Annotated in this window: 50 protein-coding genes; 34 read left to right on the forward strand and 16 right to left on the reverse strand. The window is 69.9% G+C overall.

All coding sequences use genetic code 11. The features are described from left to right. Nucleotides 1–590, forward strand: a 590-nt coding sequence (locus HG543_RS12540) for a class I SAM-dependent methyltransferase (RefSeq protein ID WP_246356969.1), incomplete at its 5' end; no start/stop codon positions are given. Nucleotides 591–594: 4 nt separating this feature from the next. Here HG543_RS12540 and HG543_RS12545 read toward each other — a convergent pair. Next, nucleotides 595–1233, reverse strand: a complete 639-nt coding sequence (locus HG543_RS12545; protein ID WP_246356970.1) for a TetR/AcrR family transcriptional regulator — start codon at nucleotides 1231–1233, stop codon at nucleotides 595–597. 82 nt (nucleotides 1234–1315) lie between these two features. On the opposite strand from HG543_RS12545, the gene HG543_RS12550 reads away from it, so the two are divergent. From HG543_RS12550 to HG543_RS12560, 3 genes are read left to right on the forward strand one after another with little or no spacing between them, the layout of a single operon-like run. Continuing rightward, nucleotides 1316–2101: a fatty acid desaturase gene (locus tag HG543_RS12550; RefSeq protein WP_169344966.1), complete on the forward strand. Its 786-nt coding sequence runs from the start codon at nucleotides 1316–1318 to the stop codon at nucleotides 2099–2101. Between the two features lie 11 nt (nucleotides 2102–2112). Continuing rightward, on the forward strand, nucleotides 2113–2751 hold the full coding sequence (gene trhA, locus HG543_RS12555) for a PAQR family membrane homeostasis protein TrhA (RefSeq protein ID WP_343073336.1): 639 nt from the start codon (nucleotides 2113–2115) through the stop codon (nucleotides 2749–2751). A 43-nt stretch (nucleotides 2752–2794) separates the two neighbouring features. Beyond that, the gene (locus HG543_RS12560; protein ID WP_169344967.1) at nucleotides 2795–3406 is read left to right on the forward strand and encodes a DUF4304 domain-containing protein; all 612 of its coding nucleotides are present in this window, start codon (nucleotides 2795–2797) and stop codon (nucleotides 3404–3406) included. Nucleotides 3407–3418: 12 nt separating this feature from the next. On the opposite strand, the gene HG543_RS12565 is transcribed toward HG543_RS12560, so the two are convergent. Then, nucleotides 3419–4330, reverse strand: coding sequence for a glutaminase (locus HG543_RS12565; protein ID WP_169345005.1), 912 nt, complete (start codon nucleotides 4328–4330; stop codon nucleotides 3419–3421). A 160-nt stretch (nucleotides 4331–4490) separates the two neighbouring features. Here HG543_RS12565 and HG543_RS12570 point away from each other — a divergent pair, with 160 nt between their 5' ends. Then, nucleotides 4491–4949: a GyrI-like domain-containing protein gene (locus HG543_RS12570; protein ID WP_246356976.1), complete on the forward strand. Its 459-nt coding sequence runs from the start codon at nucleotides 4491–4493 to the stop codon at nucleotides 4947–4949. On the opposite strand, the gene HG543_RS12575 is transcribed toward HG543_RS12570, so the two are convergent. Then, nucleotides 4946–5806, reverse strand: coding sequence for an AraC family transcriptional regulator (locus HG543_RS12575; protein WP_169344969.1), 861 nt, complete (start codon nucleotides 5804–5806; stop codon nucleotides 4946–4948). The genes HG543_RS12570 and HG543_RS12575 overlap by 4 nt on opposite strands. A gap of 50 nt (nucleotides 5807–5856) precedes the next feature. Between HG543_RS12575 and HG543_RS12580 the strand changes: the two genes are divergently transcribed. After that, entirely contained in the window at nucleotides 5857–6243 is a 387-nt protein-coding gene (locus HG543_RS12580; protein WP_169344970.1) for a GFA family protein, read from the forward strand. 16 nt (nucleotides 6244–6259) lie between these two features. Here HG543_RS12580 and HG543_RS12585 read toward each other — a convergent pair whose 3' ends face one another. Both HG543_RS12585 and HG543_RS12590 read right to left on the reverse strand, forming a co-directional pair. Further along, entirely contained in the window at nucleotides 6260–6991 is a 732-nt protein-coding gene (locus HG543_RS12585; RefSeq protein ID WP_171817756.1) for a class I SAM-dependent methyltransferase, read from the reverse strand. Between the two features lie 142 nt (nucleotides 6992–7133). Further along, nucleotides 7134–8051, reverse strand: coding sequence for a LysR family transcriptional regulator (locus HG543_RS12590; protein WP_169344971.1), 918 nt, complete (start codon nucleotides 8049–8051; stop codon nucleotides 7134–7136). Nucleotides 8052–8152: 101 nt separating this feature from the next. On the opposite strand from HG543_RS12590, the gene HG543_RS12595 reads away from it, so the two are divergent. From HG543_RS12595 to HG543_RS12655, 13 genes are all read left to right on the forward strand, one after another. Then, entirely contained in the window at nucleotides 8153–8977 is an 825-nt protein-coding gene (locus HG543_RS12595) for an oxidoreductase (RefSeq protein ID WP_169344972.1), read from the forward strand. 86 nt (nucleotides 8978–9063) lie between these two features. After that, nucleotides 9064–9477: a hypothetical protein gene (locus HG543_RS12600; RefSeq protein ID WP_169344973.1), complete on the forward strand. Its 414-nt coding sequence runs from the start codon at nucleotides 9064–9066 to the stop codon at nucleotides 9475–9477. Nucleotides 9478–9663: 186 nt separating this feature from the next. After that, nucleotides 9664–10539 carry an alpha/beta fold hydrolase gene (locus tag HG543_RS12605; RefSeq protein ID WP_169344974.1) on the forward strand — a complete coding sequence of 292 codons (876 nt, stop codon included), beginning with the start codon at nucleotides 9664–9666 and terminating at the stop codon, nucleotides 10537–10539. A gap of 99 nt (nucleotides 10540–10638) precedes the next feature. Beyond that, nucleotides 10639–11010: a hypothetical protein gene (locus HG543_RS12610; protein WP_171817757.1), complete on the forward strand. Its 372-nt coding sequence runs from the start codon at nucleotides 10639–10641 to the stop codon at nucleotides 11008–11010. A 124-nt stretch (nucleotides 11011–11134) separates the two neighbouring features. After that, nucleotides 11135–11794, forward strand: coding sequence for a hydrolase (locus HG543_RS12615; RefSeq protein ID WP_216673598.1), 660 nt, complete (start codon nucleotides 11135–11137; stop codon nucleotides 11792–11794). Nucleotides 11795–11877: 83 nt separating this feature from the next. Then, nucleotides 11878–13743: an amidohydrolase gene (locus tag HG543_RS12620; RefSeq protein WP_169344975.1), complete on the forward strand. Its 1866-nt coding sequence runs from the start codon at nucleotides 11878–11880 to the stop codon at nucleotides 13741–13743. Then, nucleotides 13733–15358, forward strand: coding sequence for an MFS transporter (locus tag HG543_RS12625; protein ID WP_169344976.1), 1626 nt, complete (start codon nucleotides 13733–13735; stop codon nucleotides 15356–15358). The genes HG543_RS12620 and HG543_RS12625 overlap by 11 nt, the downstream gene beginning before the upstream one ends. Beyond that, a complete protein-coding gene (locus HG543_RS12630; RefSeq protein WP_169344977.1) occupies nucleotides 15355–15582 on the forward strand; it encodes a XapX domain-containing protein in 228 nt (75 codons plus the stop codon). Before HG543_RS12625 ends, HG543_RS12630 begins: the two co-directional genes overlap by 4 nt. Then, nucleotides 15579–15737, forward strand: a complete 159-nt coding sequence (locus tag HG543_RS12635; protein ID WP_169344978.1) for a DUF1427 family protein — start codon at nucleotides 15579–15581, stop codon at nucleotides 15735–15737. The genes HG543_RS12630 and HG543_RS12635 overlap by 4 nt, the downstream gene beginning before the upstream one ends. Nucleotides 15738–15895: 158 nt before the next feature. Further along, nucleotides 15896–16525 (forward strand): hypothetical protein, encoded by a 630-nt coding sequence (locus tag HG543_RS12640; RefSeq protein ID WP_169344979.1) that lies wholly within the window; start codon nucleotides 15896–15898, stop codon nucleotides 16523–16525. Between the two features lie 61 nt (nucleotides 16526–16586). Then, nucleotides 16587–17183, forward strand: coding sequence for a sigma-70 family RNA polymerase sigma factor (locus tag HG543_RS12645; protein WP_169344980.1), 597 nt, complete (start codon nucleotides 16587–16589; stop codon nucleotides 17181–17183). Further along, a complete protein-coding gene (locus HG543_RS12650; protein WP_169344981.1) occupies nucleotides 17180–18019 on the forward strand; it encodes a cupin domain-containing protein in 840 nt (279 codons plus the stop codon). Before HG543_RS12645 ends, HG543_RS12650 begins: the two co-directional genes overlap by 4 nt. After that, nucleotides 18016–19914: a hypothetical protein gene (locus HG543_RS12655; RefSeq protein WP_169344982.1), complete on the forward strand. Its 1899-nt coding sequence runs from the start codon at nucleotides 18016–18018 to the stop codon at nucleotides 19912–19914. The genes HG543_RS12650 and HG543_RS12655 overlap by 4 nt, the downstream gene beginning before the upstream one ends. Before the next feature lie 24 nt (nucleotides 19915–19938). Here HG543_RS12655 and HG543_RS12660 read toward each other — a convergent pair whose 3' ends face one another. Beyond that, nucleotides 19939–21606 carry a hypothetical protein gene (locus HG543_RS12660; RefSeq protein WP_169344983.1) on the reverse strand — a complete coding sequence of 556 codons (1668 nt, stop codon included), beginning with the start codon at nucleotides 21604–21606 and terminating at the stop codon, nucleotides 19939–19941. Between the two features lie 562 nt (nucleotides 21607–22168). Between HG543_RS12660 and HG543_RS12665 the strand changes: the two genes are divergently transcribed. Genes HG543_RS12665 through HG543_RS12680 form a run of 4 tightly spaced genes read left to right on the forward strand, consistent with a single transcriptional unit; the run spans nucleotide 22169 to nucleotide 27734 of the window. Next, nucleotides 22169–23545 (forward strand): diaminopimelate decarboxylase family protein, encoded by a 1377-nt coding sequence (locus tag HG543_RS12665; RefSeq protein ID WP_246356971.1) that lies wholly within the window; start codon nucleotides 22169–22171, stop codon nucleotides 23543–23545. Beyond that, nucleotides 23542–25515, forward strand: coding sequence for a hypothetical protein (locus HG543_RS12670; protein ID WP_169344984.1), 1974 nt, complete (start codon nucleotides 23542–23544; stop codon nucleotides 25513–25515). The genes HG543_RS12665 and HG543_RS12670 overlap by 4 nt, the downstream gene beginning before the upstream one ends. Before the next feature lie 8 nt (nucleotides 25516–25523). Further along, nucleotides 25524–26612, forward strand: coding sequence for a thioesterase domain-containing protein (locus HG543_RS12675; RefSeq protein WP_169344985.1), 1089 nt, complete (start codon nucleotides 25524–25526; stop codon nucleotides 26610–26612). Nucleotides 26613–26636: 24 nt separating this feature from the next. Further along, complete coding sequence (locus HG543_RS12680; RefSeq protein WP_246356972.1) at nucleotides 26637–27734, forward strand: thioesterase domain-containing protein; 1098 nt, start codon at nucleotides 26637–26639, stop codon at nucleotides 27732–27734. Between the two features lie 4 nt (nucleotides 27735–27738). Here the strand turns inward: HG543_RS12680 and HG543_RS12685 are convergent, their stop codons facing one another. Next, nucleotides 27739–28287: an NUDIX domain-containing protein gene (locus tag HG543_RS12685; RefSeq protein ID WP_169344986.1), complete on the reverse strand. Its 549-nt coding sequence runs from the start codon at nucleotides 28285–28287 to the stop codon at nucleotides 27739–27741. 86 nt (nucleotides 28288–28373) lie between these two features. Between HG543_RS12685 and HG543_RS12690 the strand changes: the two genes are divergently transcribed. Together HG543_RS12690 and HG543_RS12695 are read left to right on the forward strand one after the other, a co-directional pair. Next, entirely contained in the window at nucleotides 28374–29291 is a 918-nt protein-coding gene (locus HG543_RS12690) for a LysR family transcriptional regulator (protein WP_169344987.1), read from the forward strand. A 148-nt stretch (nucleotides 29292–29439) separates the two neighbouring features. Then, a complete protein-coding gene (locus HG543_RS12695; protein ID WP_169344988.1) occupies nucleotides 29440–30195 on the forward strand; it encodes an SDR family NAD(P)-dependent oxidoreductase in 756 nt (251 codons plus the stop codon). 10 nt (nucleotides 30196–30205) lie between these two features. Here HG543_RS12695 and HG543_RS12700 read toward each other — a convergent pair whose 3' ends face one another. Continuing rightward, the gene (locus HG543_RS12700) at nucleotides 30206–31117 is read right to left on the reverse strand and encodes a LysR family transcriptional regulator (RefSeq protein WP_169344989.1); all 912 of its coding nucleotides are present in this window, start codon (nucleotides 31115–31117) and stop codon (nucleotides 30206–30208) included. Between the two features lie 114 nt (nucleotides 31118–31231). On the opposite strand from HG543_RS12700, the gene HG543_RS12705 reads away from it, so the two are divergent. The 4 genes from HG543_RS12705 (at nucleotide 31232) to HG543_RS12720 (ending at nucleotide 35724) form a co-directional block, all read left to right on the forward strand. Continuing rightward, nucleotides 31232–32254: an alpha/beta hydrolase gene (locus tag HG543_RS12705; protein WP_169344990.1), complete on the forward strand. Its 1023-nt coding sequence runs from the start codon at nucleotides 31232–31234 to the stop codon at nucleotides 32252–32254. A 46-nt stretch (nucleotides 32255–32300) separates the two neighbouring features. Continuing rightward, complete coding sequence (locus HG543_RS12710; RefSeq protein WP_169344991.1) at nucleotides 32301–33635, forward strand: leucine-rich repeat domain-containing protein; 1335 nt, start codon at nucleotides 32301–32303, stop codon at nucleotides 33633–33635. A gap of 118 nt (nucleotides 33636–33753) precedes the next feature. Continuing rightward, nucleotides 33754–34989, forward strand: a complete 1236-nt coding sequence (locus HG543_RS12715; protein WP_169344992.1) for a tetratricopeptide repeat protein — start codon at nucleotides 33754–33756, stop codon at nucleotides 34987–34989. Nucleotides 34990–35091: 102 nt separating this feature from the next. Further along, entirely contained in the window at nucleotides 35092–35724 is a 633-nt protein-coding gene (locus tag HG543_RS12720) for a response regulator (protein ID WP_169345011.1), read from the forward strand. Nucleotides 35725–35733: 9 nt separating this feature from the next. Here HG543_RS12720 and HG543_RS12725 read toward each other — a convergent pair whose 3' ends face one another. Beyond that, nucleotides 35734–38814, reverse strand: a complete 3081-nt coding sequence (locus HG543_RS12725; RefSeq protein WP_169344993.1) for a sensor histidine kinase — start codon at nucleotides 38812–38814, stop codon at nucleotides 35734–35736. Between the two features lie 195 nt (nucleotides 38815–39009). Between HG543_RS12725 and HG543_RS12730 the strand changes: the two genes are divergently transcribed. The 3 genes from HG543_RS12730 to HG543_RS12740 all read left to right on the forward strand — a co-directional run bounded on the left by HG543_RS12730 (nucleotide 39010) and on the right by HG543_RS12740 (nucleotide 43327). Next, on the forward strand, nucleotides 39010–41862 hold the full coding sequence (locus HG543_RS12730) for a hypothetical protein (RefSeq protein WP_169344994.1): 2853 nt from the start codon (nucleotides 39010–39012) through the stop codon (nucleotides 41860–41862). Nucleotides 41863–41936: 74 nt separating this feature from the next. Then, the gene (locus HG543_RS12735; protein WP_169344995.1) at nucleotides 41937–42710 is read left to right on the forward strand and encodes an SDR family NAD(P)-dependent oxidoreductase; all 774 of its coding nucleotides are present in this window, start codon (nucleotides 41937–41939) and stop codon (nucleotides 42708–42710) included. Nucleotides 42711–42718: 8 nt separating this feature from the next. After that, a complete protein-coding gene (locus HG543_RS12740) occupies nucleotides 42719–43327 on the forward strand; it encodes a hypothetical protein (protein ID WP_169344996.1) in 609 nt (202 codons plus the stop codon). A 23-nt stretch (nucleotides 43328–43350) separates the two neighbouring features. Here HG543_RS12740 and HG543_RS12745 read toward each other — a convergent pair whose 3' ends face one another. The 6 genes from HG543_RS12745 to HG543_RS12770 form a co-directional block, all read right to left on the reverse strand. Then, nucleotides 43351–43800 (reverse strand): S26 family signal peptidase, encoded by a 450-nt coding sequence (locus HG543_RS12745; protein WP_171817761.1) that lies wholly within the window; start codon nucleotides 43798–43800, stop codon nucleotides 43351–43353. Continuing rightward, a complete protein-coding gene (locus HG543_RS12750) occupies nucleotides 43797–45611 on the reverse strand; it encodes an ABC transporter ATP-binding protein (RefSeq protein WP_343073339.1) in 1815 nt (604 codons plus the stop codon). The genes HG543_RS12745 and HG543_RS12750 overlap by 4 nt, the downstream gene beginning before the upstream one ends. Nucleotides 45612–45628: 17 nt before the next feature. Beyond that, entirely contained in the window at nucleotides 45629–46147 is a 519-nt protein-coding gene (locus tag HG543_RS12755) for a TlpA family protein disulfide reductase (RefSeq protein ID WP_169344998.1), read from the reverse strand. After that, complete coding sequence (locus tag HG543_RS12760; protein ID WP_343073338.1) at nucleotides 46144–46710, reverse strand: MauE/DoxX family redox-associated membrane protein; 567 nt, start codon at nucleotides 46708–46710, stop codon at nucleotides 46144–46146. The genes HG543_RS12755 and HG543_RS12760 overlap by 4 nt, the downstream gene beginning before the upstream one ends. 66 nt (nucleotides 46711–46776) lie before the next feature. Beyond that, a complete protein-coding gene (locus tag HG543_RS12765) occupies nucleotides 46777–46935 on the reverse strand; it encodes a hypothetical protein (protein ID WP_169344999.1) in 159 nt (52 codons plus the stop codon). Between the two features lie 138 nt (nucleotides 46936–47073). Next, entirely contained in the window at nucleotides 47074–49914 is a 2841-nt protein-coding gene (locus tag HG543_RS12770; protein ID WP_169345000.1) for a serine/threonine-protein kinase, read from the reverse strand. On the opposite strand from HG543_RS12770, the gene HG543_RS12775 reads away from it, so the two are divergent. Both HG543_RS12775 and HG543_RS12780 read left to right on the forward strand, forming a co-directional pair. Further along, nucleotides 49831–50646 carry a sigma-70 family RNA polymerase sigma factor gene (locus tag HG543_RS12775; protein WP_246356975.1) on the forward strand — a complete coding sequence of 272 codons (816 nt, stop codon included), beginning with the start codon at nucleotides 49831–49833 and terminating at the stop codon, nucleotides 50644–50646. The two genes, HG543_RS12770 and HG543_RS12775, sit on opposite strands and share 84 nt — an antisense overlap. A gap of 5 nt (nucleotides 50647–50651) precedes the next feature. Next, entirely contained in the window at nucleotides 50652–51791 is a 1140-nt protein-coding gene (locus HG543_RS12780) for an ankyrin repeat domain-containing protein (RefSeq protein ID WP_169345002.1), read from the forward strand. Between the two features lie 126 nt (nucleotides 51792–51917). Here the strand turns inward: HG543_RS12780 and HG543_RS12785 are convergent. Next, on the reverse strand, nucleotides 51918–52320 hold a 403-nt coding region (locus tag HG543_RS12785; protein WP_169345003.1), incomplete at its 5' end, for a TIGR02266 family protein.

Here is a 52320-nt window from a genome sequence, read left to right on the forward strand (position 1 = left end):
GGCGGGTGCCCATCCTGAATGGCGAGAGCTTCGACCCGTTCGCGCCACGCCTGGGCCTCTTCGACCTCGTGCTCATGAATGGCGTCGTGGAGCACATCCCCCTGAGCGTGCCGGGCCTGCGCCAGCGCGTCCTCCGGAGCGCGTGGGCGGCGGTGCGCCCCGGGGGCTACCTCGTCATCAACGACACGCCCAACCGGCTGTGGCCCGTCGACGGGCACTCCACGCAGCTGTGGTTCGTGCCCTGGACGAAGCCGGGCTCCGCGTGGGCGTACCGGCGGGCCGTGAAGCTGGGGCGGCATGCGGACTCGCCCACCAGCGCGCCGGGACCGCTGGGCCTGGAGCAGGTGGGGGCCTGGGGAGCGACGTACCCGGAGCTGCTCGGGTATCTGGGCGGCGAGGACGCGGTGGAGTGCATCAACCTCCTCCCGGGACACTCCGAGCGGGTGAGCTACGTGGACGCGGGCTCGCCCCGGCGGCAGAAGCTGGAGAAGCTGCTCCACGCGACGCTGGTGCCCGCGCTGCGCATGCCGCTCACCGCGTTCGCGCCGTCGCTCAACAACCTCGTGCTGCGCAAGCGGACGGCGGGGTAGGGGCTCAACCGCGCCGCTTCGAGCCCAGGCGGGCCCCGGGAGAGTCCGGTTCCCGGGGCAGGTGTCTCAGCCCCATCCAGCCGAGCGCCGCGACATGGCGCGCCACGTGGTCGATGGAGAAGGCCTTGCCTTCGGCCGCCCACCACTGGCCCACCTGCGTCACCATGCCCACCAGCGCATTGGCGTAGATGGGCGCGACCTTGGGGTTGTACCCGGCGCGCTCGAACTCGCTGCGGAAGATGTCGCCCACGCGCTGCGCCAGGTCGTCGATGACGCGCGTCAGGCCCCGGCGCGCGGTGGCCAGGGGTGAGTCGCGGGTGAGCACCGCGAAGCCCGCGGGCTCCTCCTTCGCGTACGTCATGAAGGCCAGCACCGCGGCCTCGAAGCGCTCGCGCGGCGTGCCCTGGGAGATGCTCTCCGACATGCGCGCCACCAGGTCGTCCATCTCCCGGTCCACGATGGCGGCGTAGAGGCCCTCCTTCGCGCCGAAGTGCTCGTAGACGATGGGCTTCGACACGCCTGCCTGCTGGGCAACCTCCTCGATGGAGGTCGCCTCGTAGCCATGCGAGGCGAAGACCCCCCGCCCGACCTCCATCAACTGGACCCGCCGGTCGGCGGCGGAAAGCCGTTTCTTCTTCGCCAAGTTGATCTCCAACCTACTCGCGAGTAACTTACCCAACCGAAACCTACTGGACAGTAACCATACAGCGCGGCTGGAGCCCCCCATGTACCTCGCCACCTGCGGAGCCGTCTTCCTGGCCGCATACCTGCTCAATATCCTCACGATTACAGTGGGTTACCACCGGGGGCTCGCGCACAAGGCGGTGCGCCTGCACCCGGCCCTGCGCGGGCTGGTGATTGCCGGGGGCAACTGGCTGACGGGGTTGGATCCCAAGGCGTGGGTGGTGATGCACCGGCTCCACCACGAGCACTCCGACACGCCGCTGGATCCGCACTCGCCCGTCAACGTGGGCATCCTCGGCATCGGGATGGAGCAGCTGCGCAGCTACAAGCGCGTCATCGTGGGGCTGCTGAAGAACGAGCCGGAGTACACGCGCTATGCGAAGGACCTCGACTTCCCGCTCAACACGCTGAACCGCACGGGGCGCTGGTACCTGCCGTACGTCCTGCACGGCGTCGTCGGGCTGGCGCTGGGGCTCGGCATCGGCTGGCTGCTCGGGGCCGCGTACTTCCTGGGGATGATGAGCCACCCGGTGCAGGGCGGCCTCGTCAACTCGCTGGGGCACGCGGTGGGCGGGCGCAACTTCGACACGTCCGACAACTCGCGCAACAACCATCTGGCCGCGTGGCTCATCTTCGGCGAGGGCTTCCAGAACAACCACCACCGCTACCCGGGGTCGGCGTCCTTCTCCTACCACCGGCACGAAATCGACCTGGGCTACGGCGCCTGTGTGCTGCTGGAGAAGCTGGGGCTCGCCACCATCCAGCGGGATTACCTCATCCCCCGTCCGCCGGGCGTGTCGGCCACGGAAGCGCAGGCCCGGTCCTGACCGCCCGGGCGGTGGAGAAGCCGAAGCTGCGGGGCGTGCTGCACCAGTTCGCCGCCGTGGCCGCGCTCGGAGCGGGTGGGGTGCTCGTGTCGATGGCGCCCACGCCTCGGGCCGCGACGGCGGCGGCGCTGTATGCCGTCAGCCTGGTGGTGTTGTTCTCGGTGAGCGCGACGTACCACCGGGTGGACTGGGCCCCACGAGGGCGGGCGTGGATGCGGCGCATGGACCATGCGTCCATCTTCATCCTCATCGCGGGCACGTATACGCCCGTCGCGCTGCTGGGCGTGTCCGGTGCGGCCGGTGACAGCCTGCTCGTCGCCATCTGGTGCGGCGCGCTGGTGGGCGTGTTGCAGTCGCTGTTCTGGGTGCACGCACCGAAGGCGGTGACGGCGGCGCTGGCCGTCGGGGTGGGCTGGACGCTGGTGCCGTACCTGGATGAGGCGCGCCAGGCGCTTGGTGCCGCGGAGCTCTCACTCATCCTGGCGGGCGGCGTCGCCTACACCACGGGGGCGCTCGCGTATGCCCTGAAGCGGCCGGACTTGAGGCCCGGCGTGTTCGGGTACCACGAGCTCTTCCACGCGCTCACGCTCGTGGGGGCCGGGCTCCACTTCGCGGTGGTGCTGCGGCTCGTGCGAGCCGCGAGCACGTAGGCACGCGCCCATTGCGTCTCGGGATTGACCTACGCTGGGGGCAATGGACGCCATCAAGAAGCTGACCGCCATCGCCACGGCCGCGATGAAGCCGCTCGCGAAGGCGGGCGGCTTCACGAAGAAGGACCTGACCTGGCGCCGCCGCCATGGGGAGACGCTCCAGGTCCTCAACGTGCAGCGCTCTCATGGCAACACCGCGAGCGAGGCCCGCTGCTACGTGAACGTGGCCCTCTCCTTCGACGCGCTCTACCGGCTGGAGGACCGGCCCATCCCGGAAGCACCGAAGGAGCACGAGTGTCACTTCCGCGAGCGGATGGAGCACCTCGTCCCGGGCGCTCCCTCCGAGTGGGACGTGGACATGGATACCGATGAGGCCGTGCTGACGGCGCGACTCTCGGAGGCCCTGGGGCGCGCCGCCGCGTTCCTCGACGCGGTGGATGGACCCGCGAAGCTCCTGCACCAGCACGCGCTGGACTACGGCGCCCAGCTCTTCCTGCGCGCCCAGCTCCGCTATGTGATGGGCGACCTGGATGGCGCCCTCGCCGACGTGCGCGGCGGCGTGGAGTTCTTCGCTGACCGGGGACTCACCCTGGAGCGGCAGCTTCGCGCGCTGCACCTCACGCAGCTCGCATCACGTGCCGGAGTGAAGACGTAGCGGTGGCGGGTTTCAGAAGACCGAGAGGCCGGTGAGCGTGGTGAACCGGTCCAGCGCCTCCACTCCCGCCACCGAGTTCCCCCGCGCATCGAGCCCGGGGCTCCAGACACAGAGGCCGCAGAGGTTGGGGATGACGGCGATGATGCCGCCGCCCACGCCGCTCTTGCCGGGCAGGCCGACGCGGTAGGCGAAATCGCCCGCGGCGTCGTAGGTGCCGCAGGTGAGCATGACCGCGTTCACCTGCTTGGCCTGGCTCCGCGTGAGCAGCCGCTCTCCTCCGGCGCGCTGGCCATGCCGGGCCAGGAAGCCACAGGCCCGAGCGAGGTCCGCGCAGCTCGCCGAGAGGGAGCACTGCCAGAAGTAGTGGTCCAGCACATCCGCGACGGGGTTCTCGATGTTTCCGTAGCTGGCCATGAAGTGTGCCAGGGCGGCATTGCGGTGGCCGTGCGTGGCCTCGGAGGCGGCGACGACGGGGTCGAAGTCCAGCGCCGGGTTGCCGCTCTCCACGCGGAGGAACTCGCGCAGCACGCCCCGAGCATCACCGGTGAGCCGGAGCAGCCGGTCGGTGATGACGAGCGCCCCCGCGTTGATGAACGGGTTGCGCGGGATGCCCTGCTCGTACTCGAGCTGGACGAGGGAGTTGAACGGATTGCCCGAGGGCTCCTTGCCCACGCGGCGCCAGACGGCGTCACCGTCCCGGGCGAGTGTGAGGGCGAGGGTGAAGACCTTGGAGATGCTCTGGATGGAGAAGGGCACGCGCCAGTCGCCGACGCCGAAGAGCTGGCCGTCCACGGTGGCCAGCGCCATGCCGAAGCGGCCCGGGTCCACGGCCGCGAGCGCGGGAATGTAGTTGGCCACACGCCCCTGACCGATGAGGGGCCGGACCGCGGTCGCCACCTCATCGAGTACCGCCTGGTAGTCCATCACGTGCTCGTTCACCTCGGGGGCGCATGATAGCCGCGATGGCGCGGGCCTCCGCGTGGAACGCGTCCGCCGCGAAAAGAGCACGGGCCATCAAACGGGCGCCGGACGCCACCGCTACCTTCCTCCGCGTCGTTCCACACGAGACCGCGGAGACGTGAAGATGCATGCGGAGTACCTGAGGCAGGACGAAGAGCTCGTCATCATCGGCCCGGCGTTGCGGACCTCACCCGAGCAGGCCGGCCAGGACATCCCCCTCCACTGGCAGCGCTTCATGCGGGAGCATCTGCCCTCGCTGAAGGACGTGCACGACGTCTACGCGGTCTATTGCGACTACGAGCGCGACCACCGGGGCCCCTACACGATGGTCATCGGCACGCGGGTGAGCGCGGACGCCCCGGTGCCCGAAGGCCTGCGCAGGGTGGTCATCCCCCGTGGGGAGTATGCACGCTTCATGACCCGGGGCGACCCGGCCCAGGCCGTCGTACGCACCTGGGCCCACGTGTGGGACGGCTGGGAGCGGCGCGGAGAGCGGCGCTATGTCGCCGACTTCGAGCGCCATGCCGTGTCCGCCATGGCCCGCGGAACCACCGAGGCGGAGGTGTGGGTGGGCCTGTCCTAATCCGCGATGCGGACGCGGACCTCGGTGAGCAGGTCCTCCTCCGGGGTCCGCTCGGGGTCGTTGAGGTAGTGCTCGATGACGGCGTCCGGCGCCGGCTCATACCCGCTGGTGGGGAACCACCGTCCGATGACCTCGAGGTACGTCTCGCCCAGCCGCGCGTAGGACCCGCGGTGCAGCCCGACGGCGTATGTGCCCCCGGGAAGGGTCATGACCTCGACCTCGTCCGTGGCGGCGAAGTCCTCGGCGACGGCGACACACGCGTCGAAGCGCAGCAGGGCTTCCGGTGTGACGGCGGGGTCGTCCGGGCACACGCCATAGAGCACGGGCTCCGAGCCCAGAAACCCGTGACGCGCGGCCCACGTCATCAACCGCTGCCAGAGCTGGCCGACGTCCGCATAGCTGCCACGGTGTCGCATGAAGGCCACGCGCAGCGCCGGATGGGTGCGAACCCGGACCTCCACTCCGGGTCCACCGGCATGGGCCTGCTGCCAGTCGAGGACGCGTGACGCGGGCTGCTCACGGAACTCGGACGGAGGCACGCCGAAGCGCGCGATGAAGGCGCGGGTGAAGGCCTCGTGGGATTCGTAGCCCGCATCGAGAGCGACCTCGAGGAGGCGCACGTCGCCATCGGCGCGGAGCCTGCGCGCTGCCCGCTCCAGACGCAGGCGGCGCACGTGCTCCATCACGGTCTCTCCCATCTGCGCGCGGAAGATGCGGTGGAAGTGGTGCAGCGAGAAGTTCGCCACCCGTGCCAGGGCGGTGGGGTCGACGGGCTCGTCCAGGCGCTCTTGCAGCACCTGCTGGGCCCGCAGCAACCGCCGCTGGTAGTCGGCTTCAGTCGTATGTCGGCGGGGCATCGCAGGTGACTCTATAGTGTTCGCCTCCACGCCGATGAAAGGAGTGCGCCATGCACGAGGGCTCCTGCCTCTGCGGGGCTGTTCGTTTCGAGGTCACCTGCGCCTTGCCCCCGCCTGCCGCCTGTCACTGCTCACAATGCCGGAAGCAGTCGGGGCATTTCTGGGTGTCCACCGACGTTCCCCGTTCCGCGGTGACGATCCACGGTGCGGAAAAGCTGACCTGGTTCCGCTCCTCCGAGAAGGTGCGGCGCGGTTTCTGCTCCACCTGCGGCTCCTTCCTCTTCTGGGACCCGCTCCAGAGCGAGAAGGACATCATCGCCATCGCCATGGGCGCGTTCGACAAGCCCACGGACACGCGACTGGCGAAGCACCTCTTCGTGGCGCACAAGGGCGATTACTACGAGATCACGGACGACCTGCCGCGGCACCAGGGGTAGGACCGCGCCACGGGGCTCAGCCCACGGCTCCGGGCTCGAAGCGCGCGAGGAAGACCTTGAACTGCAGCGAGACGAAGAGCGTCTTTGGCGCCACGAGCCCGGTCCGAGCGAGCATCGCGAACAGGGCGGCATCGGACTCGATGGGCCGCATCGCCGCGAGGTGCTCGCGCCGGTGAGCCAGCTCTTTCGAGGGGATTCCATACGCCCGCCACCGCCGCATCTCCACGTTCGTCAGTTCGGGGTCCGGGCCGATGCGGCAGCCCACGACGAGGGGCGCTCCGGGCTTGAGCCGCCGGGTCACCTCCCGCAACAGCTCGACGCGGGCCTCCTCGCCCTCCACGTGGTGCAGCACCCCCATCATCTGCGCGCCATCGAACAGGGGCCCCGCGGGTAGCGTGTGCAGCTCGCCCACGTGCAGGTGCGTGCGTGATAGCAGGCCCTCGTCCTCCAGGCGCTTGCGGGCGACGGCGAGCATGGGCTCGGAGGGGTCCACGCCGGTGAAGCGCCAGCCCGGCACGTCGAAGCGCTGGTAGGGCAGCAGCTCCGCGCCCGTGCCCAGCCCCACGAAGAGCAGCGACGCCGCGTCCTGGCCGTCGAGCCGGGCGGCCAGCGCACTGGCGCCGAGCTCATACCCGATGTGGAAGCCGGCCATGCTGATGGCCGTCTGGGCGTCGTAGATGGCGGCGCGGTCGGCGCCAAAGCCCGGCACGACATGGTGGATGGAATGAGTGGAGTGTTCGTGAGCCATGACGTGTCCTCGTGATGCCCGCGGGAGGCGGGCGACTGGAGGGAAGGATGCGTCGTGACTCTGGTTCGCGGGAGAGCGGGGATTCAGATCCGATCGGCGGAAACTCGGGTCCCGCTGGGCCGTGTCGCCGCGCGGTCGCGGCTCAGGCCGTGTCGCGGGTGGCGGAGCGGAGGTGGTCGATGAACGCGCGCAGCGCCGGGGCCATCTGCCGCTGCCGTGGGTAGCAGAGGAAGAGGCCAGGGAAGGGCGCGGACCACGCCTCCAGCAACGGAACCAACCGACCGTCCGCGAGGTAGGGGCGGACCACCTGGTCGACGGCGAAGTGGATGCCCAGGCCGGCGAGCGCGGCGCGGAGCGCGAAGTCCTTGCTGTTGACGATGAGCGGTCCATCGACGGCCACCTCGAACCACGCGTCGTCCTGCCAGAACTCCCAGTGGTAGGGCGTCGCCGTGCCGGGCCAGCGCCAGCGGATGCAACTGTGCGCCGTGAGGTCCTGGGGCGTGCGCGGCGTGCCACGGCGTGCCAGGTAGTCGGGCGAGGCCACGGCAATCTGGCGCAGTTCCGGCCCCAGCCGCACGGCGACGAGGTCTCGCTCGATGACCTCGCCCAGGCGGATGGCGGCATCGAAGCCGCCGGCCACGAAGTCGTTCACCGTGTCGTCGACCGTCAGGTCCAGCACGACCTCCGGGTAGGCGGCGTGGAAGCTCGCGAGCACGGGCTCCACGTACTGCTCCACCGCCGAGCGGAAGGACACCACCCGCACCGTGCCCGAGGGCCGCCCGTTCGTGCGCCGCACCTGTCCCACGGCCGCGCCCAGCTCGGCGACGGCCGGTCGCAGCCGGCCGAGCAGCGTCTCTCCGGCTTCGGTGAGGGCGACGCTACGCGTGGTGCGATTGAGCAGGCGCACGCGAACGCGCTCCTCCAGCCCGCGCACCATCTGGCTGAGGGCCGAGGGAGTGACGCCGAGGCGCTCTGCGGCGCGGCTGAAGCTCCGGGTCTCGGCCACGGCCACGAAGGCGCGCAGCTCACTGAACTCGCGTGGGGAGAGGAGCGGATCCATGCGGATATTTTAACTGTACTAACAAGACTTGTGACATTGCTCCCCATTGTTCAGCGCGGAGAGGGGAGTCATATGAGGTCCCACACACAAGGGAGCCCCCTATGAAGACCTGGTTCATCACTGGCATTTCCCGTGGCCTTGGCCTGGCGCTGGCGCGGGCGGCCCTTTCCCGGGGAGACACCGTCATCGGCACCGTCCGCGGTGGCGCGCCGAAGCTGCCGGCCGGCCCCGGACGGCTGCATGTGCTGGAGCTCGAGCTGTCCGACGCCCGCGCAGTGGAGGCCACCGTGGCGAAGGCCTTCGAGCTGGCGGGACGCATCGACGTCATCGTCAACAACGCCGGCTACGGCCTGCTCGGGACGGTGGAGCAGGCCACGGACGCGGAGGTGGAGCGGCTGTTCACGGTCGACGTCTTCGGCCCGTTCCGCGTCATCCGCGCCGCCCTGCCGCGCCTGAGGGCCCAGCGCTCCGGGCACATCGTCAACATCACCTCCATCGCGGGGCGGGCGCCGGGGACGGGCTCGGCGCTGTACGCGGCGGCGAAGTTCGCGCTGGAAGGGCTGTCGGCCAGCCTCGCCCAGGAGGTGGCATCGCTCGGTATCCGTGTGACGGCCGTGGCACCCGGCGCGTTCCGCACGGACTTCCTCTCCGCGCATTCCATTCGCAAGAGCGAGGCGCCGGGGAGCGACTACGCCGCGACGGTGGGACGGACGACGAAGGCGTTCGACGACATGGCGGGAAAGCAGCTCGGGGACCCGGAGAAGGGCGCCGCCGCCATCCTCGCGGCCGTGGACGCCGAGCACCCACCGCTGCACCTGCTGCTGGGCTCGGATGCGCTGCGGCGGGCCCGGGAGAAGCTCGACGTCGTCATCGAGGAGATGAACGCTTGGGAGGCCGTGACGCGCGGCACCGACTTCACGAGTTGAGCGTGTTTCTCGCCCGCAGCATGATTCCCGGCGCCTGTCGGCGGTCGCCCTCCGGCGGCGCGATGGGCCTCGACCCGGGAGACATCATGCGAAACATCGTGGCGCGTCTGGCTGTGCTGTCATTGGTGACGTTCGGAGGGCCCGCGCTGGCCGCGGACAAGTCCGCCGGGCCCGCGGTGAAGCCCCTCACGCAGCAGGACCTGGAGAACCATGCGGGCGCGGGCTGCACCCTGGACAAGGGGAAGGCGACCTACCTCATCGACGATCTCGAGAAGGGCGTGGTGCGGGTGGATGGGAAGGTCATCGAGCTCAAGCCAGCCAAGGCGGACAGCAACCTGTCCCAGCTCGAGAAGAAGGGCGACACCTTCCAGTACTCCGACGCCAGCGTGGGGCTCACCGTCGAGGTCGCGATGGTCACGAGCAAGGCGGCGAAGCTCACGGTGACGAAGGACGGCAAGACGACGACCGTGACGAAGCTGACGCTGTCCTGCGGCGACTGAGCCGCGGGGCATCCGCGGGTCGAACACCATCACGCTGGAGCGTTCGCTCCCTCCTTCGGGGGATCTCCCCTCATGCCTGGCGCACTACCGTGAGTGCGCGAACGGGACCTGCGCGGTGCAGCCAACTGTGCCGCGCGTGGACCTGGCATCCCTGGCATCGAGCCGGGGCACCCGAAGGAAGACCTGATGAGCACCTTCACCACGGCGGATGGCTGCAGGCTGGACTACCACCTCGCGGGCTCCATCACGAGCGAGCGCACCCTGGTCCTGCTGCACGGCTGGTCGCAGTCGCGCGCGATGTTCGATCGAGTGATTCCCATGCTGGCCCGGCACTACCGTGTCGTCAGCTACGACCAGCGAGGCCACGGGGAATCCGGCCGCCCGCCGCACGGCGCTCGCATCGCCCGGCTCGCGCGTGACCTCGACGAGCTCCTGACGCACCTTCAAATCGAGCAGGCGGACTTCGCGGGCCACTCCATGGGCGCCTCGGTGCTGTGGAGCTACCTCGACCTGTTCGGCTCCGCGAAGGTGAGCTCGCTGGTCATCATCGATCAGCCCAGTGCCTGCACCCTCCTTCCCTGGCTCGACAAGGCCAGTGCGTCCGAGGTGGGGGCCATCGTGGACTTTTCCGGTGCCGAGGCCTTCTGCAAGGGCTTCATGGGGCCCGACGCGGCGAGCGTGCGGCACCAGTTCCTCGCCTCCATGCTCACCCGGCGGATTCCCGCCGAGGACCTGGCGTGGCTCTACCAGGAGAACCTCAAGCTCGACGGCGGCTTCGGCTCACGGCTGCTGCTGGACCACCTCATGCAGGACTGGCGCGACGTGCTGCCACGCATCGACGTGCCGACGCTGGTGCTCGCGGGCGAGGTCAGCCACGTCAATCCGGCGTCGCAGAAGTGGAGCGCCGAGCACATTCCCGGAGCCCGGCTGCATGTCTTCACCGCGGAGGAGGGGGGCGCGCACTTCCCGTTCTTCGAGCGGCCGGAGACCTTCGCGGTCGCCTTGCGCTCCTTCCTCGACGCCCAGCCAGCGCCGCGTGCTCGGGCACGCACCGTCTCCTGACGCGCTGTTTCCAACTCGTCGGACTCCCCCGAATGAGGGAGGCCGCGCGCCCCTTATCCGCGATACAAGCGCGTTACATCAGCGAATAGGGTGGGACCGGTGCAACGCCTCTTCTCGATGTTTCCCGCTGGCGGTCCCGGGGCCGGGTTGCTGTTGCTGCGTCTGGCGGTTGCCCTGTCCCTGCTGCTCCACCCCTCCGGCGGACCTCTGATGCAGGCGATGCTCGCGCTCCCCGCGATTGGACTCTGCCTCGGAGTCCTGACACCGCTCCTCGCGACCGTGTGCTTCCTGTTCTCCTTCCACGACTTCCTCGTCGTCGGCGGCGCGACCCTTCCCGAGACGGGCATCCGGTTCCTCATCACGGGCGCGTTGGCGCTCCTCGGTCCCGGAGCGCTCTCGCTGGACGCGCGGTTGTTCGGAAGACGCGTCATCACCGTGCCGCCGCGCAAGAATCAAGGCGTCGGAGAGTAGCGGGCCGGCGGGACTTCGCTCCCTCTTTTGGGGGAGTCGAGACATGCGCTTTCGGGTGTTTCACGTCAATTTCAGACGCTCTACTGTGTCTGACATCACCCCCACCGAAAGAGGAAACACTCTCATGCTGCCCAAGGCTACCCCTACGCCCGGAAAGGGCCTGCTGACGCCCACCGACCACGCCCTGATCCTGATCGATCACCAGTCGCAGATGACCTTCGCGACGCACTCGATTGATATCGCGACGCTGCGCAACAACACCGCGTTGATCTCCAAGGCCGCCGCCGGCTTCCGCGTTCCGACCCTGCTGACCACGGTCGCGGAGAAGAGCTTCTCGGGGCCGCTGTTCCCGGAGATCACCGAGGCGTTCCCCGAGGCGAAGGTCTACGACCGCACCAGCATGAACGCCTGGGAAGACAAGCAGGTGATTGCCCAGGTCAACGCGTTCGAGAAGGAGCGGCTGGTGTTCGCGGGCCTGTGGACGGGCGTGTGCATCGTGGGGCCCGTCCTGTCGGCCATCGACCAGGGCTTCAAGACGTTCGTCATCACCGATGCCTGCGGTGACGTTTCCGACGAGGCCCACGAGCGCGCGGTGGCGCGGATGGTCCAGGCCGGCGCGGCTCCGATGACCAGCCTCCAGTACCTGCTCGAGCTGCAGCGCGACTGGGCACGTGAGGCCACGTATGGCCTGACCACCGGCATCGCCAAGATCCACGGCGGCGGCTACGGCATCGGCATCCAGTACGCCAAGACGATGTTCGGAGCCTCCGAAGGCGGTCACTGATTGATGGCCATGCGGCCATCGGACGTCTCAAGCGATAACGATTGTCTCCGGCGCGGATCGCCGGAATGGGAAGGACTGTACCGATGGCCGACATGATCGTCAGAAATGCCCGGATCACCACCCTGGACCGGGACAACCCATCGGCAACGGCGCTGGCTGTCGCCGGTGGCAACGTGCTGGTGGTCGGCGACGAGGCCTCGGTGATGGCGCATGCCACCGCCGGGACTCGCGTCATCGATGCCGGGGGCCGGCGCCTGATTCCCGGCCTCAATGACAGCCACCTGCATCTGATTCGCGGTGGCCTGAACTACAACATGGAGCTGCGCTGGGACGGCGTGCGCACGCTGGCCGACGCGATGGCCATGCTGAAGGAGCAGGTGGCGCGGACGCCGGCGCCGCAGTGGGTGAGGGTGGTGGGCGGCTTCAGCGAGCACCAGTTCGCCGAGAAGCGGCTGCCGACGCTGCGCGAGCTCAACGAGGCCGCGCCAGAGACGCCGGTCTTCATCCTGCACCTGTACGACCGGGCACTCCTCAACCGCGCCGCCTTGCACGCGGTCGGCTACACCAAGGACAGCCCCGAGCCGCTCGGTGGGCGGATCGAGCGCGACGCGGCCGGCAACCCCACCGGCCTGCTGCTGGCCAAACCCAATGCGCTCATCCTGTACGCGACGCTGGCGATGGGGCCGAAGCTGCCGCCGGAGTTCCAGCTCAACTCCACCCGTCACTTCATGCGCGAGCTGAACCGCCTGGGCATCACCTCGGTCATCGATGCCGGCGGAGGCTTCCAGAACTACCCGGAAGACTACGAGATCATCCAGAAGCTGCATGCCGACGGCGAGCTGACGGTGCGCATCGCCTACAACCTGTTCACCCAGAAGAAGGGTGGGGAGCTCGCGGACTTCGACAGGTGGTCGAAGATGCTGAAGCCGCTCCAGGGCGACGGCATGCTGCGCCACAACGGCGCTGGCGAGATGCTGGTCTTCTCGGCGGCGGACTTCGAGGACTTCCGCGAGCCGCGCCCGGAGCTTCCGAAGGGCATGGAGGGCGAGCTGGAGGACGTGGTGCGCCTGCTGGCGCAGCGCCGCTGGCCGTTCCGCATCCATGCCACCTATGACGAGAGCATCAGCCGCGTGCTCGATGTCTACGAGAAGGTGAACCGCGAGGTGCCCTTCGACGGGCTGCACTGGTTCATCGACCACGCGGAGACGATCTCCGAGCGCAACATCGAGCGCGTGCGCGCGCTGGGCGGCGGTATCGCCATCCAGCATCGCATGGCGTACCAGGGCGAGTACTTCGCGGAGCGCTACGGCGCCGCGGCGACCCGGAACACGCCGCCCGTGCGCAAGATGCTGGCCGCGGGCCTGCCGGTCGGCGCCGGCACCGATGCCACGCGCGTGGCCAGCTACAACCCGTGGGTGTCGCTGTACTGGCTCGTCACCGGCCGCACCGTGGGCGGGCTGGCGATGTATGGCGATGACAACCTGCTGGAGCGGGAAGAGGCGCTGCGCCTGTACACGCACGGCAGCGCCTGGTTCTCCCATGAGCAGGATCGCAAGGGCGTGCTGAAGGCCGGCCAGTATGCCGACTTCGCGCTGCTGTCCTCGGACTTCCTCCACGTGCCGGAAGAGGCCATCAAGGACATCACCAGCGTGCTGACGGTGATGGGGGGCAGGGTGGTGCACGGCAGTGGGGACTTCGGCCCGCTCGCGCCCGTGCTGCCCAGGCCCATGCCGGACTGGTCTCCGGTGAACCGGTTCGGTGGCTACCAGGGCGGCACCCCGGCGCAGGTCCGGGCCCAGTTCGCCCAGGCGCAACGGCATTCGCACGCACCCGGAACGTCGTGCGCGGCGCATGGCGGCGGCAAGGCTCATGCAACGCACGCTCCGGCGCGGGGTGGCGGGCTGCTCGACTTCTGGGGCGCCTGGGGATGCTTGTGCCATGCCTTCTGACGCTCCGTCGGCTGGGGCCTGGGCCCCGCTTCGCCATCCCCCGTTTCGCGCGCTCTGGCTGGCCGTCCTGGCCAGCAACGTAGGGACCTGGGTCCAGGATGTCGCCGCCTCCTGGTTCATGTCGGAGCGCACGAGTTCACCGCTGATGGTCGCCGCGGTGCAGTCCGCGACGACGCTGCCGGTCGTGGCGTTCGCGCTCGTCGCCGGCACGCTGGCGGACATCGTCGACCGCCGGCGGTACCTGCTCGTGGCGCAACTGTGGATGCTCTTCATGGCCACGATGGTGGCCCTGCAGGCCCATGCTGGCCGGCTCGAGGCCTGGTCCCTGCTGTGCCTGACGTTCGCGCTCGGCACGGGTGCGGCGATGGCAATGCCCGCCCAGGCGGCGACCACCGCTGACCTGGTCCCGCGCCCGATGCTGGCGCCCGCGGTGGCGTTGAGCTCCATCGGTGTGAACATCGCGCGCTCCCTCGGCCCGGCCCTGGGCGGGTTGGTCGTGGCGCGATTCGGAGCGGCCTGGGCGTTCTCACTGAATGCGCTGTCGTTCCTGGCCGTGGTGTTCGTGCTGTGGCGGTGGAAGCCGGCGAAGTCCGTCTCGACGCTGCCCGTCGAGTCCTTCGGCGGCGCACTGCGCGCGGGGTTGCGCTACGCGCTGCAGGCCGGCGAGTTCCGGTCGGTGCTCATCAAGTCGGCCTGCTTCTTCGTGTTCGCCAGCGCGCTCCCCGCGCTGATGCCCATCGTGGTCCGGCAGGAGCTCTCCGCCGGGGCGGGCACCTATGGATTGTTGCTGGGATTCATCGGCGCGGGAGCCATCGGGGGGGCCATCGCCCTGCCGAAGCTGCGCGAGCGGTTCGATGCGGACACGCTCGTGCCAGCGGCGACCCTGATCTACGCCTGCTCCATGCTGGTCCTGGCGGGCATCCGCGACGTGCGGCTGCTCTGCGTGGCGATGCTGGCCAACGGCGCTTCGTGGCTCACCGTGCTGTCCTCGCTGCAGACCGCCGCGCATGTCTCGGTCCCCGCGTGGGTCCGTGCCCGGGCGCTGTCGCTCTACATCGTCGTCTTCTCGGCGGGCATGGCGGGAGGCAGCCTCATCTGGGGCACGGTCGCGCAGCAGGCGGGCACCGGCATCGCGTTGACGGTGGCGGCGATCCTGGCGGTGCTCGCGGGTGTCTTCTCGCTGCGGTTCCGTCTGAGCGCCGCCATGGCGCGGGACAACACCCCGTCCGCCCATTGGGCGCGGCCGGCCGTGGCCGAAGGAATCGACCATGCCCGGGGGCCGGTGCTCGTGACGGTGGAGTACCTCATCGAGCCAGCGGACCGGGAGGAGTTCCTGCATCACCTCCACCAGCTCGGAGGCACCCGCCGGCGCGACGGCGCGGTGCAGTGGGGCGTGATGGAGGACGCCGCGCAGCCGGGCCGCTTCCTCGAATACTTCATCGTCGATTCCTGGCTGGAGCACCTCCGCCAGCATGAGCGTGTCACCCACGAGGAGCAGCGCTTGCAGGACAGGATTCGCGCCCTGCATCGCGACGCACAACCGCCGTCCGTGCGCCACTTCGTCGGGGCCACGCCGTCGAGCCCCCACGCTGTCGTCTTGGAGAACGTCTCGTGAACTGGAAATTCTGCGTTGGCCTGCTGCTCGGCTTCGCCATCGGCCTGGGTTGCCGCTGGCTGGGCATTCCCGTACCCGCGCCGCCGGTGCTGGTGGGTGCCTCGCTCGTGGTCGCCATGACGAGCGGCTACCTGCTGGCCGACAAGTTCCTCGCGGCGCACCCCGCGCGTCATCGCCAGAACTGCGGTGGGCCCAGCGGCGACACCCAGGAGAAGCTCACATGATGCAGCTCATGGTCGGTCCTGTCCTGGCGTTGGCCATCGGTGCCGGCTGCCGCCTGCTCGACATCCCGTTGCCGGCGCCGCCGAAGCTGCAAGGCGCGCTGCTGGTGGTGGCGATGACCGTCGGCTTCCTGGTCGGAGACAAGCTCCTGGGCTGAGCGGACACCCCCGGCATCACGTGAGCTCCGGCGGGCCGGGCGTCCCACCGTGGAAAATGGGGCCGAAATCGATTTTTTAAACGCGGGAGGCTCCTGGGGATTCTCCGGGCATTCACGACGCACACGGGCCCGCTCACCGGGCCCTCGGAGCCCTTTCCATGAAGACCGCCCACGCCGCGGCTGCCGCGCTGTTCGCCTCGCTCACCCTGCCCACGCTTGCCCATGCCGCGGAGCGCATGCCCTCCGGTCCCCCGGGCTCCGTCCTCGATACGCCCTCGTACGGTCACCGGCTCGACGTGGGCGGCAGCTTCGGCCTCAACAACGCCGGAGGGATTGGCTTCTTCACCGGCTTCGGTCTGGCGGCCGACCTGCGGCTGGTGGACTCCCTCTCCGTGGGCGCCGGGGTGGGCGGAGGGCTGTGGGGCCCGCGCTTCACCGCGCACTCGCGCATCTACCCGCTGGGTGTGTCGCGCTCGTTCTTCCTCCAGGGCGCGCTGGCGCACAACCTCGGGCGCAACAACTGGGTCGGCGGCGATGATGAGGAGGACGGGGGCGTCCACGTCACCCGCTCCGACGTCACCACCGCCAACGCCTCGCTGGGCTGGCGCAAGGACCTGGGCTCCCGTGGGTGGCTGGTCTTCGAGGCGGGCTGGGCCTTCCGCCTGGACACCCCGCGGTTCCAGACGGGCGGCGAGCGCCCGCTGACCGAGATGGAGGAGCAGGTGCTGCGCTTCGCCCGTCCTGGGGGCGTGGTGCTGGGCATCTCGGGCGGCTTTTCCGTTTTCTAGGCGGTTCCAGTAGTCTGCCGCGCGCCCCGCCATGACGGATTCCACCAGTGATGCACCCAGGGTGGTCCCCTTTCCCGGGGACGCCCGGCGACGGCTCGACTCGCGCACGGATGAGGAGCTGATGCTCCTGGCCGCCGGCGGCTCGGAAGAGGCCTTCGAGCAGCTCGTGCGCCGGCATCACGCGCGCCTGGCGCGCTACTGCGGCAAGTCCGTGGGCAGCGCCGCCGAGGGTGACGAGCTGGCGCAGGAGACCCTGGTGCGCCTGTGGGAAGCGCGCCGCGACTACCAGCCGCGCGCGCCCTTCGTCGTCTTCATGCTCACCTTCGCCCGGAACCTGTGCCGCAAGCGTCTGCGGGACTCGGGCCGGCGCGGCCGGTGGCAGGAGGAGGCCCCCCAGGCCGGGCTGGAGTCGGTGGCCTCGCCGGCCTCGGCGGACGTGGTGGACCAGTTGCTGGCGCGCGAGCAGGAGCGGCGCGTGCGCGAGGCGATGATGGCGCTGCCGGAGAAGTTCCGCGAGGTGCTGCTGCTGCGCTTCGACCAGGGGCTCGACTACGCGGAGATTGCCCGCGTCGTCGGGCGCAGCGAGGCCACGCTGCGCTCGCGCGTGTTCCATGGCTTGAAGAAGCTCCGTGCCAGTGTGTCTGGAGGTCGTCCGTGACGTCGCCATGCCCCGAGCCGTCGGTCTGGTCGCGGCTCATCGACCGGCAGCTCCCCGAGGAGATGGCGCAGTCCCTGCGGGCCCATGCCAGCGGTTGCTCGCGCTGTCAGGCCGAGCTGCGGGACACCGAGTCCCTGGCTGCCCGCATCGCCGCGCCGCTGGAGCCGGCCGCCTCCACGGATGAAGCGGTGGCGCGGGTGATGCTCCGGGTGCGCCCGGGCCCCGCCGAGCGGCGCGCCCAGGCCCGGTGGAGCCGCCCCTGGGCGGGAGGGGCCGTGGCCGCCGCGCTCGCCGCGGGAATCGCGGTGCTCGTCCTGCGGCCCATGCCCGTGCGTCCGCCCGGAGAGGAGACGGCGACGGCGCGTGGCTCCGCGGCGGTGGCGTCGCTGGGACGCGGCGTGGGCATCACCTTCCACACGGCGGGCACCGGCACCACGCCGCTGACGTCCGGCGCGGTGGTGCCGGCGGAGTCGGGCTTCGGGGTGCGCTACCGCAACGTCGATACGCGCGGGCCGGTGTACCTGCTGGCCTTCGCCCAGGACGCGCGAGGCGAGGTGCACTGGCTCTATCCGGCCCACCTGAGCGAGGACGCGAACGAGCCATCGGTGCGGCTGGAGGCGGCCTCGGAGCCGCGCGTGCTGGAGGAGGTGGTGGTGCTGGAGGAGCCCGCGCCGGGGCCACTGCGGCTCGTGTCCGTCGTCACCCGCGCGCCGCTGGGAGTGAAGGACATCGAGTCGCTCGCGGCGGAGGCACGTACCCCCGAGGCGCTGCAGCAGCGGTGGCCGGAGGCGTCGGTGGAGTCGGTGTCCGTGGTGCTGGCGGAGCCTCGACCTTGATGTCCCTGCTGCCGCTCGCCCTCGCGCTCACGCTGTCCACCACCGCCGCGGAGGGGCTTCCGTCCTCTCCGCCGGTGGTGTTCGCGCTGGTGGTGTCCAACAACCACAGCTACGCGCCGGGCCGGGCCGCGCTGCAGTACGCGGACGACGACGGGGCGAAGTACCACGAGGTCTTCTCCATGCTGGCGGAGCCCGGGGGCACGGTGCTGCTCACCGTGCTGGACACCGACACCCGCCGGCTCTTCCCGGCGCTGGTGCCGGTGGCGCGCGCTTCCACCTTCGCGAACGTGACGGACGCGGCCCGGACGCTGGCCGAGCGCATCGCCGAGGTGAAGCGCTCCGGGCGCGAGGCGGACTTCTACTTCGTCTTCGCCGGCCACGGCGATGTGGATAAGGGGCGCGGCTTCCTGGAGCTCGCCGACCGGGCCTTCGACTCGGAGGACCTGCGGGCGCTGCTGCGGCAGGTGGACGCCACGCGCGCCCACGTGCTGCTGGACAGCTGCAACTCCTTCTTCGTGGTGAGTCCCCGCAAGGCGGGTGGGCGGCGCTACGCCACCCCGGCGGACATGACGCAGCAACTGGCCGAGCGACTGCCCGCGGTGGGCGTGCTGCTGTCCACCAGCGCCGAGGCCGAGGTGTACGAGTGGTCCGAGCTGCAGTCCGGCGTCTTCAGCCACGTGGTGCGCGCGGGGCTGATGGGGGCGGCGGACGCGGACGCGGACGGGCGCATCACCTACGCGGAGATGGAGGCCTTCGCGAGCATCGCCGCTCAGGAGATTCCCAACCCGCTGTTCCGTCCCCGCCTCTTCGCGCTCGGTCCGGGGCGCAGCACGCAGGCGACGCTGCTGGACCTGCGCGCGGCGCGCTCGGCGGTGACGCTGAAGCTGGACGCCGCGCCCCCGGTGCGCCTCACGCTGCGCGACGCCCAGGGCCTGCGGTGGGCGGACGTGAACAAGGAAGCCGGTGTCCCGCTGGCGCTGCGGCTGCCCTCCGGGGTGGCGCGAGGCATGGAGGTGGAGCGCCTGGGCGGACCCGACGCCGCGTGGGCCTGGACGCTGGAGGGTGTCGCGCCCGACACGTCGGTGGAGCTGGCGGGCTTCGCGCCGGGCCCCGTGCCGGCGGCCGCGCGCGGCGTGCGGGAGCAGCTGCGCCAGCTCTTCGCGACGCCGTTCGGCCCCAGGGCGCTGGCCGCCTACGAGCAGGCCCGGAGCTCGGAGCAGCCGCCCGTGTACGGCATCTCCCTGGCGGACCGGGAGCGGATGCGGCAGCAGCTGGAGACCTTCTCCGCGGTGGAGCGGGACCGGAGCCGGACGCAGACCATCCTCTTCGGCTCATCCCTGGTGACGTCGATAGGTTCCAGCCTGCTCCTGGTGGCCCAGGGAGACTCCACCTCGCGCCTGCAGGGCTACACCACGCTGGGGCTGGGCGTGTTCATCAATGGCGCGGACCTCGTGCAGCACCTGCGCAAGGAGGACCCCGATGCCCTCCTCCAGGAGTTCCACGCCGCCGAGGCGGACCCGGCGGCGGACCCGGGCCGCACCGTCGCTCGGGTGGACTACCGCCTCAACCGCTTCCTTGCTCAGGAGCGGAAGGTGCGGCGCCAGCTGGAGACGCTGGGCTGGCTCTACCTGGCCTCGGGGGTGGTGACCGTGGCTCAGGCCGAGCACGGGCGTTTGACCGGTGCCAGCCACGAGGAGGTGGTGAATCGGGAACTCGCGGGCCTGGCTGCGTTGGTCGGTGGCGTCTCGTACCTGCTGCGCGCCCGGTCCACGGAGAGCGCCACCGAGCACCTCTTGCATCAGTGGGCCACGGACCCGGACGTGCGGCGACTGCCCCGGGTATCCGTGGTGCCGACCCGGGGCGGCGCGATGCTCGCGGTGGACGGGAGCTTCTGACGCCCCGGGCGATTCACAGGCGACTCAGAGGTTGTAGTAGGAGACCTGCAGGTCCGCGCGGAGCATCGCCTCGATTTCACTGCACAGCTTGCCCTCCTGCCCCAACTGGTCGATGAGGGCCCGCCACACCTCTTCCTCCTTCGGCAGGGGCGGCCGGTAGGCGCTCCCGAGCACCGCGCGGAACGAGCGCTCGAGGATGCCGTCCTGCACGTGCCGGTCGGTGTGGTCGCCGCCGTACTTGTTCCGGTCCGTCACCCTGTCCGAGATGGCATAACTGATGGCTTCGGAGTCCTTGCCCTCGGCGGCCAGCTTCCTGGCCATGGCATCGTACCACTGGTAGTCGGCTTCGGTCGTCCTGTAGTTGGGATTCTCGTTGGCGCGCTTGAACGCCTTGTCGATGGCGGTCCGGATGGCGGGGGTCGAATCCGGATCACCTCCGTAGACGAGGACGTTGGTGATCCTGTCGGAGATGGCATAGCTGATGGCCGAGGAGCTCTTGCCCTCGGCCGCCATCTTCTTGGCGATGGCCTCGTACTTCCTGAAGTCGGCGTCGCTCGTCCTGTGGTTGGGATTCTCGTAGGCGCGCTTGGCCGCCTTGTCGATGGCGTTCCGGATGGCGGTGGGCGAATCCGGATCGCCTCCGAAGGCGAGGACGTCGGTGATCTTCTCCGCGATGGCGTACATGATCTCCGCGGAGTTCTTGCCCTCGGCGGCCATCTGCTTCGCGACGGCATCGTACTTCTTGAAGTCGGCGTCGCTCGTCCTGTGGTTGGGATTCTCGTAGGCGCGCCTGGCCGCCTTGTCGATGGCGTTCCGGATGGCGGTGGGCGAATCCGGATCGCCTCCGAAGGCGAGGACGTTGGCGATCTTGTCCTTGATGGCATACATGATGGCTTCGGAGTCCTTGCCATCGGCAGCCATCTGCTTGGCCATGTCCCAGTACTTCTGGTAGTCGCCCTCGGTCGTCCTGTAGTTGGGATTCTCGTTGGCGCGCTTGAACGCCTTGTCGATGGCGTTCCCGATGGCGGTGTCCGAATCCGGCTCGCCCCCGTAGAACCGGACGTTCATGGCCTTGTCGGAGATGGCATAGCTGATCTCCATGAAGGTCTTGCCATCGGCGGCCATCTGCCTGGCCATCTCGCGGTAGCGGCCGTACTCCTCGGAGTTCGTCGGGTACTGGTTGTTGTCGTAGGCGCGCTTGAAGGCCAGGTCCGTCAGCGCGTTGAAGTCGGCGTCGGTCTTGGGGAAGAGCGGGCCGCGGCGCAGCTCGGACACCATGTCCTTGAGCGCGGTTTCCATCTTCGCGGCGTCGTTGCAGCCGTCCTTCTGCAGCCTCAGCGCGTACTGGTAGAGATCGTTCCGCCCGGCCCCGCCGGGAAGCGGCTCGCCCCCCGCGGCCGCGGCGCGGATGGCGTTGTCGACGGCGCGCGCCATCCGTTCCGGAGTCAGCAGGGAGGAAGAGGGCGGGAGCATCGCCTGCGTGGGCGCCTTCTGCTGCGCCGCCGGGGGCGTGAAGACGGCCGTCGTGGCGGTGGTCCGCGTGGTGGCCCCCACGGCCGGCGTCGCCATGGTGGCCCGCAGGGTGTCCAGGAACGCCAGCTCCGTGGCCTTCGTCGGCTGGGACGTCTGGGGGCTCTGGGTGCTCTCGACCTTGCGGGTGGAGACCGGGGGTGAACGATCACCGACCTTCATGGGAAGTCCTCGGGCAGTTTCTACTTCTTGGATTGCTTGATTATGGGGCCAGCCTTTTAAAAGTTGCATGCGCGGGCGCGCAAAGGTTCGACCCGCTGCGGCATGAAGAGTCCGCTCGCCCCGAGGACCCCGAAGAGAGGCCCTGGGCGGACCTGGGGTGCGTGGTTACTGACATTCCCCGTGAAGCAGCACCGGGCTCAATCCCCTTGGCAGGCATGGGAAGGAGGCCGGGCCGTTCACTTTTCAGCACCCGGGGACCTCCGGTTCGAAGGGACGGCGAGCGGTAGCGCGTGTGCTCAGGTTCTGGCGAGCCCAGCGCATGAGGCGCACGCCCTTCAGCTTCGCGAGCGCTGACATGTCACGGCCACGTCAGTGACATGTCAGTCCGAGTGCACCGCGGGAGCTCCAGAGGAGCCCCGACACTCCCGAAGCTGGCACGAGCCGTGCTGTTCGGCGGACCCGCACGCTGGAATCCGTCTCCAGCCTTTCCGGGTGAACGCTCGTGTCCACATCCCGCACTTCCAACTCGACAGACACCACAACCCGCATCGAGGGTTTGAACTTGTCCGCGCACTCCGTCGTTGCTCCCGAGGGGAGCACGAATCAAGCGACCGACGTCTCGCGGTCTCTTCCTCCCGAGACCTGGGGCCTGACGCGAGCCGAAGGCGGGTTGTGCCTGGAAGGCAAGCCGCTCGCGGGCCTGACGGAGCGCTGGGGCAGCCCGCTCTTCGTCGTCCACGCCGCCCGGCTCGCCGAGAACGTCCGGCGCTTCCAGCAGGTGCCGCGAGGCCAGTCGCGCGGTGTCGAGGTCTACTATTCCTACAAGACCAATCCGATTCCGGCCGTGCTCCAGAAGCTGTCGCGGCTCGGCGTTGGAGCCGAGGTGGTGTCTCCGTACGAGCTGTGGCTCGCCATGCGGCTCGGGGTCGCGCCCGGAAACATCATCTACAACGGCCCGGGCAAGACGCCGGATTTCGCGCGCAAGCTCGTCCAGAGCGAGCTCCTGCTCACCCATCTGAACCACCGCGAGGAGATTGCGCTCCTCGCACAGGCCGCCACGGAGCTCGGCAAGCGACCCAACGTGGGCATCCGTCTGGCCACCTCCGATAGCTGGTCCGGCAAGTTCGGCGTGCCGATCGCCGGAGGCCAGGCGCTGGCGGCCTACGAGGAGGCGCTGTCACATCCCTCGCTGCGGGTCGTCGGGCTGCACGCGCACCGTGGCGTGGCCATCCAGGATGCCGACACGCTGGAGCGCTTCCTTCGCGAGGTGCTGGAGTTCTGCGACACGCTCCACGCCCGGCTCGGCCTCGACCTGGAGTTCCTCGACCTCGGCGGCAGCCTGGCGGTCCCAACGGTGCTGCCGCTGGACGACTCGCCGCTCCCGCTCGCCGAGCGGGTCCGCCGCAGGCTCTCCATCGAGCGCTACCTCGAGCTGCTCGTCGAGTCGGTCGAGGACCACTTCCGCCGCGCCGGCCGTCCCACGCCCCGCATCCTGCTGGAGCCCGGACGTGCGCTGACCGGCAATACCCAGATGCTCCTCTGCCGGGTCAACAGCCTCAATGCGGCAGGGAAGGGGCCCGCGCACGCCATCCTGGATGCCGGCGAGAACATCGCCCACATCCTGCACCGCGAGTATCACGAGATCTTCCACGCCGAGCGGTGGGGTGAATCCCCGAGCGAGCCGTACACCCTCGACGGTCCCACCTGCAGCCCCATGGACTCCCTGCGGGCGTCCATCGAGCTCCCCCGACTCCGGCTTGGGGACACGCTCGCCATCATGGACGCGGGCGCCTATCTGGTCTCCTTCTCGAACTCCTTCTGCTTTCCGCAGCCGGGCATCGTGGTCCTGGAGCAGGGCCGTGAGACGCTCGTCCGTCGCGCGGAGACCTACGAAGACATGGTCGACCGGGACCTCTACGCGAACGAGGTCTCCCGATGAGAGCCTCTTCGATGTTCGTGGTTCCGCCGCGGGATGCACCGTCCTGGGTGCTGCGCGGCGATGCCGTCGAGCTCTCCCTCGGGCGGATCGAGGTGACGTACCGCGTACCCGGGGAGTCGCCGCGCATCTCCGTCGCCGGGCAGCCGTTGTCGATCGATGACGCGCCGCCGGCCCAGGGTACGGCGGCGTTCGCCCTGGCCGCCGGCTCCGACAGCATCCTGGTCTCGGACCGGGATGCTGGCGTGGCGATGCTCATTCCACGCGACGGCGCGTCGCTGCTGGAGGCCCAGGCTCCGCTCTATGTCACGGAGCCGGATTCCGGACAGGCGGGCCAGTTCCGCGTGACGTCCCATGGTGGGGCGGCCTCCACGGGCGTATTGTACGTCGCGCAAGCCTTCGGGCACACGACGGGCTGGGTACCGGCGGTGCACGGCGCCCTCGACAGGCTCCCGGAGCCGGTGCCATTCACCGCGGCGATCCGGCGACAGGAGGACGCGGCCTACGCGCGCCGGAAGGCCGAGCGCTCGGCGGGCATCCACGTCGTCCCCCTCCATTACAGCGACTCGGAGTCGGCGACGATCACCCCCGCCGATGTCGCCAACACCTCGCGCCCGGCGCTCATGAACCGCGAGGCCGCCCTGTTGTGGCTCGCGGACAATCGCGAACTCGCCCGGGCCAGCATGGGCGCGGCGGCCATCGTGAACGACTGCCGGCCGGAGACCTGGATCCTGCACCAGCTCGCCGAGCATGCGCGGCAGGAGGAAGTCCCACTGCATGCCGTGCGCTATGCGTTCGAGGAGTTCGAGTGGCTCCGGCAGCTGGCGCGCACTCCCCGGTCGACGAAGGTGGCCTCGGGCGTCGCCGAGCTCCTGGCCGCGTCCGCGCCGGCAATCCACACGCGGCGCGAGCTCAGGGACGCGCTGCTCGCGTCGGGGATCGATCCACGGCTCAATCCCTCGGTCGACTTCGAGGCTTCGAGCCGGGCGCTCATGGCTGGCGTGCCGGAGAGCGGAACAATCTGGTACCAGGCCGTCAACTGGCGTGAGTGGCTGTCGCTGGAGTCGGGCAAGCAGCCCTACGTGGTCATCCCGCCGCTCGGTCAGGCCAGCGCGCTCTCCCCGGAGCAGGCCGCGGAGCGGGCCGGAGCCTTCCTGGCCCAGCGCTCGCCGGGGCTCCAGCACCTCTTCACCCCGGAGGATCCGCGCGGCGTCGTGCTCGTGTCGCAGGGCAATGGCTTCTCCGCCTGCAGCCGCCGGCACTGGCGCGCGATGCTGGGGCTGGCGGCACGGATGGAGGAGACGCAGTTCCTGTTCGCGGGCGGGAGTGTGGAGGATCGCGCGTGGCTGTCGCTCGAGCTGGAGCGCTCCCGGCTCCCGAACGTGACGCTGCTCGGATGGATCGACGAGCACTGGAGCACGTTCCTCCGGGCCCTCGTCGCGAAGCCGCGGGCGACCTTCGTCTGTCGCCCGGGCCTGAGCAGCATCGGCGCGGCGCTCGTGAACGGCATTCCTCCGCTCCTCATGACGCCTGACCCACTGGAGTGGCCGGAAGGCGCCGTGGACGCCATCACCGCGGAGGTGGCCATGGAGCGCGCGGTCTACGCGTTCCAGCTCGAGCGGCTGTATGCCACCCAGTGCGCCACGCACCGGGATTCGCCGCTGCCGGTCCTCGTCGACACGCTCGGCGACAACCCGGAGCGGGCGCTGGCCACGCTGCGCCGCGCGGTGGACCCCGCCGTCCAGCTGCGCCAGCGGGCGGCGATCAACGGGTACTGCGACTGGTCGCGTGTCGCGCATCTCATCGCGAGCGTGCTCGCGCGCGAGGCGGGCTCCGGCGCATTGCCCATCCAGGTCAAACGGCGGGTGCGCGACCAGGAACTCTCGGTGCTCCGCGAGCCGTTCGGTGCGCTCCAACCGCCATCCCCCCGCCGCCATCGCCACGATGGGATGCGGCTGGTCGAGCACGAGTGAGGAAGGTCATGCCCCAGCATCCCGTGGTACCCCGAGACTTCTATGAGCTGCGGCTCTGGCAGATCTGGTCAGGCATCCTGCACAGGGACGCCACCGAGATTGGGATGAAGGATGACTTCTTCGTCCTTGGAGGCAACCGCACCCGGGCGGAGGCCGTCCTGTCCGTGATCGCGACGCGCTTCGATGTCCCGCTCTCGATGGAGACGTTCCTGAAGGAGCCGACCATCGAGCGCATTGCGTGCCACCTGCGCGCGCGTTCGAGGAAGCTCAACGAGGAGCCCGTCGTTCCGCTCCAGCCACACGGTTCGAAGCGCCCCTTCTTCTTCCTGCCGAGCGGGGAGGGGAACGTCTTCAACTTCCACGCGCTCGCGCGCCGGATGGCGCCGGACCAGCCCGTCTACGGCCTCCAGACCCGGGGGCTCCATGGCGAGCCCCCGCCGTTCGACCGCGTCGAGGACATGGCGGCGGACCACATCCAGTCCATGCGTGCCGTGCAGCCGCGCGGCCCCTATCTCCTGGGGGGCCACTGCATCGGCGCCATGGTCGCGTTGGAGATGGCCCTGCAGCTGCAACGCCAGGGAGAGCGAGTGGCCCTGCTGGCCTCCATCGATGCGCTGGCGCCCGCTCCCTTCTATGCCGATGAGGTCGTCACCTTCGTGGATGATCCCACCGACTACTTCGTCTTCCTCTCGAAGGGCTTCAAGTACTGGTTCGGCGAGGACGTGCCGCTGGAGCGCGAGGCGCTGGTGGGGCTCGACCTGGAGCGGCAGGCCGCGCGCTTCATGGACCTCGCCAGGAAGCACGGCATCTACACCCCGGACGCGCCCGATGAACGCGCGAACCGGGTACTGGACCTCGGCCGTCGCATCTGTCGCGCGAGGTATGTGCCGGCGGACCGCTTCACGGGCACGCTGGCCTTCTTCCGCGGCCTCGACTCCCTGTTGTGCGTCACGCCCACGGGAGGCTGGGAGGAAGTCTCGACTCAGCCTCCACGCGTCCGGGACCTCCCGGGCAACCACGTCACGCTCGTCACCGAACCCTACGTGGACCGCCTGGCGCGCGAGCTCCGGGCCGTCATCGCGGAAGCGCAGGTGTGATTTCCAATGATGCATGTGAGAACGATGATGCCCCAGCGTTTCATCCCCCCACGAGACGCCTACGAGCTGCGAGTTTCGCGAATCTGGGCGGACACCCTGCGCAGAGACGCCAGCGGAATCGGGATGCAGGATGACTTCTTCGGCCTTGGTGGCGACCCCGCCAGCGCGGAGGTCCTCCTGGCCGCGACCGCTGCGCGATTCGATGTCCCGCTCTCGATGGAGGCCTTCCTGAAGGAGCCGACCATCGAGCGCATCGCCTGTCAGCTCCGCGCGCGCTCCAGGAGGCTCAACGAGGACCCGGTCGTCCCACTCCAGCCGCATGGCTCGAAGCGCCCCTTCTTCTTCCTGCCGGGAGGAGAGGGGACCACGCTCAACTCCCATGCGCTGGCGCGCTGGATGGGGCCGGAGCAGCCCCTCTACGGCCTCCAGACCCGAGGCCTCTACGGCGACCGCAAGCCGTTCGAGCGCGTCGAGGAGATGGCGGCGGACCACATCCAGTCCATGCGCGCCGTGCAGCCACGCGGCCCCTATCTCCTGGGAGGCCATTGCTCCGGCGGCATGGTCGCGCTGGAGATGGCCCTGCAGCTGCAACGCCAGGGAGAGCGAGTGGCCGTGCTCGCCGTGTGCGACGCCTGGTCGCCCGCGAACATCCGCCTCCGATTGCCGAACGAGACCTTCCTGGTCGACCTCGTCGAGTTCTACTCCATCGTCGGGGCTGGCTTCCGGTACTGGTTCGAGGTGGACATCGGGCTGAAGAGCGATGAGATGCACGCCCTCGATGCGCGACAGCGAATCAAGCACTTCATGGACCTCGCCCGGAAGCACGGTGCCTATCCGCCGGACGAGCCCGACGAGCGCATCGAGCGCATCCTGGCGCTCTATCGAGCCGCGAGCTATTCCGGTTATGAGCCCGCCGAGCGCTTCCAGGGGCCCATCACCTTCCTGCGCGCCATCGACAGCAAGTTCTGCGAGACGCTCACCGAGGGCTGGGAGGACGTCTCGACGCAGCCGCTGCGCCTGCGCATGGTTCCGGGCAACCATGTCTCGCTGCTGACCGAGCCGCACGTGCAGGCGCTGGCGAACGAGCTTCGCGCCGCCATCGCGGAGGCGCAGGTGTCCTGAGGGCTCAGAGCAGCCCTCGCAACCTCAACAGCCCGAGCGCGGCGACCGTCGTGGCGTCCCGGATGCGGCCGTCGCGAACCCTCTCCTCGACCTCCGCGAGCTTGAACCTCGCGGTGACGAGGTCCTGTTCCTCGCGCTCGAGCTGGGCTTCCCCTCGAATCAGCCCGCGCGCCAGGAACACATGGTAGCTCTGGGTCGAATAACCGGGAGCGAGCAGCAGGCTCCCCGCGTGAACGAGCTCCGCGGCCTCCAGGCCCGTCTCCTCCCGGAGCTCCGCGCGCGCGACCTCGGCCGGGGCGGTGTCTGGCGCCTGCTCCCACGCGCCTTGTGGAAACTCCCAGAAGCGCGCCTGTGACGGGTACCGGAACTGCTCGACGAGGTGCACGCAGTCACCCTCGACGGGCACGACCACGACGAAGTCGGGCTTCTCGACCACTCCGTAGATGCCCGAAGACCCATCGGCGCGGAGGACCCTGTCCTCTCGAACCCGCATCCACCGGTTCGAGTAGACCTCGCGTGAGTCGAGCGTGGTGATGTCCGGCTTCCTCGTCATGGCTGTCCTTCCTACGCGCACGCAGCGCTCAGGTCCTTTCGTAGCGCCGGAGAAGAGGCCATGGAAGGATGGACAGAGGATTGCCGATGTCGAAACTGCCGGACTTCGAGGGACTGGCGATGTTCGCCAAGGTGGCCGAGGAGCGCTCGTTCGCGGCGGCCGCGCGGGCCATGGGCGTGTCCGTCGCGACCGTATCGCGTGGCGTCAGCCGGCTGGAGGAACGGCTGGGTGCACGGCTCTTCAACCGCACCTCGCGCCGGCTCGCGCTGACGGCGTTCGGGCGGACGTTGGCGGAGAGCGCCAGCCGCCTCTATCACGACGCCGAGGCCCTGGAGCACGCAGCGCGGGAACAGTCCGCCCAGCCGCGCGGCCTCATCCGCCTCGCAGTGCCCATGTCCTTCGGGCTGCGCTGGGTGGCGCCGCTGATGCCGAAGTTCTTCCGCGCCTATCCGGAGGTGTCGGTGGACCTCCACCTCTCGGACGTGGCCGTGGACCTGGTAGGGCAGGGCTTCGACGCGGCGCTGCGCATCCAGGTGCAGCTGGATTCGTCGCTGGTCGCGCGGCGGCTCTGTCCCGTCTCACGCTTCATCGTCGCGGCGCCGCGCTACCTGGAGCGGCATGGCCGGCCGAAGCACCCTCGCGACCTGATTGACCGGGACTGCCTGGGCTACGCCTACCGTGCGCGGAGCGACGTCTGGCGGTTCGCCAATGCCGCGGGCCAGGAGGAGACCGTCACCCCCGCCGGCCGGCTTCGCGTCACCAACGCGGATGCCCTGGTGCCCACCGTGCTCGCGGGGCTCGCCATCGCCGAGCTGCCCGAGTTCATCGCGAGCGAGTACCTCCGGGACGGAAGGATGGAGGTGCTCCTGAAGGATTGGCCGCTGCCCACCGGCGGCCTCTACTTCGTCACCCCCACCACGGGCGTGCGCCCGGCCAAGGTCGAGGCGCTCGCCGCCTTCCTCGCGGACCACCTCTCCAAGCCCACGTGGCGCTGGCCTCGCTGACACGGCACCGTCGACCTCTGCATTCCTGCAACGATGGTTTGCGGTCCTTGCTGTTTCGGCGCCATGCGCGTCCCGGTACATGTGTCTCCACACCCCGGGCGACAGCCGATGCGCCCCGGCGCACGGCCCGCCCCACAGGAGACGCACCATGTCCCGCAAGCTCGAAGGAAAAGTCGCAGTCATCACCGGAGCCACCAGCGGTATCGGCCTCGCGTCCGCCCGGCGGTTCGTGGCCGAGGGCGCGCACGTCTACATCACGGGCCGCCGCCAGGCGGAGCTCGACGCGGCCGTCGCGGCGCTGGGTAGGAGCGCCACCGGCGTGCGCGCCGACGCATCGAGCCTGGCCGACCTGGATCGGCTGTTCGCCCGGGTGCGCGAGGAGAAGGGCCGCATCGACGTGCTCTTCGCCAACGCGGGCGGCGGCTCGATGCTGCCGCTCGGCGCCATCACCGAGGAGCAGTTCGACGACACGTTCGGCCGCAACGTGAAGGGCGTGCTCTTCACGGTCCAGAAGGCGCTGCCGCTGCTGGCCGAGGGCGCATCGGTCATCCTGACCGGCTCGACCGCGGGCACCGAGGGGACCCAGGCCTTCAGCGTCTACGCCGCGTCCAAGGCGGCGGTCCGCAGCTTCGCGCGCAATTGGATCCTGGACCTCAAGGGCCGGAACATCCGCGTCAACGTGCTGAGCCCTGGCTCCACCCGCACGCCAGGACTGGTCGAACTCGCCGGGCCCGACGCCGCGCGGCAGCAGGGACTGCTCGACATGCTCGCCTCGAGGATTCCGATGGGCCGGGTGGGGGAGGCCGATGAGATCGCCAAGGCGGCGGTCTTCCTGGCCTCCGACGATTCGAGCTTCGTCAACGGCGCCGAGCTCTTCGCCGATGGCGGTCAGGCCCAGGTGTGACGAGGCCTGTTCAGGCGGAGAGCACCGCGCTTCGCAGCAGGTCCACGAGGGTGGCGAGCGCCGGGGCGAGCGGGCCGTGGCGCTTGTGCACCGCGCTCCACTGCCGCCAGTAGCCCCTGCGACCGAGGCTTCGCGTGACGAGCCCTCCTTGCGCCAGATGCGGACCGAGTGACCAGCGCGCGAGGAGGCATATCCCGTGCCCGGTCCGCACCAGCTCCACCATGCCCTCGGTGAGTGGGAGCGTGCGGATGCGCAGGGCACCGGGCTTCCGGGGCAGGAGCTCGTGGCGGAAGCGCTCCTCGTCCTCCGCGGGGAGCGGGTAGAAGTAGACGGTCTGCTCGACCAGGTCCGCGCCTGTGACGAAGGGGCGCGCGGTGAGCGGGTGGCCCACGGGCAGCACGGCCACGAGCTCGTCGCGGAAGAGGGGCGTGGAGACGAGCCCGGGAGCGCTCACGGGATAGCAGCACAGCGCCACGTCCAGCCGGTCCTCGAGAAGGGCCTCTTCCACCGAGCGCGTGGCCTCCACGTCCATCCGCAGGTCCACCTCCGGGTGCGCGGTGGACAGCCCCGTCAGCACGCGCGGAAGCCACGGGTAGCAGGTGTAGCACTGCGCGGCGATGCGCAAGGGGCGCGGCGGCGTGGGTGTCAGGGCGGCGCGCAGCTGGGCTTGTTCCCGCGCGAGCCTCGGCAGCACCTCGGCGGCCAGCGCCGCCAGCCGCTGGCCCGCGGGCGTGATGACCATCCGCTTGCGCACGCGCTCGAAGAGGGTGACTCCGAGCCGCTCCTCGAGCCCCGCCAGCTGGTGGCTCACCGCCGACTGACTCAGGTGCAGCCGGTGCGCCGCGCGCGTCACGCCTCCCTGCTCCGCGATGGCCTGGATGAGGCGGAGGTCTCTCGCCTCGAGGGTGCTCTCCTGGGACATGTCATGAAGCTACGTCATGAACTTGGATGCCATCAATGCGTTGGACGCAACAACACCTCCAGAGGCACGTTGGCCCCATCACTGGCCGCGTGCGGCCCACCCAGGAGGAAGTCCATGGCCATCACATCTCGTTCGATGACGCTGCTGCTCGAGCAGGCAGTCCTCGCCCTCGCCGTGCTCACCGGTGTCGCGACAGGCGTTGCCCACGCGCAGTCTCCGGACCGCACCCAGGTCGAGCGGCTCACGTTCCCGGTCCCCGGTCCCTGCGCGGGCGGGTGCAAGGTGGTGGGGTACCTCTACCACGATGGAACCCCCTCCGGCCGACCGCTCCAGGTGCTCGTCCACGGCGGAACCTATGACCACCAGTACTGGGACCTGCTCGAACTCAACGGTCGCGCCTACTCCTACGCGCGCTACATGGTGCGCCGGCAGTACACGGTGCTCGCCATCGATCAGCTCGGCGCCGGGGAGAGCAGCCGCCCCGACGGTGACGCGCTCACCGTGGACGTGGCGAGCGCCGCGGTGGACCAGGTGGTCCGCGCCATGCGCGGTGGCCAGAACGCGCTGGGGCTCTCCTTCGAGCGCATCGCCCTCGTGGGCCATTCGCTCGGCAGCAACGTGTCCATCCACGCCCAGGGCTCGCTGCGCACGCCCGTGGACGCGCTGGTGTCGACCGGGCTCGGACACGTGGCGCACGAACTCCCGCTCCCCGAGGAGCTCGTGGACCGTGCCCTCGACGCGCCCTACTGGCACATGACGCCCGCGGAGCGCACCGCCTCGTTCTTCCACGCGCCCGAGGTGGACCCGGACATGGTGGCCTACGACAACGCGCGCTTCACCCATCCCATCTCGCGCGGCATCTTCCTCACCGCCATGGCCCGCACCTTCGAGCCCGCGGCCACCAAGGTCGACGCCGTGAATGTCCCGGTCCTCGTCCAGCTCGCGGACCACGACGTCCTGTTCGGAAGCGCCTACGCTGACGGCGAGGCGGCCCTCTGGAGCGCCGCGCCGGAGGTGACGGTGCAGCGGCTCGAGAACATCGGGCATTGCTACAACAGCCACCTCACGCGCCATGAGAGCTGGCGCGGCATCGCGAGCTGGCTCGGGCGTGTGCTCGCCCGGGCGCATGAGATGTGACATTCCGCGCATGAACGCCAGGAGGTCCTCCGGTAGACTCCTGGTCATGGACAAGAGTGTCTTCGCCGAGCGGTTGGGGCGCGCCGCCGAGCGGGCCCGGGACTACGCGCGCATGCTCATCGTCGAGCCGCTGCCGGACTCCATCCGCTTCGACGTCGAGCTCAACTGCTCCCACGACGGCAAACCGCTGCACCCGGATGAGCGGGTCTACCCGGAGGACCCCGAGCGCATCCCGGCCTCCTCCCGCTCGCGGCTCACGAGAGAGGAGGTCGTCGAGCTGTTGTGGCGCGAGGGCGCGGTCCCCCGGTGGATCAACCTCAACGTGACGCGGGAGGGCGGTGAGCACACCCTCATCGACCTGGCCTGCTGCGGCCGCTTCACCGCCAACGAGCAGCTCCTCTATCACAAGCACCAGGGATATCCGCCCTTCCAGGCCCTCAGCCCACCCCTGCCTTCGTCGTACGAAGATGAGAAGGGAGGGCGATTCAGCCTGTACTGGCACTCGCGGGTCAGCAGCCAGCGGGAGCTGGCCACGGTCCGGGAGCGGTCCATGCACGTGGAGATCCTGGCGCTGTCCGGCTCCGACCTGGATGACGAGGCCCTGGAGGCGTTCGCTCGCGCGCCGCTGCCGGCACTGCGCCATCTCCGGCTGGAGAAGACCCGCGTCCAGGGACCGGGGCTCCGCCCCTTCGCGGACCTGCCGCTGAGCTCTCTCTCCTGGCAAGCGGACCCCGGGCTGCCCATCGACCTCCGGGTCCTCGAGCGGTTCTCCCGGCTGGAGGAGCTCGAAGTGGAGGTCCAGTCCTCGCCCCTCGGAGGGGGCTCCACGTTCTCCGTGCCGCGGGGCTTGAGGTCGCTCCACCTCCGCGTGCCGGCCTTCGCGGACCTCGGCGCGCTGAGCTCCCTCGATTCGCTCGAGGGGCTCGACCTGGCCGGCTCGTCGGTCAAGTCGCTGGAGGGGCTCACCCGGTTCCGGCGGCTGGACACCCTCCAGCTCCAGAGGACCGCGGTGGAGGACGAAGACCTGCGTGCGCTGGTGGGGCTCACCCGGCTGGGGACGCTCGGATTGAACGAGACCGCCGTGAGCGACGCGGGGCTCGCGCACCTGCGGAAGCTCCCGGCCCTCCGTTACCTCGAGCTGGACAAGACGCGGGTCAGCGACCGGGGGCTGAAGCACCTGTCCCGCCTGCGCCTCAAGGCCGTGCACCTGCGCGGCACCCAGGTGACGGAGGAGGGCGTCGCGTGGCTCCGGCGCGAATGCCCCAGGTTGCGCATCTTCTCCGCGTTCGAGCAGTACACCTTCCCCGAACCCGGGACGTGGGGGCTCGAAGGCCATGTACGCCGCCTCTGGTCCTTGCTGACGCGGGGTTGTGTTGCTTGACCCGGTCCGCCATGCGGCGCAGATGCGGAAGGAATGAGGATTCCGTGATGCAGGACGCGGGGCTCGCGAGGTCTTCTTCGCGCGTCCCTCGCAGTCGGAATCCGAAGGAGCCCGCCCCGTGTCCGGAAGTCCCCTCTACCGTGTTGCCCTGATGACCCTCCTGCTGGGGGGCATGACTCCGGCGTGCAGGACCGTGACACCTCCGGCGCGTCAGTCTCCCGCTGGCCCGCGGGGGGACGCCAGGCACCTGGAGGCACGCCTCGACGAGCTCCGCCTGGGACCCGACGGCCCGCGGCAACGCCAGGGCCTGGAGATGCTCGCCCTGGAGCTGCGGGACGCCCTGCGCTTCGAGCCGGAGAACCCGCACCTGCACTACCTCCTCGGGCGCACCGCGTTCTATCTCGAGCGCGATGCCGAGGCCGGTCGCGCCTTCGATGAAGCGCTGCGGCTGGCGCCGGACGTCGCCGAGTACCACTTCATGCGGGGCTTCTACCTGCGCTTCCAGGGAGACCTCGCCGGCTCCGAGGCGGAGCTCACCCGGGCCGCCGAGCTGGACCCGGGCAAGGCGAAGCACTGGAGACAGCTCGGCGCCACCCTGGAGGCGAGGAAGGAACTGCCCCGCGCCCTGGCGGCCTACGAGGCGGCGCTGGCCATTGCCCCCGAGGATGCGGAGTCCCTGCGCGGCAGGGGGCAGGTGCTGATGGCGCAGGGCAGGGTGGACGAAGGCGTGGCGTTGCTGGAGAAGGCCGCGGCCCTGGGCACGTCGGACGACCTGTCGCTGCGGTACAACCTCGGCCAGCACTACCAGCTCGCGGGGAAGCACGAGCAGGCGCTCGAACACTTCCGTGCCGTCATCGCGGCGGCACCGGACGACTGGAGGGCCCGCGCCAAGCTCATCCAGGAGCACCAGGCGCTCGGTCAGCTCGCCGAGCGCGACGCGCAGCTCACGGCCCTGCGCGAGCTGAAGCAGCGCGGCGCGGTGGACAGCCCCTTCTTCGTGCGCGAGCAGTTCGAGGAGTCGGGACACAAGGTGATGGTGTTCGAGCACTTCGAGCTCGAGGGCGAGCGGGCGGTGCGCTACCGCTTCGAGGTGCTCACCCCCGATGGGGAATCCGTTCAGCGCACGCTCAGCCTCGGCTCCTACGAGTTCACCAACAAGGCCATCACGGAGAACCGGACACCCGGGGTGCGTATCTTCCACCTGGATGGCTACTTCCCGGACGGCGCCCACCAGACGTTCGGATTCTTCGATGGCGAGCCGTCCTACGATGCCATCCGGGAGCTCGTGGTCGAGGTGCTGCGCGGGAAGCGAAAGCCCGCCTCGGGGACGTCCCCGCTTCCATCCCGGGAGTGACGGCGGGTGGCTGGTACCGCCTGACCGAACCTGGGATAAGGGAGGCCGCTCCCTCTTTCGGGGGATGCCGCCGGGAGTCGCGGCGGGTATCCAACGACCGTGATGACTCCCACAGGCTCCACCATCCGAATCCTGGTGGTCGACGATCATCCGCTCCTGCGGGAAGGCCTCGGCGCGATGATTGCCGGGCAGGCGGACATGGCCCTGGTCGCCGAGGCGGAGAACGGCGAGCAGGCCTTGAGCGCCTTCCGCGCGCACCAGCCCGACATCACGCTGATGGACGTGCGGATGCCCACGATGGGAGGCATCGACGCCATCACCGCGATTCGCGCGGAGTTCCCGGCGGCGCGAATCATCGTCCTCACCACCTACGAGGGGGACGCCCAGGCACTGCGCGCCATCAAGGCCGGCGCGGCCGGGTACCTGCTCAAGAGCATGCTCCGCAAGGAGCTGGTGGAGACCATCCGCAGCGTCCATGCGGGACGGCGCCGCATCGCCGCGGACATCGCCAGCGAGCTGGCGGAGCACGTGGCGGATGACGAGCTGACCGTCCGCGAGCGTGACGTCCTCGCCCTCGTCGCCGTCGGCAACGCCAACAAGGAAGTCGCCGCCCGGATGGGTATCTCCGAGGAGACGGTCAAGACGCACATGAAGAACGTCCTGACCAAGCTCGGCGCCCGGGACAGGACGCACGCGGTGGTCGTCGCCCTGAAGCGGGGCATCATCGACATCTGAGGCCGGGGCCTATCGGCCTCCGGTGGCCATGCGCCGGAGCCGGTGGCGCCAGGAGTGCTTCGGGTCTCCGCGGTACGCGGCCGAGGCCGGCACGCGAAGCTCCACCTCCGTCCCGGCGTCCTCGCGGCTCCAGATGTCGAGCGTCGCGCCAATCTTCCGCGCGCGCTCGCGCATGCCGGACAGCCCCCAGTGTCCGGGCCGCCCGCCGGCCTGGAGGAGCTCCGCGTCGACCCCCCGGCCATCGTCCCGGATGCGCAGGCGGAGCTCGTCGCGGGCATAGGTCAGCTCCACCTCGATTCGCCGCGCCCGAGCATGCTGGAACGCATTCACCAGCGCCTCGCGGCCGATGCGGAAGACCTCATCGCGCACGAGCGGGTCCAGTGATGTGGGGTGGCCCTCCACCACCACGTGGAAGCCCGTGGCTGCGTCCAGCTCCAACTCCTCCCGGACCTTGGCGAAGGCCCGGGACAGCTCGCCCGTGCTCTCCGCGGTGGCGCGCAAATCCCGCACCCGGTTCCTGCCCTCCACGAGGACCGCGTCGGCGCGGTCCAGCGCCTTCTCCAGTGAGGTGCGCGCGTGCTCGCCTTCCGGGAGCTTCTCCACCACCGACTGGAAGCGGAGAATCAGCCCCTGGATGCCCTGCAGCAGCGTGTCGTGCAGCTCGCGGGCGATGCGCTCGCGCTCGAGGTGCCGCTCCTCCAGCAGGCGTCGCATGCGCGCCCGGACCTGGCGCAGGCGCAGCAGGTACACCGCCCACAGCGCGGCCAGGACCGCGGCGACGCACAGGGCCCGGAACCACCACGTCTGGAAGAAGGCGGGCGGCAGGACGAGCTCGACGCTCGCTCCCGTTTCGTTCCAGACGCCGTCGTTGTTGGCGGCGATGACCTGGAAGCGGTACCGCCCGGGAGCCAGGTGCGTGTAGTACGCCTCGCGCCGCGTGCCGACGTCCTGCCAGGTCGCGTCCACCCCTTCGAGGCGGTAGCGGAAGCGCACGCGCTGGGGGACGGTGAGGCTCAGCGCCGTGTAGTCGATTTCGAGGTTCGTCGCCCGCTCCGGCAGCACGAGCGACGCCCCCGGGGCGAGCTGACGGCCATCCACCCGCACCGAGCGGATCTTCACCGGCGGGGGCAGCGGGTTGCGGAAGATGCGCGTCGGGTCCACCCACACCACGCCGTTGGTGGTCGCGAACCACAGCCTGCCATCGGTGCCCTGCACGAGGGAGGGCAGGGGACGCAGCAGGGTGGGGCGCGCGGGCAGTCCATCGAGGAAGTCGAAGCGGTCGCCCCGGGCGAGGTGGTTCGGGTCGGCGACGGCACGCTCCACCTCGTCCGCTCCGAGGTGGTAGATGCCCGTCACGGCGTGGAGCCACAGGGCGCCATCGGGCATCTCCACGATGCCGGCGATGCCGCGCAGGGGTTCGCTGCCCTCGACGCGGAAAGGCTGGAGCCGTTGCCCGTCGAACCAGGCGAGGCCGAGCTGTCCACCGACCCACGTCCGCCGTCCAACGCCGAGCGCGGTCACCACGCCCAGGTCGAGACCGTCCGCGGGGCCATAGCGCCGCGCGACACCGTTCTCGACCACGCTCAGCCTGCTGTCCTCGTGCCCCAGGAAGAGGCGGTCCCCCGCGTCAATCGTCGCGATGTTGATGCGCTTGAACGGGGGCGGACCGAGCAGCGCGTCCATGCTCGTCCACACGCCATCCTTCCAGCGCATCAGCCCGTCTCCCACCGGCACCGCCCACAGCGCGCCGCTCCCGTCCCTCATCAGCGACTGGAGCTGTCGTATCCTCGAGCCCGGGGGAAACGGAAACGCGGTGACGTGTACCGGAACGCCGTCCTCGATGCGCCAGATGCCGTCCTCGGCTCCCGCCCACACGTTGCCATCCCGGTCCCGGTACAGGCAGCTGACGACGGACGTGAGCCCGCTGAAGTGGACCTGCTTGTCATGGAGTCGCATCAGGGGCCGGTTGGTGCTGCCCGCCCAGATGGCGCCGTCGTCGCCGGCGGCCAGTGAGAAGTCGTGCGAGCCCCGCGGGAACTCCGCGAGCACCAGGGTGCTGTGCCGGAAGCAGTCCAGGCCGCCGCTGGTGCCGGCCCAGATGTTGCCCTCGCGGTCCTGGATCAACGGCCAGACGTAGTCCGCGCTGAGGCCCTCCTTCTCCGTGAAGGACTCCAGGCCCGGCTCGAGCCGGCCCAGCTGCCGGCCCTCCAGCCGCTCGGGATGAGGCACGCGGAGCATTCCCTCTCCGAGCGTGGCGAGCCACAGGCTGCCCTCGGGGTCGAAGAGCATCCCCGCCGACTTCACGTCGATTCTCGGCGGCGCATCGATGCGCTCTCCATTCGGACGCACCAGGGGCCCCACGCCGCCAAACAGCTCGGTGACCCAGATGTCGCCATTGGGCGCCTGGGCCATCCTGCCCACCCACTGCACGCGGGCGCCCGTCTCGCGAAACGCCCGGCTTCCCTTCGGGAGGAACACGAGCTGGGAGTCCGTCGCGGCCCACAGTGTGCCGTCGCGGTCGACGAAGAGCGCCGTGGCATACGCTCCAAGAAAGCTCCAGTCCTCGCCCACCGGGTGCCAGCGCCCGTCCCGGAGCCGGAGGAGCCCGGCGGTTCTTCCACAGGCCCAGACCGTTCCATCCGCGTCGACCGCGAAGGACGACAGCTGGTTGCGCGGCAGTCCCTGCTCGGCGCCATACCGGGTGAGGCGCCCGTCCTTCAGCAAAGCCGCGCCGCCATACTGGAACCCCATCCACAAGCCGCCATCCGGTGAGGCGTACAGCGTCTGGATGGTGGTGATGGGGGAGCCGTCCGGAGGCTCGAACCGCTCGAAGCGGACGCCGTCGAAGCTGTACAGCGTCGACGCGGCGCCGAGCCAGAGCACGCCATCCGGCGTCTGCGCGAGCGCGGTGAGCTGCCCGGGGGCACCGTCCTTGATGGTCCAACGCGAGTGGTAGAACTGGGCGATGTTGCGGTCGCGGCCCTCGGGTTGGACTGGGGGCGCCGCGCCCGCGGACAGCAACGCGCAGAAGCACGCCAGGACCCACCGCTGCCATGACCGTGTGCCCTGGTGCCTCATGACTTCCTTCATCCGTTCCGCGTGCCTCCGCGAGACGAGGTGTTCCACATATCCCCGGCCCGGAAGATCGGGATCCCTCGAAAGGGGGAGGCGTCGTGTGCGCGCAGGTAGGCTCCCGCGCCTCGCTCCGCTTCGATTTTGTTGGGACGTGGGAGCCGGTGCGGCGCTCGTAGCCAGTGAACGACGTCTGCTCCCGAGGCTCCCATCATGCGAATCCCCGAAGGTCCTGGTTCCGGAGTCGACCCCTCCATTGCCGCCCGGCGGGCGGAGGAGGCCCGCCGCGCCGCCGAGGCCGCCCGGCAGGCGGAGCTGGCGCGACAGGCCGCGCTGGCCCAACAGGCCCAGCAGGCCCAGCAGTCTCAGCAGCGCTTCCGCTCGTCCTTCGACGCCGCCGCGCCCCAGCCGAAGGCCCCACGGCTCGACGCGAACACGCCCGCGGCCAGCAACCTGCTCACCGAGAACACCCGTGACGGGCAGGAGAACTGCCTGGACGTGGCCGCGGAGTGGCTGGACCTCGCGTCGCCAGAGATCCGGGGCCGCTCGGAGCTGGTCTTCCTCAAGGACAACCGCCCCGACACCGAGGGCCAGTCTGGTCACGTCGTCATCCGCCAGGGCTCGAAGGTCTACGACCCCACGACGAAGAAGAGCTACGACTCCATGGAGGCGTTCCAGAAGGAGCAGCCCCACTACCAGCCGGTGGGCTCCATTCCGGGAGGCCAGGCCAAGAAGATCCTCGACGCCCCTCCGGGCTCACCCGAGCGGGCGAGGGCCATCGAGAAGGCGAAGGTGTCCCCCGAGCTCCAGGCGATGATGGTGGCGGACCCGGGGCGTCCGGAGAGCGGCTCGGCGGACCCTGTGAAGCACGCGACGGACCTCAAGAACGCCGCGAACGAGCTCCGGGAGACGGCCAACGCGCTGGCCGGGGAGGCACAGCGCGTCCCGTCTCCCCCCAACAAGGAAGCCGCGAAGGAGGCGGCCGCGAAGGCGGAGGAGGCGGAGAAGGCGGCCAACGTCGCGGCCTCCCAGGCGGGGCTGGAGCCGCCCTTCCCGCGTCTGCTGAACCTCAAGTCCGCCACGCAGGCCACGGACGACTACAAGCAGCTCAAGAAGCTTCCCCCCGAGGGGCAGGTCCATCGCATGAAGGAGCTGCTCCAGCAGCATGCCCAGGACCCGGACTACACGGCCCAGCTCGTCGACCTGGCGCGGAAGGAAGGCGACAACGGGTTGCTCCAGCGGCTGGGCGAGAAGCTCTTCAGCTATCAGCACCAGGCGGGAAGCTACCGGGGCACCGAGGCGGAGCGGAGGCTGCTGGTGGACGCGCTGAAGACGGCGCGTGAGGCGGGCACCTTCTCCGATGTCGACCTGAACTCGTACCGCAACACGGGAGTCGCCTCCAGCTCGCCCTGGTCCGACATCGCCGAGCAGCTCAACGTCCAGAAGACGGACCGCACGGACAAGGCGGGCGACCTCGTCGGCGACGTGAAGGGCGCCACCCAGGAGTACGAGGACGCCGCCGCCGCCGCGAAGAAGAAGGACGAGGAGCTCTTCAAGCAGCTCTCCAGCCTCGGCAACACGCTGACGGAGGAGCAGAAGAAGGCCTACATCAAGGCGTTCCAGGAGCACCCCGACTACAAGAAGGCCTACGAGAAGAAGGCGCAGGCCGCGGAGAAGCTGGCGCAGACCCTCCAGAAGGACCCGGAGGCGCTCAAGAACGCGCTGGCCTCGGGAACGGGGAATGTGGCGGACATCCGCAAGGCCCTCAACCTCCTGGCGGACTCGCCGAAGGGACTGACCGCCGCCGAGGTCGCCAACGAGATCCTCAAGGACCCGGCGTCTCCCGCCGCTCGGGCCCTGACGGGTGGGGACCCGAACTTCGTCAAGGACCTGGCCGCGAAGGCCATGGAGAAGTCGGCGGCCGAGTACCTCGCGGGGGCCGAGGACCCCAAGGACGCCTTCGCCAAGTTCGTGGAGGGAATGGACAAGTTCAAGCCGCTCCTCGATGCGGCGGGCGGCTACGACCAGGCGAAGTTCGCGGCGAGCCAGTTCGAGAACGCCGTGGAGTTCGACAAGTACTCGGACCTCCAGAAGTACGCGCTGCAGTGGGAGGCGAAGAGCCCCCTCTTCAAGAGCATCGCCGTCGTGGGGCTCATGTTCGCCGGAGCTTCGGCGGCCGAGTCCGCCCGGAATGCCGGCGAGGAGGGCGTCCCCGCCTTGGAGAGCTATGGCAAGGCGCTCAAGGACATCGCCTCGGCGAGCAAGGGGGGCCTGGACCTGACCGCGCAGCTCACGGCCACGTTGACCGGCGCCGGCAGGGACGCGGCGGCCACTGGCACGAAGGCCGCGAAGTTCGCTTCATTCGCGGGCAGGCTGTCCCCCGTGCTCGGCCTGGCGGCCAGCACGACCTCGCTGGTCCTCCGGGTCAAGAGCGCCCGCGATGATCCGGATGCGGGAAAGTACATCTCCATCATCGGTGACACGTTGGGGGTGCTGGGCGGCAGTCTCGAACTGGCCGGACCTGCCGCGCTTGTCGGCGCCGTCATCAGTGGCGCTGGAGCCGTCATCTCGGCGGGTGGAGAGCTGGTGACCAACTACCTCGACACGAAGGAGCAGCAGCAGCAGAAGCGGGAGTTCCTGGAGAAGGCGGGCATCAAGGACAAGGCGCTCCGCGAAGCATTGGTCCTCACGGGGAGCAAGCAGGCGAAGCTGCTCACGGACGAGCTGGGCCTGTCGGCGGAGCAGCTCCAGACGCTGGCCACCAAGGCCCCCTTGCTGGTGGTGGGCGCCGAGGCCGGGCCCTTCGCCGACATGACGCAGTTCACCCGGATGCTCAAGGACCACGGCCTCAAGGGTGACGCCGCGTACAAGGCGCTCGATGCGTTGGTGAGCAATGCCAAGGACCCCGTCACGGCGCTCTCCACCCTGGTGGCGACCGCCCAGCAGGAGGGCCATCACGTCAAGCAGAAGGAGAACTGGGGCCACCTGCTCGATCGGGCCCGGGAGAAGGCGCCGGCCGAGGAGCGGGCCAGCATCGATGCCTTCAGGAAGGCACTCGGCTACTAGTGCCACTGACGTGCACTCTCTAAGATTCGCGGGGCGGCTGGAACACACCAGCCGCCCTCGAGTGGGGGCACATCATGAAGCGGTTGCAGGACAAGGTCGCGGTCATCACCGGCGGTGGCAGTGGTATCGGAGCGGCGACGGCCGCGCTCTTCGTCCAGGAGGGCGCCCGGGTGGTGGTGGTGGGCCGGAACGAAGAGAAGCTCCGCAAGACGATGCAGGCCATCAACCACGAGAACGTCAGCTACACCGTGGCGGATGTCTCCCAGGTCGAGGACACGCAGCGCTACCTGCGTGAGACGGTGGAGCGCCACGGTGGGCTCGACATCGTGGTGAGCAACGCGGGCATCCAGGGGGAGTTCGGCCCCATCTCCGACATCTCCGTGGAGGCCTTCGACTCGGTGATGGCCATCAACGTGCGCGGGACGTGGCTGGCCATCAAGTACGCGTTCCCCGAGCTGCGCAAGCGCGGCGGCGGGAGCATCATCCTCACCGCCTCGGCGGGCGGCCTCAATGGGATGGGGATCTCCTCGCCGTACGTGGCCAGCAAGCACGCCGTCGTGGGGCTCGCGCGCGCGGGCGCCATCGACGGCGCGCCTCACGGCATCCGGGTCAACGCGGTGTGCCCGGGCCCCGTCGACAACGACATGATGACCAACGTGGAGCGGACCCTGGGGGCCGGCAACGAAGCCCAGGTCCGGGCGTGGGTCGCCGGGCGCGTGCCCCTCAAGCGCTTCGGCTCCAACGAGGAGGTCGCGAAGCTGAACCTCTTCCTCGCCAGCGGGGACAGCAGCTACTGCACCGGCGGCACGTACACCGTGGACGGTGGCTGGTCCGCCAGCCTGCCCTGAGCAGGGTGATGACCACTCCCCAGCATCCCGCGGGTGACGACGCGACCCTCATCGCCGCGCTCCAGTACGAGCTCACCCACGTCCAGACCCACATCGAGGAACTCCTCAAGGGCATCCACACCCTGTTCGGCACCGTGCTGCCCCTGGCGATCGCGATCTTCACCTTCACGAGCAGCGGGGCAGAGGAGAGGGGCCTGCGCTCCGAGGACATCGCCTTCGCCTTCGTGGCAATCACCATGCTGACGGCGCTCTGGACGAGCAACCTGTGGATGGAGCTTCTGCCGCTGCTTCGCTACAAGTACCTGGAGCTCCAACCACGCCTGTACTCAGCGACGGGGCAGACAGACCGGGAACCTCTCTCGCTCTACTTGTTCCCCCAGCGCGGGGTCTCCTGGCTTCCCGGGCTGGCCTTCAATCTGCTCGGGCTCGCCATCGTCATCGCCGTCTGGCAGCGCTTCATTGCCTCGCCGGTGCTGTGGTGGGGGGCCCTGGTCTTCATCACGCTGGGGGCGTTGGGCATCATGCTCGTGCCCTACGAGATCCACCGGCTGCGTCAGGAGTTCCAGCAGGCCCGTGAGGCAGGGAGGAAGGAGCGCCGCCCGTCGCAGGGCTCATGAGGGCTCCATCCGGCCGGGAACGCTCAGCGCCGCACGACGGCGATGATGGCGCGTGAGTCGATGTAGCCCAGCTGCCGTGAGTCCTGGCTGCGTGGGTTGTCTCCGGACACCACCACCTTGCCGGGCGGCACACGGGTCCGTGCGTCCGCGGACAGCGACTCCATGGCCCAGTCCGGCACCGGATCTCCAGGGACGGCGGCCACCCGTTTGATCCGGTAGGGCAGGTCGGCGGACTCCATCGCCTCGAGCTGCGAGGAGGGGAGGAGGAAGACGACGATGTCCGAGCGACCGTACCCGGGAGCCCCAGCATCAGCGCCGCTCCGCCGCCGCGCGATGAGCCGTTGGCCGTCGCGCAGCGTGGGCTCCATGCTGTAGCCCTGCACGGTGACGACAAGCCAGCGGCGCCGCGTCCAGAGGACCAGCGCGGCGCCAGCCACGAGGGCTCCCAGTCCCACTCCGAGCACGAGACTCATGCCGCTTCCTCCTCCGGAGTCCGCGAGACGAGGCGCGGATCCTGGTAGCCACGGGCCTGCAGCGAGAACAGCCGCGCGTACTCGCCTCCGGCCGCCATCAGCTCCTCATGCGTGCCCTGCTCGACCACCTGGCCCCGTGAGAGCACGGCGATGGTGTCCGCGCTCCGCAGCGCGCTGAGCCGATGGGAGACGAGCAACCGCGCCCGCCCCGCGCCATGGCGCTGCAGCGTCTGGTGGATCCCGAACTCCGCCTCGGCATCCAGGCCGGAGCTCGGCTCATCGAGCACCCACAGGTCCACGTCCTCGCGCATCAGGGCCCGGGCCAGCGCCACGCGCTGCCACTGTCCTCCGGACAGCGAGACTCCCGGCGCTCCGTCGCCATCCTCACCCTCCAGGGTCCGGCTCAGCAGCGTCTCGTAGCCGGCGGGGAGCGCGGCGAGCTTGTCATCGATGTCGGCCAGCCGCGCCGCGGCACGGATGCGTGCCTCGTCCTTCAGGTGGGCCACATCGCCCAGGCCGATGTTCTCGGCGGCGGTGAGGTCGTAGGTCATGAAGTCCTGGAACGTCGCCGCCATCCGCTGCCACAGCGCGCGCGGCTCGAACTCACGCACGTCCACTCCGTCCCAGAGAATCTGACCACGCTCCAGCTCGTAGAAGCGGCACAGGAGCTTCACCAGGGTGCTCTTGCCCGCGCCATTGATGCCCACGAGCCCCACCGAGCCGCCCGCGGGAATGAACAGGTTCACCCCGCGCAGCACCCAGGGGCCGCGGGTGTCATAGCGAAACCACGCGTCCCGGAACTCCACTCCGCGCCGCAGCGGCTCCACGGCTCGCGAGGGGCCCGCCGTGCGGCCGGGGAGGGCGAGGAGCTGGAGGTAGTTGCCGAAGGTCAGCACACTCCGTCCCGCCTCCTGCATCTGCACGACCAGACCGGTGAAGGCACTCTGGATGCCCGCCACCGCCGCGAGGAAGAGCGCCACATCGCCTATGGCGTGCCGGCCCTCGACGGCTCCCCGGACGACGATGAACGCGCCGAGCGCGGTGACTCCGGCGGTCAGCAGGGACAGCGAGGCCTGCATCGCGGCGCCCTTGCGCGCCAGGGCGAGCTCCCGCGCCGAGGCCCTTCCCAACGTCGTCACCATCCGGTCCCGGAGCAGCTCCCCGAGCCCGAACAGCCGGCTCTCCCTCGCTGCCCGGACGTCCACGAGGAGCGAGTGATAGAAGTCGCGCCAGCGATACGTCTGGACCAGGGCCTCGGAGAGCCGCGCCGACCAGCGGCTGCGGACGAGCTGCGCGCCAAGCCCCACCGCTCCCGCCAGCAGGAGCAGCAGCGCCATGGGCGGTGACACCGACAGCACCACGGCGCTCAAGGTCACCACCGAGATGGCCGCGCGGATGACGGCGAGCACGAGCTCCGAGAGCTGCTGCGGCGCCTCCTGGGCCGCCTGTTCCGCCAGCCGGAGCTGGCCGTGAAAGGCGGGCTCCTCGAAGTATCGCAGGCTCTCCAACGCGCTGACCTTCGTGAAGAGCGCGCGCTCGACCTCGAGGGTGACACGCCAGCGGATGACCCCGTTGAGGTACTCGGTGAGGTTCAGCACCGCCATGGCGCCTCCGGCCACGGCGGCAGCGCCCACCGCCAGCCCGAGGGCGCGCTGGGAGTCGACCTGGGCGCCGCGGCCGAGCTCATCGAGCAACAGCTTGGTCAGCCAGCCTCCCATCGCGGCGACGGCCCCGGTGCACGCCGTGAGCGCGAGCACGGTGGCCGAGGCGACAGGGGCCGAGCGCCACTGGAGCGCCACGGCCGCGCGCACGGTTCGCAAGGCATCCTTCATGACAGCACGTCACGCAGCTGATGCCCCGAGGCGGCGACAGTGCCGTTCTCCACCCGAATCAACGTGGGATAGCCCGCGGGCCGGAACGCCTTGGTCACGGAGTCGGTCTCGGTGATGAAGGCCACGCGGGCGATGGCACCCAGGGCGGCACCGAGCTCACGCGCGGCGGGGTCATCCTCGTGGCCCTCGACGAAGGCCATCAAGGGAAGCCTCGGCGGTGACTCCAGCAACTGCGCCCGGAGGGTCGCGCAGGGATGGCAGCCCGTGGTGAAGAAGCCGACCAGGTTCACGCCGGAGCGCAGGGCCTCGTCGGTGAGGAGTCCGCCCTCGGGGGTGGCGGCCTGGAATGCGCCCACGGCATCCCCCGGCTGGGGCAGCGCCGGATCCCTCGCGGGAACATTGGAGACCCTGTCCTGCAGCGCCCGGACGCGGCGGACGAGCGCGAAGGTCAGCAGCAGGTTCAGCACCACCATCACGGCCAGCACCGCGCCGCCCAACACGAGCAGCTCCATCATCCCCTCTGCTTTCTCGCGGCCGCCGGAGTTCCGGCCATCGGCTCCGGGCCACGCAGGAGAAACACGAGATCATCCCAGCGCGTGATGAAGAGCCCGGAGAGGACTCCAAGGGCCCCCGCGCCCCACGCCACCACGGCCACCGGAGAAGACGGCGAGCCCGGCTCGTGGCCCGCCGCGCCCACGAGGGTCACCGCGAGCAGGAGGCCATTGCGGACCAGATGGGACGCCCCCATCGGCGTGTCACTCGCGCCGAAGCATCGGCAGCGCACCCGCTCCCCCCGGCGCAACACCCGCGCGATGCCCAGGGTGAAGCCCGTGAAGAGCGCGAGCGCCAGCACGTACCCGGCCAGGGGAGCCAGGAGCAGCAGGAGCGCGGAAGCCGCCTCCGCGAGCACCACGGCGGCCGCCAGCGGTGCGCCCACCCAGGGCTTGGGAAATCCGAAGCGCCCGAGGGTCTGGATGAAGTCCTGGAACGCCACGCGGCCGTGCAGCTTGCTGACGAACGCCAGCGTGAGCACGACGACAAGCATCAGCCGGCAGCCGAAATCGATAGCGCTCGACACGGTTCTCTCCGGGAACCACGGCCGGACACCGGGACGGCATGTCCGGCCATGGTCATGGAACAGGTGTTACCGACAGCCGGTCGTGGTGACACAGGAGCCGTAGCAGTTGAAACGCTTGCCCTTGGTGGAGCAGCACTGACCGTGCTCCGGGATGCACGCGCCAGCGGAGACCTCGGACAGGAACAGCTTCAGGATGCGGTCGCTCATCGCCTTGAGGGTCTTCATGTGGGTTGCCCTTTCTCTTCGCGTTCAGAGCTCGCGGCATGCGCGGCTCATTTCGAAGACACGCGCCGGTGCGAGGTGGCGCATCCGGCGCGAGAGATTTCCGCGGGCACCCGCGCAACTGCTTGAAATCCGAGCCCGTCACCTCGGCCGTGAGGCCCGCCAGCGTCCGGTCTCCGCGAGCTCCAACGCGCGCTTGCGTGGGCTCCGCTGGTTGTACTCATGCGCCGCGTCAACGAGCCGCCGCGCCTTCTCCGGCTCGCGTGCCTCGCCCGTGAGCGCCCGGGCGAGCGCGAACCGCGCATCCGCCAGGTCGTCCTCCGCGGTTCCCTCGGGCTGACGCTCGAAGATGGCGACCGCGCGCTCCAGGTACACGCGCGCCTTGCCCGGTGCCTTCAGCTCCAGGAGGTCCCCGCCCAGCCCCAACAGGTCGATGCCCACCTGCGGGCTCTCCGGGCCCAGGGCCTTCTCGCGAATCCCCAGTGCCCGCTGGTGGTGCTCCGCCGCCTCCCGGTAGCGCCCCAGCTTCGCGAGCGCTCGCCCCATCCCGGACAGCGAGGCCGCGAGCTTCGCGTCTCCCGGCCCCAGCTCCTTCTCCCGGACTCGCGCGGCGTGCGCGAAGGCCTGGAGCGACTCCTCCGGCCGGCCCAGCTCGAGCAGGAAGCCTCCGAGGTTGTGGTAGGTGCTCGCGGCCATCAGGTGCTCGTCGCCGTGCACCTTCTGAAAGATGGCCAGGGCCTGGCGCCCGTACTCCAGCGCGCTCGCGGGGTTGTCCGCTCGCACCTCGTGCACGGCGATGACATCCAGGACGACGGCCAGGTTCGGATGCTCCGGCCCATACGTCCTCCGGTAGATGGCCTCCGCCTCCCAGAGGAAGGGGAGCCCCTCCTCGTGGCGCCCCAGCATCCCGAGCGTCTGGCCCACGCCGAGCAGCGCCGTGGCGAGCTCCGGGTCCTCCGCCGTGTAGAGCTTCCGCGCCAGCTCCAGCGCCCGCTGGCCCTCCTTCAGGGCCTCCGTCACCCGGCCCCGGGCGCGGTGGAGGCTGACGAGGTTCCGGGAGAGCGTGGCCTCGATGTGGGCGTCTCCGCCCAGGCGCTTCAGGGCCGCCGCCGCGTGGCGGGGCGTCTCCTCGTCCGGGTCCAGCTCCGCGCCCACGAAGCTGAGCAGCCGCACCAGCCCGGCCCAGGACTCCGCGGCCTGCCTGTCGTGACGGCTCGACTCCGCCACCTGGATGGCCCGGTGCAACGTCTTGATGGCCTCGCGGTACTGGCGAGCCTGTCCCTGCGTCTCCGCGAGCAGGTCGAGGACCTCCGCCTCCAGCGGGCCATGGCCCACCTCGTGGGCTTCCCGGGCCACCGCCGTCGCCAGCTCCAGCGCGGGCAGCACCTGGCCCGCATGGAGCTTCGCCCGCACCGCCGCGCGTTGGACGCGGAGGCTCTCCATCCGCCGGCGCGTCAGTTCATCCAGGGGCGGAGGCTCCGGCGAGGCGAGCGTCGCGATGTCCGCGCAAGGGGCCAGGCGCTCCAGCCCATGGGCCGCGCGCGCCGCGTTCTGGATGACCTGGGCATCCGCCGCCGCCAGCGTCTCCACGACGGCCGCCAGATCCTTGAGCCGCTGGTCCAGGCAGATGACCCGCCGGTCCAGCAGCCGCTCCGGAGTATGGCCCGTCACCCGCGTGGCGACACAGGCCTCGTGACTCGCCGCCACCCAGTCGCGCGAGTAGCCATCCAGCGTCCGCTCCACCTCGCGCCAGGCGCTCGCCGCGTAGGGGAGGGGACTGGCCTCGAAGACGGCCTGTACCGCGCGCTTCCGGGGCGCGTCCCAGACGCCGACGAGCGCCTGCTCACTGCCTTCGCACGGGTCTCCCAACGTGGCCCCGTGCAGGGCCGCGCCACCGGCGAGGAGCACCAGCCCCGCCGTCGCCGCCAGGCCCGCCCGGCGCCACTTCGCACCCGGCGCCTCGCTGAGCCGCCGGAGCAGCGCGTCCATGGAGGCGTGTCGCTGCTCCGGCGCCTCCGACAACCCCTGCTGCACGGCTCGATGCACCCACGCCGGCACGCCGGACTCGCGAGGTGGCCGCTTCGCTTCGTCCTCGCCGGTGCCCTGCCGCGACGGCCGCGTCCCATACAGCGCTTCGTGGAGCGCGACGCAGTAGCTGTACTGGTCGCCGCGCGCATCCGAGGGCTCTCCCCGCCGCTGCTCGGGGGACATGTACGCGGGCGTGCCCAGCACCTGGTCCGAGCGCGTGAGCAGTCCTGGCATCGGTGCGCCCGCGTCCTGCCCGGGCGCCGGCTCCCGGGTCGCGTCCAGGCAGCGGACGATGCGCGCGAGCCCGAAGTCGGTGATGCGGACACGGCCGTCGCGGCCCACCAGGACGTTGTCCGGCTTGAAGTCCCGGTGGACGAGCCCCTGCGCGTGCGCCGCCGCCAGCCCACGTCCCGCGTGGAGGAAGAGCTCCAGCAGCGCGCGCCAGTCCCTGTCCGGACGGCGCAGGTGCTCGCGGAGGGTGGTGCCCTCCACCAGCTCCATGGCCAGGAAGACGTGCTCGCCGAAGCGGCCCACGTCGTGAATCGTGATGACGTTGGGGTGGACGACGCGAGCGGCGGCCTGCGCCTCGCGCAGCAGCCGGGCCTGTGCCTGCTCCCGCTTCGCCAAACTCACGGCGTCGATGCGGATGAGCTTGAGCGCGACCCTCCGGTCCAGCTCCGGGTCGTACGCCGCATGAACGACGCCCATTCCTCCCGCGCCGATGGGCTCCAGCACCACGTAGCGTCCCAGGAGGGTGCCTCGCTGGAGCCACGGATGGGCTGTCATTCCGTCCACAGAGGGGGGACGGGAGTCGCCCTCTCCACGTGCTGCTTCCGCGAGGAGCGCTCGACAGATGGCGCAGGAATCCAGATGCTGTTCCACCGACCCGGCTGCCTCCGCGTCCAGCTCACCTCGTGCGAAGGCGAAGAGCTGTCGGGTGTCGAAACAGTCCATGACGAGGACACGATAGCCGACGGGGAGGACACGACGATGGACGGCACGGACCCTCGGGAAGACCTGGCCTTCGCCCAGGCGTGTGCGCGCGGTGACGCGGAGGCCCTCGCCAGCTTCGAGGCGCGTCTCGTCCCCCAGCTCCGCAAGGCGCTGCTCCAGCGGGGAATGAACATTCCGACCACGGAGGAAGCCCTCCAGCTCCTGAGAGTGAAGCTTTTCGTCCGCAGCGGAGACCGCCCGCCCCGAATCGCGGACTACGAAGGGCAGGGCCCCTTGCTTGCCTGGCTTCGCGTGGCCGCGCTGCGCACCGCGCTGAACCTCATCCGGGAGCGGAAGGTTCCGCTCGAGGTGGACGACTCCCGGCTCGAGGAGGTGGCGTCTCCGGTTGATGATGCCGACCGGCGCTACATCAAGGACCGCTACCGCGACGACTTCACCCGGGCCTTCCAGGAAGCACTCAAGGCGCTGGCGCCCCGGGCCCGGACGCTGTTGCGGCTGCATCTGGTGGAGGGACTGGGCACGGCGGAGCTTGCCCGGGCCTACCGCGTGGACCGTTCCACGGTGAAGCGCTGGCTCGCGCAGGCCCGTGAAGGGTTGCGCGCGGAGGTGCGCACCCGGCTCGCGGCGCGCATCGGCGTGGACACCCCCGCGCTCGGCAGCCTGATGCGCGAGCTGCAGAGCCAGCTCGATCTGAGCATCCGCTCCGCGATGAGGGATTCGACGCCGGGATGAGTCCAATGGAAATCGACACGCCTGAAAACCTGTTCGCCGCCATCGAGCAGTGCAATGTCGTCGAGGTTGAGAACCTGCTGGCGAAGGGGGCCGACCCGAACGAGGTCGATGTCCACGGCTACCAATCGACGCCACTGGCGTATGCGTGCAGTCACGGCGACGAGGCGGCCGTCCGAGTGCTGCTGGACGCGAAGGCTGATTTGAATGCAGCCGCCTTCGAGCCACCCCTGGTCGCGGCCACGAAGCACGGCTTCGCCAACCTCGTGACCCTCCTCGTGAAGGCCGGCGCCGACGTGAATGTGGCGGACGAAACGGGGGCCAGCGCGTTGTGGACGGCCGCCGCGAATGGATTCGCCGACATCGCGCGATGTCTCGTGGAAGCTGGCGCGAATCGCGAGCAGGCGGACAACGACGGCAAGCTGCCTGCCATCGTGGCACTGGAGAATGGCCACGCCGCGCTGTCGAAGTACCTGAGCGAGCCAACGAGCCTTCCTTCGACGCACTCCTTCTGGCGTGGCAGCAAGAAGCGCGCGCGGGACGCGGCGAAGGAGCGGCGCACCCAGGTCATCAACGCGGCCACGGGCCAGAGCGCCAGTGCCGCGGCCGAACCCGAGTGGACGTTCTCCGGCGGCATTGCGAAGAGCCAATGGGTGACCCAGGACTTCCCCTCGGTCGCCGCGTCAGGCAATGTCGACCTGGTCAGGCGGATGCTGGATGCCGGCCTTGACCCGGACTGGACGCAGTTCAAGGGCAACCCGACGGGCCTGATGCAGGCCGCGCTCAGCGGAGCGCTCGACGTGGTGGAACTCCTGCTCGCGCGCCACGCCAAGGTGAATCATCGGACGGACAAGGGGCTCACCGCGCTGCACATGGCGCTGTTCAAGCCATCGGCGCGCGTGCACGGCCCCATTGTTCGCAGCCTGCTGGCGGCGGGGGCCGACCCCAATGCGCCTGACAATGAGGGACAGCGTCCCCTGCAACGCGCGTTGACGCATGCGATACCCGCGCTCGTGCAGGCACTGCTCGAAGCCGGTGCCGACCCGTTCATCCGCGACCGAGCCGGCCGCATGCCCGCGGACTGGGCACCGGCCGATGGCAAGCACGCCGGCGCGATTCGCGACTTGTTGGAGGCGGCGCGGAAGTGAGTCTCTCCGGAGGGAGCGTGAGCATGGCCCGCGGGGGCCGCTCCGCTCCCTCCGCGGCGGAAGGACGTCCCATGTCGATGCAGCCTGGCTCCTCCCCATGGCGGTGCGGAGCACTCCCTCGGCCGCTCAGCCCGTACGCATCTGCGCCTTCTTCACGTAGTACGTGATGAAGCGGCGGGCCTCGTCCTCCAGGGCGGTGAACTTCACGCCCACCCCGCGCGGGTGCCGCATGTCGGCCCGCTCGTTCTGCCAGACCACCACGCCGCGGGCCGAGATGTGACGCTCGGGGGTGTCGAAGTGAAGGGTCATCTCGAGCCGCTCGCCCAGCGGCAAGAGCTCCTCCATGGCGAGAAACACGCCGCCATTGGAGATGTTCGCCGCTTCCCGGGTGAACAGGCTCACGCTGTCGATGGTGACGCGCAGCTTCACATGGACGCGGCGGTCGTCACGCCGCTCCCATCCGACGAACTCGTGCAGGCTGTAGGTGCGCCGGGGGGCCGGCTTCTGAGGCGCCTCCGGGGCCGGGGGC

This window comes from Pyxidicoccus fallax, from assembly GCF_012933655.1.
GTDB lineage: Bacteria > Myxococcota > Myxococcia > Myxococcales > Myxococcaceae > Myxococcus > Myxococcus fallax.

Coding starts and splice junctions, on each gene's coding strand:
- HG543_RS12575 (WP_169344969.1), bottom strand. CDS start 5,806: ATGCCCCGCCGACATACGACTGAAGCCGACTACCAGCGGCGGTTGCTG.
- HG543_RS12710 (WP_169344991.1), top strand. CDS start 32,301: ATGGACAAGAGTGTCTTCGCCGAGCGGTTGGGGCGCGCCGCCGAGCGG.
- HG543_RS12625 (WP_169344976.1), top strand. CDS start 13,733: ATGCCTTCTGACGCTCCGTCGGCTGGGGCCTGGGCCCCGCTTCGCCAT.
- HG543_RS12690 (WP_169344987.1), top strand. CDS start 28,374: ATGTCGAAACTGCCGGACTTCGAGGGACTGGCGATGTTCGCCAAGGTG.
- HG543_RS12670 (WP_169344984.1), top strand. CDS start 23,542: ATGAGAGCCTCTTCGATGTTCGTGGTTCCGCCGCGGGATGCACCGTCC.
- HG543_RS12755 (WP_169344998.1), bottom strand. CDS start 46,147: ATGATGGAGCTGCTCGTGTTGGGCGGCGCGGTGCTGGCCGTGATGGTG.
- HG543_RS12700 (WP_169344989.1), bottom strand. CDS start 31,117: ATGTCCCAGGAGAGCACCCTCGAGGCGAGAGACCTCCGCCTCATCCAG.
- HG543_RS12685 (WP_169344986.1), bottom strand. CDS start 28,287: ATGACGAGGAAGCCGGACATCACCACGCTCGACTCACGCGAGGTCTAC.
- HG543_RS12585 (WP_171817756.1), bottom strand. CDS start 6,991: ATGGCTCACGAACACTCCACTCATTCCATCCACCATGTCGTGCCGGGC.
- HG543_RS12735 (WP_169344995.1), top strand. CDS start 41,937: ATGAAGCGGTTGCAGGACAAGGTCGCGGTCATCACCGGCGGTGGCAGT.
- HG543_RS12635 (WP_169344978.1), top strand. CDS start 15,579: ATGATGCAGCTCATGGTCGGTCCTGTCCTGGCGTTGGCCATCGGTGCC.
- HG543_RS12660 (WP_169344983.1), bottom strand. CDS start 21,606: ATGAAGGTCGGTGATCGTTCACCCCCGGTCTCCACCCGCAAGGTCGAG.
- HG543_RS12615 (WP_216673598.1), top strand. CDS start 11,135: ATGCTGCCCAAGGCTACCCCTACGCCCGGAAAGGGCCTGCTGACGCCC.
- HG543_RS12705 (WP_169344990.1), top strand. CDS start 31,232: ATGGCCATCACATCTCGTTCGATGACGCTGCTGCTCGAGCAGGCAGTC.
- HG543_RS12600 (WP_169344973.1), top strand. CDS start 9,064: ATGCGAAACATCGTGGCGCGTCTGGCTGTGCTGTCATTGGTGACGTTC.
- HG543_RS12740 (WP_169344996.1), top strand. CDS start 42,719: ATGACCACTCCCCAGCATCCCGCGGGTGACGACGCGACCCTCATCGCC.
- HG543_RS12570 (WP_246356976.1), top strand. CDS start 4,491: ATGCATGCGGAGTACCTGAGGCAGGACGAAGAGCTCGTCATCATCGGC.
- HG543_RS12770 (WP_169345000.1), bottom strand. CDS start 49,914: ATGGACTGTTTCGACACCCGACAGCTCTTCGCCTTCGCACGAGGTGAG.
- HG543_RS12605 (WP_169344974.1), top strand. CDS start 9,664: ATGAGCACCTTCACCACGGCGGATGGCTGCAGGCTGGACTACCACCTC.
- HG543_RS12780 (WP_169345002.1), top strand. CDS start 50,652: ATGGAAATCGACACGCCTGAAAACCTGTTCGCCGCCATCGAGCAGTGC.
- HG543_RS12595 (WP_169344972.1), top strand. CDS start 8,153: ATGAAGACCTGGTTCATCACTGGCATTTCCCGTGGCCTTGGCCTGGCG.
- HG543_RS12725 (WP_169344993.1), bottom strand. CDS start 38,814: ATGAAGGAAGTCATGAGGCACCAGGGCACACGGTCATGGCAGCGGTGG.
- HG543_RS12730 (WP_169344994.1), top strand. CDS start 39,010: ATGCGAATCCCCGAAGGTCCTGGTTCCGGAGTCGACCCCTCCATTGCC.
- HG543_RS12620 (WP_169344975.1), top strand. CDS start 11,878: ATGGCCGACATGATCGTCAGAAATGCCCGGATCACCACCCTGGACCGG.
- HG543_RS12640 (WP_169344979.1), top strand. CDS start 15,896: ATGAAGACCGCCCACGCCGCGGCTGCCGCGCTGTTCGCCTCGCTCACC.
- HG543_RS12695 (WP_169344988.1), top strand. CDS start 29,440: ATGTCCCGCAAGCTCGAAGGAAAAGTCGCAGTCATCACCGGAGCCACC.
- HG543_RS12560 (WP_169344967.1), top strand. CDS start 2,795: ATGGACGCCATCAAGAAGCTGACCGCCATCGCCACGGCCGCGATGAAG.
- HG543_RS12680 (WP_246356972.1), top strand. CDS start 26,637: ATGATGCCCCAGCGTTTCATCCCCCCACGAGACGCCTACGAGCTGCGA.
- HG543_RS12550 (WP_169344966.1), top strand. CDS start 1,316: ATGTACCTCGCCACCTGCGGAGCCGTCTTCCTGGCCGCATACCTGCTC.
- HG543_RS12720 (WP_169345011.1), top strand. CDS start 35,092: ATGACTCCCACAGGCTCCACCATCCGAATCCTGGTGGTCGACGATCAT.
- HG543_RS12775 (WP_246356975.1), top strand. CDS start 49,831: ATGCTGTTCCACCGACCCGGCTGCCTCCGCGTCCAGCTCACCTCGTGC.
- HG543_RS12675 (WP_169344985.1), top strand. CDS start 25,524: ATGCCCCAGCATCCCGTGGTACCCCGAGACTTCTATGAGCTGCGGCTC.
- HG543_RS12745 (WP_171817761.1), bottom strand. CDS start 43,800: ATGAGTCTCGTGCTCGGAGTGGGACTGGGAGCCCTCGTGGCTGGCGCC.
- HG543_RS12590 (WP_169344971.1), bottom strand. CDS start 8,051: ATGGATCCGCTCCTCTCCCCACGCGAGTTCAGTGAGCTGCGCGCCTTC.
- HG543_RS12580 (WP_169344970.1), top strand. CDS start 5,857: ATGCACGAGGGCTCCTGCCTCTGCGGGGCTGTTCGTTTCGAGGTCACC.
- HG543_RS12765 (WP_169344999.1), bottom strand. CDS start 46,935: ATGAAGACCCTCAAGGCGATGAGCGACCGCATCCTGAAGCTGTTCCTG.
- HG543_RS12565 (WP_169345005.1), bottom strand. CDS start 4,330: ATGGACTACCAGGCGGTACTCGATGAGGTGGCGACCGCGGTCCGGCCC.